Origin of the sequence: Salegentibacter sediminis, assembly GCF_002078605.1 — a bacterium.
GTDB classification, from domain to species: domain Bacteria; phylum Bacteroidota; class Bacteroidia; order Flavobacteriales; family Flavobacteriaceae; genus Salegentibacter; species Salegentibacter sediminis.
In genome coordinates this window covers 1-57671 of sequence record NZ_MSJR01000012.1, presented here as the reverse complement: position 1 = coordinate 57671, position 57671 = coordinate 1, and the positions used below count along the sequence as shown (strand labels likewise).

Genomic DNA, 57671 nt, shown 5'->3' with positions numbered 1-57671 from the left:
TTATGATCCCGGTGGGAACAGGGGAACTTGCGAGTGGGCTCCATGGGGAAGGCCGTATGGCCGAACCCGAAGATATCATGCAATTCCTGGAAGAGCATTTTTCAGCCCTGCTTCCTTTGAAGGAAAAAACCATATTAATTACTGCTGGTCCAACGTATGAGGCTATAGATCCCGTGCGTTTTATAGGTAACCATTCCAGCGGCAAAATGGGTTTTGCCCTGGCTGAAAAAGCTGCCGCTCTGGGAGCCAATGTGATTCTTGTTTCCGGTCCCACACATTTAGAGATCAGCGAGCCAAACCTGAAACTCATTCGCGTGGTGAGCAATGAAGAGATGTATGCCGAGGTAAATAAATATTTTCCTGAAGCCGATGTGGTGATCGCTGCTGCCGCAGTTTCCGATTACAAACCAAAACAGGTAGCCTCCCAAAAAATTAAGAAAAACGACAATAATCTTACGTTAGAGCTGGAAAAAACCCGTGATATTCTTGCCGGCCTGGGAGAAATTAAAAAAGATCAACTGCTCATCGGGTTTGCGCTGGAAACCAACGATGAACTTGAAAATGCCCGCGGGAAGCTGAAACGTAAAAACCTTGATTTTATAGTCCTGAATTCACTTCAGGATAAAGGAGCAGGCTTTAAAAAAGACACCAACAAGATCACTATCGTGTTTCCTGATTCGGTTAAAGAATTTGATCTGAAACCAAAATCGGAAGTAGCGGCTGATATATTAAATGAAATCGTAACTTTGATAAATGCGTAACTTACTCCTGATTTTTTTGATGTTTGCCGGCCTTAGTCAAATGAAGGCTCAGGAGCTCAATTGTCAGGTGGTTTTAAATACCGAACAAACGGGCCAAAGCAATCTTTCTGTTTTCCGCACCCTGGAACGTGCCCTTGCCGAATTTGTAAACCAAACCAACTGGACCGATAAGGAATTTTTACCCCATGAGCGCATTAACTGCAGTATGTTCATAACCCTGAACAGCTTTGAAGGAGAATCATTTTCCGGTACCATCCAGGTGCAATCCTCACGTCCTGTTTACGGCACCACTATGGTGAGTCCGGTTTTTAATTTCAACGATGAGCAATTTGCTTTTAATTACCGCGAATACCAACCCTTAAACTACAGCCAAAACTCCTATAGCTCCAATCTCGTTTCTGTGGTGAGTTTTTATGTCTATACTATTTTAGGCCTTGATGCCGATACTTTTTCTCCTGAAGGGGGGACTGAATATTATCAGGAAGCTAACAGGATACTTACCACCGCCCAGCAGAGTGGGAACCAGGGCTGGAGTGGCGCCGATGGTAATAATTCCCGCTACCGTCTCAATACCGATCTTCTTTCAAATACCTTTGCCGAATATCGTAGCGCTCTTTACGAATATCACCGCCTTGGGCTGGATGAGATGCATCGTGATGCAGAAAAAGGCAAAATAGTAATCGCCGATGTTATGGCGGAACTGGAGACGATGAATCGTCGTCGTGCAAATTCTCTCTTACTACGTACATTTTTCGATTCTAAAGCCGATGAGATCTCTCAAATATTTAGCGGGGGACCTGCCATTAACCGGCCCGGACTAACTCAAACCCTAAGCAATATTGCCCCGCGTTATTCCCGAAACTGGCGAAACCTGCAATAATTATTTTCACGGTTGATTGGGAAATATTTCTCCCGTATATTTAGCGCAAATTTCAACAACTTGCTTACTGCATTATCCATAAAAAATTACGCCCTCATTGAAGATATAAATATTAAACTTCAGGAAGGCTTTACTATAATTACCGGGGAAACCGGTGCCGGAAAATCTATCATGCTTGGCGCCCTTGGCCTGCTGCTGGGAGATCGTGCCGATTATAGTGCTATTCGCGACACTGCTAAAAAGTGTGTCATCGAAGGGGCTTTTAATATTGGGAATTATAATTTGAAAGACTTCTTTCTGAAAGAAGATCTGGACTTTGAAACCCAAACTATTATTCGTCGGGAGATATTGCCTTCCGGGAAATCCCGGGCTTTTGTAAACGATACGCCGGTAAAGCTTTCCTCCCTGAATAAACTGGGAGGTTTTCTTATCGATGTTCACAGTCAGCATGAAACCCTTAGCCTCGGAAATAATGAGTATCAGTTTCAGGTGATCGATACCATCGCGGGAAATGAAAGTTTACTTCTGGATTACCGAAATCGCTTCAGGGATTTTAAAAAACTTAATCGCAGGCTTGAAGAATTAAAGGAGGAGCAGGCCCAGGCCACCAGGGAATATGATTATAATCTTTTTTTGCTGAATGAACTGGAAGAAGCAAAACTCAAACCCGGAATGCTGGAGGAGCTGGAAAGCCGCTATGAAGAGTTGAATAATGTAGAAGAACTTACCGAGAAGCTGGGCTCTGCCGTAGAACTCATCGGCCGGGAGGACATTGGAAGTTTGGAGACCCTCAAAGAGGCACGGGTTGGATTGTCTAAAATAGCTGGTTTTTCAGGTACTTATGAAAGTTTGAACGATCGTGTGGAAAGTATCATAATTGAACTCGATGATATCGCGCAGGAACTTTCAGACGCCCTGGAGCGGGTTGAAGCCAATCCAGAGGAACTGGAAGCAACAAACCAGAAACTTCAGCTTATTTATAATCTTCAGAAAAAACATTCCGCAGAGAACATTGAAGAATTACTGGAAATAAAAGACCGGCTTCAGGAAAAAGTATCGGTGAGTGAGAATGCCGAAGCCTCCTTGCTGGAAGCTGAAAAAGCTATTGCAGAAGCCAAAAAAGGCCTTGTTGAGGTTTCAGCGAAGATCCACCAGAATCGAAAAAAGATCATTCCGCCATTTATAAAACAAACCGAAGAGATCCTTGCCGGTTTAGGAATGCCAAATGCCCGCCTTAAAATCGAGCTAAAACCTCAAAAGGAGTTATTGACAAACGGCCAGGATCAATTATTCTGGTATCTCGCGGCCAATAAAGGCGGAGATTTCAAGGAGATGAAAAAGGCGGCTTCGGGCGGGGAATTATCGCGTATTATGCTGGCGGTAAAAAGTATTCTGGCTGCACAAAGCAGTTTGCCAACCATAATTTTTGATGAGATCGATACCGGGGTTTCCGGGGATATTGCGCAAAAAATGGGAGAAATTCTCCAGCGTATGGGCGAGTCTATGCAGGTGATCGCGATCACCCACCTTCCGCAGATAGCGGGGAAAGGGAATAGCCATTTTAAGATCTTTAAAGAAGATTCAGCACGAAAAACAACTACCAGGATAACTGAACTGGAACCTAGCCAGCGCATAGAAGAACTCGCGATGATGCTGGGCGGGAATAATATTAGCGAATCGGCAATGGCACATGCCAGGGCGCTGTTGAATTAGAAACTAACAGGTTGAGCCTCTGACGGGAATTTTACTATCTTTACAGGCTCAACAATCTATAAAAAACAATACCATGTCATACAACCTGCTAAAAGGGAAACGAGGAATTATTTTCGGTGCTTTAGATGAAAATTCTATCGCCTGGAAAACTGCAGAACGGGTAAATGAAGAAGGCGGAAAGTTTGTGCTTACCAATGCACCTATCGCAATGCGAATGGGGAATATTCAGCAACTTGCTGAAAAAACCGGTTCGGAGATCATACCTGCCGATGCCACAAAAGTAGAAGATCTTGAAAACCTTGTTGAAAAGGCGATGGAGATTCTTGGCGGTAAGATCGATTTTGTTTTGCATTCCATCGGAATGTCGGTAAACGTGAGAAAGGGCAACCATTATACCGATATGAATTACGACTTCACCACTAAAGGTTGGGATGTTTCGGCGGTATCTTTTCACAAAACCATGCAGGTTTTATATAAAAAAGAAGCGATGAGCGAGTGGGGGAGCATTGTAGCCCTTAGTTATATGGCCGCACAGCGCGTATTTCCCGATTATAATGATATGGCCGATAATAAAGCTTATCTTGAATCTATAGCCCGTAGTTTCGGGTATTTCTTCGGAAAAGATAAAAAAGTAAGGGTGAACACTATTTCACAATCCCCAACCCCAACAACTGCCGGGACAGGGGTGAAAGGCTTTGATGGTTTTATCGCTTACGCCGATAAAATGTCGCCACTTGGGAATGCCACAGCTCTTGAATGCGCCGATTATACGCTCACACTTTTCTCTGACCTTACCAAAAAAGTGACCCTGCAAAATCTATATCACGATGGCGGTTTCTCCAATATGGGAGTAAGCCAGGAGGTTATGGAGACTTTTATGAAAGACCAGGAATAAGATTCCTATTAAATAAAGGGCTGTGAGGAAAAAATGGAATCCTGTTTTTTCCGGCAGCCCTATTCTTTTAGTACCTTTATAAGATGAAATTGGAATATTCGTTTGTGATTCCTGTCTACAATCGCCCCGATGAGATCAGGGAGCTGCTGCAAAGTATGCTGGCCCTCGATTTTGAAAGGCCTTTTGAAATAGTGATAGTAGAAGACGGTTCTTCGAAACCTGCCACCGATGTTATAAAGGAGTATCAACAACAGCTAAACATTAGTTATTATTATAAGAAAAACAGCGGGCCTGGCGATTCCCGCAATTTTGGAATGCGATATGCCAAAGCCGATTATTTTATAATTCTGGATTCTGACGTCCTGCTGCCTCCCGATTATCTTAAAAATGTAGATCGCTTTCTTGAAAATACTTTCTGCGATTGTTTTGGTGGGCCCGATGCGGCACATCCTGCTTTTAGCGATACCCAGAAAGCGATTGACTATGCGATGACCTCTTTTATAACCACGGGAGGGATACGCGGTAAGGAATCTTCGGTAAATAAATTTGAACCCCGCAGCTTTAATATGGGGATTTCCCGAAAAGCCTTTGAAGCCACAGGCGGTTTCGGCCTTATCCACCCGGGAGAAGATCCCGATCTTTCTTTGAGGCTTCAGAAAGAAGGCTATAAAACCTGCCTTATTCCCGATGCGAAAGTTTATCATAAGCGCCGCATCGATTGGAATAAATTTTATCACCAGGTGGAAAAATTTGGGATGGTGCGGCCAATCCTTAACTTCTGGCATCCCGGATCTGGTAAGATCACCTACTGGTTTCCCAGTGTCTTTACTGCCGGTTTTATTTTTTCCATTCTCTTGTTAAGCACAGGCTTATGGTGGTTTTTTGGTCTTTACCTGCTTTATTTTATGTTTGTATTGCTGGATTCGGCTATTAAGAATAAAAGTCTTAACATTGGTTTGTTTTCGGTCTATGCCGTTCTGGTGCAATTTGTGGGCTATGGATATGGTTTTTTTAAATCTGTATGGCAGCTTAAAGTTTTGAAAAAGAAGCCCGAAATTGCATTTCCACATTTATTCTTTAAACATGCGTAAAACCACGATAAAAACTCCCGACTTTCTAAAGAAATCCAACCTGCAAACCTTTGGGTTTTTTCTCTTTTTTGCTGCGCTGGTATGGGTGCTGGTCCAGTTGTCTAAAGATTATACGCAGGTGGTGTCTATACCTTTGGAATATGTAAATGCACCGATGGATAAAAGTATCGCGGAAGAAAAACCGGTTTCTGTAGATATCAGGATGCAGGATAAAGGCTTTAGCATTTTGTATTTCAGGTGGTTTACCCCTGAATTAAAAATCGACCTGGAACAGGCCCGGGAAGAAAATGGCCACCTGGTTTATTCTATCGAAGCTAACCGCGAAGATATTGTACGGCAACTCAATATTGATTTTGAAAAAAACCGCTTCCTTGCAGAGGAAATTATAATAGGATTTCAGCCTAAGCTGCTAAAACGTCTAAAGGTGATTCCGGAGTTAAATTTGTCCTATGCTGTTGGTTATTCGGCAAATGAAGAAATTCGGTTAAACCCTGATTCTATTGATGTTAGTGGCCCGGAGTCTATTATTGACAGCCTTACCGAAATACATACTTTTCCGATTGAAAAACGAGATGTTAGCGAAGATATTAGTGGGAAAATTGGCATAGACACCATAGGTCTTGAAATGCTGAGTTTTTATCAAACCCAGGTTTCCTATGCCCTTGAAGTTGAAAAATTTACTGAAGGCCAGGTGCGGGTACCTGTGGAAGTTCAGAATGTTCCTTCGGACCTTAACCTGAGTATATTTCCGCAGGAGGTAAAATTATTTTACCAGGTAAACCTTAAACAATACGATTTGGTGAATCCTGAAGATTTTTCAGTGGTATGTGATTTTGATGATATCACCGAAGGGCAGGATTACCTGCTGGCCGAGCTTGTTAGAAAACCTGATTTTGTAACGAATATCCGGCTTAGTGAACGGAAGATCCAGTTTATCATAAAACGATGATGATAGTAGGCTTAACCGGTGGTATAGGAAGTGGGAAAACCACTGTAGCCAATTTCTTTCGAAAACTCGGGATCCCGGTATATATCGCCGATGAGGCAGGAAAACGTTTGATGCTTACTTCTGAAGAAATCAAAGAAGCAGTAGTGGAGCTTTTTGGGGACAAAGCATACTCCGGCGGGGAGCCGAATAGAAAATATATCGCTTCCCGGGTCTTTAAGGATTCAGAAAAACTGAAAGCTTTGAACAGGATAATACACCCTGCTGTGGCAGCCGATTTCCAAAACTGGCTCTCCTGGCAGGAAGCACCATATATTATTTATGAAGCGGCAATTCTTTTTGAATCAGGCGGACATGAAAAATGCGACCGCACTATTCTGGTAACCGCTCCTTATGAGGAGAAAATTAAAAGACTGCAGTTTCGGGATAATTCAGAAATAAAAGAAATAGAGGCCCGAATGGCCAACCAGTGGTCTGATGAAAAGAAGTTAAAACTCGCCGATTTCCAAATCGAAAATACCGATCTAGCCCTTACAAAATCACAGGTTGCAGAATTACATGAGATTCTCTTAAAATCCCGCAAAAATTGAGGAAAGTTTTGTTAACATTTGGTTAAACCGGTTAAGCTCTAAATGTTAAAATCTTACTTTTGAGGGCATGAATAAAAAGCTTTTCTTCATCCTGGTAGTCTTGATGAGCCTCTCACTTATTGGGATAATTTTCGTCCAGGGATATTGGATTAAGGGTGCGGTTGATGATAAGGAAGAACAGTTTTCGTATAACGCGAAACAGGTATTGATAAAGGTTTCTAATGAAATACAAAACAGGGAGTTAGAAGAGTATTATATAAAATTTATTGATTCTGATTCCACAAACTCTAAGTTGGAAGAATCTAAGCTCACCGAATATTCCTATACCAGCGAAAATAAATTACGCAATCAGTCGCTCTTTCATACCGAATCTATCCTGGAGGAGGATTATAAAGTTTCTTCGGGCTTCTTAAGTGCTACCAGCGATAGTATTCCCTTCACCAAACTTATAAATAAACGGGTTACCAATATTGTTTCCCGGCGAAACCTTGATGGTAACAATACCCTTAGCGCCCAGCAACAAATTTCCCGCATGATGAGGATGGACCAGGTAGAAAAGGATATCCTGCGAAGCAGTATTGCAGAATATACGAGTAAGCTTCCGCTTCATGACCGGGTAAGCGATGAGGTGATAAAAAGACTTATTACTAAGGAACTGAAAAACCGCGATCTTGTTACCGATTTCGAATACGGAATTTACAGCAACTCAATCGCTACAAACCTTCATTCTGAAAATTTCAGTTTGAATCACCCAGCCACTTATGGAGTGCCTCTTTTTTTAGATAATACGGGAAACAGCAATTATCAGTTGCTGGTGAATCTCCCCGGAAAGAAAAAAGCCGTGCTCTCTTCTGTAGTGCTAATGGCAGCCCTCTCTATAATCTTTACGCTTATTATAGTTATCGCTTACTCCAGCGCTTTATCTCAATTGATAAAACAACGACAGATCTCTCAGATCAAAACCGATTTTATCAATAATATGACTCATGAATTTAAAACGCCTATCGCTACCATCAACCTCGCCCTGGACGCTATAAAGAATCCTAAGATCAAGAACGATGAGGAAAAAACCAGTCGATATTTGCAAATGATTCGGGATGAGAACAAACGCATGCATGGGCAGGTAGAGAATGTGCTGCGCATCTCTAAGCTGGAAAAGAACGAGCTCGATCTTAAAAAGGAAAGAATTCAATTGCACGACCTGGTTGAAGAAGCCATGACTCATGTGCAACTTCTGGTAGAAGACCGTGGAGGTTATATTAAAACTCATTTTGCGGCTTTGCGTTCTTCCATCCTGGCCAATCCCGATCACTTTACCAATGTGGTGGTGAATATTCTGGATAATGCCGTTAAATATTCTACCGAAGAGCCCAAAATAGATGTCTATACCGAAAATGTAAAGAACTATATCATCCTTAAGATCCGCGATCAGGGGGCGGGGATGAGCAAAATTGTTCAGAAGAAAATATTCGAAAAATTTTATCGCGAACATACCGGTGATATTCACAATGTGAAAGGCCACGGATTAGGTTTGGCATACTCCAAACGCATCGTGGAAGACCATCACGGGGAGATCACCGTAGAAAGCGAAAAAGGAAAAGGAAGTACTTTTATAATTAAATTACCACTAATATCTTAATATATGGAAACTGAAAACAAAAAAATCCTGTTAGTAGAAGACGATCCGAACTTCGGAACTGTTCTTAAAGATTATCTGGCGATGAACGACTATGAGGTCACTCACGCCAAAAACGGAATGGAAGGCTTTGAGAAATTCAAGAAAGACGATTTCGACCTTTGTATACTTGACGTGATGATGCCTTATAAAGACGGGTTCACCCTGGCTAAGGAAATTCGCGAGAAGAATGAAGAAATTCCTATTATCTTCCTTACCGCAAAAGCGATGAAGGAAGACGTGCTTAAAGGCTATAAAGTTGGAGCCGACGATTACCTGAATAAGCCTTTCGACTCTGAAGTCTTGCTTATGAAGATAAAGGCTATTATGCAGCGAAAAGCAACCGATAGCGTTGCCGATAGCAAGCAGTTTGAATTTAAAATTGGTGATTTCCATCTGAATTCAAAACTGAGGTTCCTAACCTTCCAGGACGAAGAACCTCAAAAACTCTCACCAAAGGAGAACGAATTACTGCGTTTGCTTGCCCTGCATGAGAACGATCTTATGCCCAGGGAGTTGGCGCTAACCAAAATTTGGAGAGATGACAACTATTTTACCTCCCGTAGTATGGACGTATATATCGCCAAACTGCGTAAATACCTGAAAAAAGACGAAAACGTGGAGATCCTGAATATTCACGGTGAAGGTTTCAGGCTGGTGGTGAAGAACAATGAAAACGCAGAAGCTTAATTGCTGAAAATTTTCAGTTTCTAAAACAGGCCTGAAAAATAAGTGCTTTTCAAAAGCACCAACCGGAAGATAAACTTTTGTTTTTCGGGCCTTGTTTTAAACTGAATCCATGGATCTTTTCTCTTCTTAACAGCTTTGGGCTTCCCAGGGGCAATTCTGTTATTTTTTCTTAAGATTTCGCTGCGGGCTAATCACTTCAGCAAACAATATTTATCTTTACTTCGCTTGCAGCTTAAAGATCACTATGAAACGCCCGTTCGAGACAGCCTTGTATGGAACTTTCCGGTACCTTCCGGGCAGGTGCCCACTACCTTTCTTTTTAGTGTTTTTTCTCCTGAATATTTTTGTGGGCAGGGGACAGAATGATTGTACTATCTCCAGCTTAGCACCTGATCCCACGGAGGAAAGCCCAATTCCTATAGATATTGTTCTTGAAGCATCTATAAACCGCGAATTAGTTGCAGATGATTTTGTGGTAATAAACGGGAATATCGGGAATATTGAGAGAGATAAACCTGAATTTGTTAAAGGGGCAGAGGATATTGAAATAGAAAATTTTCAGGTCCAAGGTGATCCTTTCGAAATATTATCAATGGGTATACCGGAATTTCTAGCTGATGAATTTGGGGATGCGGTGATTTCTATTTCTCAATATACAGAAGATGATATATTTTACTTAACATATAGTAATGGAGTGAAAACGCTGAACTTAGTTACTGAGAATAAACAGGCTACATCAATTTCGGGTGGGAATTTGAGTTCTCCTCTGGATATCGAGGCCAGCCTTCCTGGCAGTAATCAGAAATTATACTTAGCAGATAAAGGGGAACAACAGGTTAATGTATATAATAATAGTGCAACAGCCAAAATAGACGATTTTAAGGTTCCTAATTATGATTCTAGTAATGATGTAGGACCAACTGGTATTGTAACGGATAGTTTCGGGAATATTTTTGTCGCAGTTGCATTTACTCCCAGTGGTACCTATGATGTTGAATATGATAAAGTAGCAGTGTACCAACCCGGTAATTATAATAATCCTATAGTTTTTCCGCCTGATGATTCGGAAATAAAATTAGATAGACCTTATAGAATAGCAGTTGATAAAACGGGAAGAGTTTATGTAGCTGATAGTGGAGGTTCAACTTCTAATGGCAGGGTTTTGATTTTTGATGAAAATTACAATCATATTCACACAATTGAGGGAGCCCAGGACAATATTGGAGCGCCCGGTAGTGTTGTAGTAGATGATTTTGGATATATATATGTTATTGATTATCAAGATGACATAACTTTTAATGGTATCTTCCAAAATCCCGAAGACTTAATTTCAGAATATGATAAGATAACATCTACAAGTTATTCTATAAATGTGTATGATTCAAATGCTAATTTTGAATACGTAACGGAATTTAATCAAGGTTTGAATTTACCTGTGGATCTTGAAATTGATTACTGCGGAAATATTCTGGTAAATAATTTAGAACTTACTGGTCCTGCACCAGGAATTTTTTCAGGAATAGATGTCAATTTCGATTTCCAATTAAAAACCTTCACGAGATATGATAATTTCACTGCCGAAGTAACTCCCGAATCAGAAGGACTTGTGAAAGTGAATCTGAATTCGGATAATAGTTTCTTTCTTTGCGATCCCCAACCTGAATGTGAATTTTCTATAACTTATGAAACTGAACAAACACAGGAGCCCGTAGTAACCTGCCCTCAAAACTCAGCATTACCTGAATTACCACTTGATGCAAATTGTGATTATCAATTACCTGATTGGGGTGATCTAATTACAACGGAGAATTTTACACCTACCTTCAAGGTTGTAAACGAAAATGAAGTTAATAATAAATTACAAATTGATGTTGAGGTCTTAAACGGAACTGATCTCATTGAAATCTGCTCTTTAGAGTTTGATCTGGTGGATAATATTGAACCGTTAATTACCTCTTGTCCCGAGGATGAAAATATTAGCCTTGCACCAGGGGAAACCTATACGGTTCCAAACTATCAACCTATGATAGGAATTTCTGATAACTGTGATTCTGGCCCTGAGTACTCCCAAACTCCAATTCCCGGTGCTGAAATTTCAGAGAACACCCCCGTTAACATTACAGTGACTGATGCTTCCGGTAATGTTTCAGATGTTTGCTCTTTTGAAATTATTATAAAGGAAAAAGAGGTGTTTGAAATTAATTGCAAAGATTCCTATACCGTAGAACTAGGCTTAAATGAATCGGTAGCCACAATTCCAACCGAGGAATTTGTGAACGGTGACACCTCGGGAATAGATTTCGAATTAAATGAACAATATTTTGATTGTTCCGATATTGGAACTTTTCCACTTGTCATAAATGCTAAAGACAGTCAAACAGGGGAAACTGCCTCCTGTACGGTAGAGGTAACAGTTTTGGACAAAGGTGCCCCACTATTGATTTGCCAGGCATCAACTCTCCAATACAGTTTTCCTGCCGGAGGTAGCTTTGAAGTTCCTAATCTTTATGAAAACCGGGTTATTGATAACTGTGATGATTTAGAAGATCTGACGATTGTACAAAATCCACCGGTAGGTACAAAATGGGATAAACCCGGGACTTATACCGTAACCTATTCTGCAACCGACACCTATGGTAATTATGATGATTGTACCGTTACCATTGAGCTTTCCGAGGAACAAGGCCCGTTTATAACCTGCCCTGATGAAAATGATATTGCCCCAATAATTCTGGATGAAGATTGTGACTTTGAGGAGCCTGACTATACATCGGAGGTCGGAACCGGTAATTTCACGAATTCACCCACTATAACACAAAGTCTTCAGCGTGTAGACAATACTCTCGAAGTAGAAATTGAAGTTTTTGATGGACAGGATTATATTGGCACCTGCAATTTTTCGGTAGATATTATAGATGACAGCGATCCCGAGATCGTATGTCCTACTAATATTTCGAAAGAGATTCCTTCAGAAGAAAACTCAGCCATAATCAACTATACTCCCCCCCAGGTTCAGGATAACTGTGACAACGCCCCAAAACTGGAATTGATTGCCGGATATGAGTCCGGGGAGGCATTTCCGCTTGGTTCCACAACCGTTACCTGGCGGGTTACCGATGATTCGGGAAATCAAACAGAATGTAGTTTTATTGTTCTCATATCTCAGGAAGACGGTTCTAACCCCACCAACTCAGCTCCCGTAGCGAATGATGATAGTTATTCGGTAGATCAGCATGATGTTTTAAATAAAGCTGCTCCCGGAGTTTTAGAAAATGATACCGATGCAGAGAATGATGTTTTATCGGTAATTCTGAAAGATGGTCCTCAATACGGAACTCTAAGTTTAAATTCTGATGGCTCCTTTACTTATGAACCTAATGCGGGTTATTCCGGCCCAGATAGCTTTACCTATATTGCCAACGATGGCACAGCCAATTCCAATGTGGCTACGGTGAGTATTACAGTCAATTCTGATAATTCTGGCTCTGACTTCCAATGTAAAGACGAAATCACTCTCCAACTCGATGCCTCCGGGGCTGCAAGCCTGCAACTTACCGATCTTTACACGGGGGATGCTTCAGGATTAAATCTTGTAGCTTCTCAATTGGATTTTACCTGTGACAATATTGGAGAAAACACTATTGAACTAAGCTGGACAGGGCAGAGCAATGATTCCTGTGAGATTAAAGTGATCGTAGAGGATAATATAAAACCTGTAGCCCAGGTTAGTTTCATTAGTGTCACTCTCGATGAAAACGGCCTGGCAGAGGTCGCGCCCGAAGACCTGGACGATGGCTCTTATGATAATTGTGGAGATTTAACTTTTAGTCTGGATAAAACACGTTTCACCTGTGAGGATACCGGGCAGAATTCTGTGTCTTTTACCATCACCGATGCCAGCGGAAACTCCTCCAGCATAAACACCATAGTATCTGTAAATGCTAATCCAGGCACCTGCACCGAGCCCGTGCGGGATAATGATTATGTGTTCCTTTATCCAAACCCTACCGATGGGCTGGTGAAGATCTCAACCCCGCAGGAGGTCACGGTAGAACAGGTTTTTGTTTTCGATAAACGGGGCCGGCTTATTCTTTCTAAAGACTTTGATAAGAGTGATCTGGAATATGAGCTGCAGATAGACGGAGTACAAAATGCGGTCTATACGCTACAGCTTCTAACCAATGAAGGGGAAATTATCAGGCGTTTGATTATACGGAACTAATTCTCCCCGGCAATCTTTTCTTCAATATATGCTACAATATCTTCTGCCGGGCAATTATATTGAAACCAACGAATCTGTTCTTGTTTTCTAAACCAGGTAAGTTGTCGTTTTGCAAACCGCCGGGTGTTTTTCTTGATCTCTGCAACTGCGGTTTCCAGGGAATGTAATTCTTTGAAATAATCAAATAATTCTTTATAGCCCACTGTATTAAGGGCATTCAGGCGGCGTTTGGGGAACAGGGCTTCTGCCTCCTCTAAGAGACCTTCGTCCATCATCAGGTCTACACGGCGGTTGATGCGCTCATAAATTATTTTTCTGTCGGCTTCCAACCCGATATTGATCGCCTTAAAATTTCTTTCGGGTTTTTTCCGGTTTAGAAAAGAGGAATAAGGCTTTCCTGACCCTATACAAATTTCCAAAGCCCTGATGAGTCGGTGCGGGTTTTGGAGTTCGGCTATTTCATAATATTCGGGATCCAATTCTTTTAGTTGTTGTTGAAGCGGTTCAATTCCTTTGGTCTCATACTGAACATTCAGCTCTTCCCTGATCGCAGGATCCACCGCCGGAAAATCATCCAGTCCTTCCAGGATGGCTTTTACATAAAGTCCGCTTCCCCCGGCCATGATCACGACCTTATGTTCTTGGAATAATTCATCCAGTTTTTTTATCGCGTCCCTTTCAAAATCCCCCACCGAATAATTGTCTTCCACCGAGATATGCTGAATAAAATGATGCGGGGCTGCTGCAAGCTCTTCCGGGGATGGTACGGCTGTACCTATTTTCATTTCTTTGAAGAATTGCCTGGAATCGGCAGAGATTATTTCGGTGTTAAAGTGCCGGGCCAGTTTTATGGCCAGGGATGTTTTTCCTATCGCGGTAGGACCCGCCACTGTGATAAGGTAATTCTTAGACATTTAATTTTTTTCCGCAGTTATGACAGTATTCGGCATTGTTTAAGTGCTTTGTTTCATTGCAATACGGGCAAACCTGGGTGTTGGTAGGAATTTCTTCTTTACTGCTCCTGCTATATTCTGCGCTAACAATTCCTGTAGGGACGGCTATAATCCCGTAACCCATGATCATAAGCACAGAAGCGAGTAACCGGCCTAAAGGTGTTACCGGGTGAATATCCCCAAATCCTACGGTAGTCAGGGTTACAATAGACCAGTATATACTTATGGGGATATTCTCAAAACCGCCGGCCTCACCTTCTACCAGGTGCATTACTGTACCTGTTATTATACAGATAATAAGCACTGCAAATAAGAATACGAGAATTTTAGGTTTGCTGTTTTTAAGAGCATTTACCAGTTTATTGGACTCACCAATATAACGGGTGATCTTTAATATCCTAAATACTCTTAACAACCTTAATGCTCTAATGGCAAAGAGAAGATTACTGCCTCCAAAAACAAACGCGATATATGTTGGAAGGGTAGACAGCAGGTCTACAATTCCGTAGAAGCTGAATATGTATTTTTTTGGCTTTCGAATCGTTATGATTCGCAGGATATATTCAACCGAAAATATAATGGTGATAACCCATTCCGCGATATAAAAGCTCCAGTAATACCTGGAGCGATAACTCGATACGCTTTCCAGCATAACAAGGATTATACTCAATAGAATAACGACCAGTAGAGCTATGTCAAAGAATTTCCCTGCAGGCGTATCTGCTTCATAGATAACTTCATGAAGCTTTTTTTTCCATTTTGGTGGCTTGTAATCGTCTTTTTCTTTCAAGGAAATTCCGGCTTAGCGTTCTCTCAAATTTAAGTATTTTCTTTTATTGCAATTAAGGATTGATTCTGTATTTCAAGAATGTCATTAAAAAACTTCTTGAGGTATGGGTAAAAACCTGAAACATATAAAGCCCTGTTAAAACTTATTCGGTAATGAATAAATATATTCTTCTCATCAGTTTGTTTTACAACCAGCTGAATTCTACCTCCATCCTCGGGTAAAGTTATCAATTTTTGTTCTGGCAGTTCAATTGGGCTGTAATTTTCGGGTAGCTCCACATTTACCGAATAGGTATAAACATCCTTATAACCAAAATCTATAGGATAAGTTCTTTCTTCGAGCTGAAGTGGATTTTTGCTGAAAAACCTGAAGCTAAACGGATTGAGATAGATCACTTCATCGATTTTCTGTGAAGTTGTGCTTAATTCATGCTGAATTTGGAGCGGGTTGCTTACCTGTTGATGATTTTTGAAGCTGGAAGTAACCACTCCCGTTTGTTGTGCAGGATTAGAGAGTCTTCCGGCAATTTCTGAAACCTGGAGGTTTTCGAGTTTCTTACGGGCAGAAACCGCATGTAAACCCGAGTATATTTGCTGGGAATGCCCCGTAGCAATTCCTGCCGCATCCACCTTGAGAGAATCGCGATAGTAGATAGCTGAAAAATGCTTGACTTCAATATTTATCCAGGAACTTCCGTTTTTAAAATCAACTAATCTTCCGTATCCATTAAGAGCTCTAAATGGTATTTCTCCAAAATCCAGGTATTTTTCAGTGGCGTCTACAAGAAATTCCTGGTCGTCGGTTTTAAGCTGGAGAAATAAATAATTAAAATCATTGATGACCGGGTGGAGCTTTGTGGGAAAACCATTAGCACGGGTAGCACTTAAAACGGGCAAAACTTCAAAACCCTCACTTTCATAGAGATTATGAAGAAGTATATTTATCCCTGAAATATTTCCCGATTTATCCCTGATAACATCCTTAAGATTAAAATCGCGGTACAGCTGGTATTTTCCGTTCCATTTATAATTATTTTTCACAAAATTATAGATCCCCTTTGCTTTTTCGATGTTATTAGGAAGTTGACTCAGGCTATCGGGAAGCAGGTCCTTTACAAGGCGGGTGCGGCTTAATTGCCGGCCAATTGATTGTTTGCTTTTTAACTGCTTATCTACATCCTTCCAGGAAAGGGTGAATTTTCTAATCTGTCCGTCGAGTTGGGTCACCTCTTTTAATTCATAAACCAGCCGGGCAATGTAGTTGTATTTTGAAGTTAAATAAGATTCTTCTATAAAGGCAGGAATATCCCTGATTTCATAAAATGCATGAACACAATCTCCGCTTTCGCTAATTCCATCTGGTTGAAAGCAATTTTTTATAATGCTAACATCATTCTTGTTAAAAGGTAATCCTCCAATGCTCCTGATATTGTAATTGAAATTTCCCGGAATTCGCGTTTCAAAAGTGCTGGAAACTTTTGGAATTTCATCCTGAAACCACCAGGTTTCAAAGCTATAGCGAAAAGGACTTTCCTTTTGGTAAGTATAGGTGAGAACCGATCCGGGAGTCACATTGGGAAAGGTGAATTTTATGAGGTCGAAATCCGGATTTTCTTCGGTGTAGATATCATCGGCTGAAATTTCTGTAGTTTTTACCCGTCCCTCCTCAAGAGTGTAGGTTATGGCTTTTATATTTCTGATCTTCTCTTTAGCACTTTTATTTTTATAAAGCCTGATAGAAATACTCGCCTGGTCATAAGCTTCCTGGTTGAGGATCTTTATTTTTGCGGCATAATCGGTTATTACATTGTAGTTGCCGTCATTTTCATATCGGCTGTAGCCATTCTCGAAAATGTACCAGGCATTTGCAGTAGTGTCTTTTTCGTAAGATGTGGCCTTTAGTTCCTCTAAAGAAGGTTTGTAGGCGGTAAGATTGAAATTTTTTTCCTGGGAAATTGAAGTTAGGCCTGGCAGAAAAAATAGCAGAAGTAAAAGTTTATTCATGTACTGAGAGTTGGATGATTTTTAATCTTTTGTTACGCCTTAAATAACTCTGAATAATATGCTGGGCATCCCGGTCATTTTTCATCGGGGTGATAATAGATCTTATAATGTCCAGGTGATTGATTTGATGATTGAGGTTGTAATAGCCAACTCCTTTAAACTCTCCTTCCTCTACCAGGAGCGCGCTCTTTTCATCGATATCCCGCCCCTTATCTATCACGATCATATTCTGGCTGGAATAAGAGTGCTTAGCTATAAGCTCCCGCGCTCTTTCGTTATATGTCTCTGCAGTCTCCTCGTTTACACAAGCTCCGTGGCAGGTTTTTATGCTGTAATTAAAACAATTGCCCGTTCCTTTCTCCAATCCGCAAAGCCGTTTGCAGAGCTCATATTCCTCTACCCACATTTCCAGAACGTTTCTCGCCCGTTTTAAAGAGGAGAAGGTGGTGATACTGTTTGCTCTTCCTGCTTTTCCTATTTTAAAGTTGATATAACCTCGCTCATCGGTGTGATGGTAGAGGGCGTGAGAAAAAACATTTCTCTTTAAGGCTTTGTTGTATTTGGGTTTATTGTGTTTTATCTCCTGGTTCTCTTTAAGCAATGCAATAAGTTCATTTCCTGTAGCTTCATAGCTCACCGATGCAACTTCCTTTTGCATTTGCCTTGATTTATGATGCTCGTTGGTGAAATGCTGATTCACTCTTTTTTTGATATTTTTGCTCTTCCCGATATAGATGATTTCTCCTTCTGCATCATGCAGATAATAAACCCCGGTAATCCCCGGAAGATCTTCCACCATCCTGATTAGTTTGCTGTCCAGGTTGCGTTTTGGCTCTGCCCGTACTGCATCTTTCAGAATGTCTTTCTCCACATCTTTAGCCAGAAGCATCTTAAAGAGTTTAACCGTGGCCTGAGCATCTCCGTTGGCTCTATGCCGGTCGCTTAATGGAATTCCCAGCGCCCGTACTAATTTCCCAAGGCTGTATGATTGTTGCCCGGGAATAAGTTTTTTAGAAAGCTCTACCGTACAAAGCGATCTTCGCTCATAGTCGAAACCCAGTCTTCTGAACTCTGTTCTGAGTATCCGGTAGTCAAATTTGGCATTGTGAGCTACCACCACACAATCTGTGGTAATCTCTACAATTCTTTTCGCTACCTCATAAAATTTGGGCGCATTTCGAAGCATCTCATTGTTAATGCCGGTAAGGTTAACCACGAAAGGCTGAATAGGCTTTTCAGGGTTCACCAGGCTTATGAATTGATCGGTGATCTGGTGCCCGTCGAATTTGTAAATAGCAATCTCGGTAATTCCTTCCTCATTGTATTTTCCACCAGTCGTCTCTATGTCTAAAATTGCGTACAAAAAATCCTTTTTAATTATAATTTCTTTCGCCAAAAATGCTGCTTCCAATTCTCACCATACTGCTTCCACTTTCGACAGCCAGCTTGTAATCTCCGCTCATTCCCATGGATAGTTCGGTGAGGGCGGGGTATTTTTGCTGAAACTTATCAAAAACACCTTTCAGATACTGGAATTCTCCTTTCACCTGGTTTTCGTCATCGGTGAAAGTGGCCATCCCCATCAGGCCAATTACCTGCGTGTTTTGCATTTTCTGATAAGCTTCGGAAGTAAGTATTTCTTCAGCCTCTTCCGCAGAGATCCCAAATTTGGAATCCTCCTCAGCAATCTTTATCTGAAGCAGGCATTTTATCACCCGCTCGTGTTTTTTAGCTTGTTTATTTATCTCTTTTAATAATTTCAGGCTGTCTACAGCATGAATCAAGCCAACAAAAGGGGCCATGTATTTCACCTTGTTGCGTTGCACGTGGCCAACCATATGCCATTCGATATCTTTGGGAAGGGCTTCCCATTTATCGGTCATTTCCTGGATTTTGTTTTCTCCAAAAATACGCTGCCCAGCCTCATAGGCTTCCAGGATATCCTCGTTAGGCTTTGTCTTGGAAATAGCCACCAGCTTCACGTTTTCGGGAAGCTCGGCCCTGTATTTTTTTATGTTTTCTGAAATGCTCATAATCTAACTTCAAAATTCGTAAATAGTCAACCCGCTTCTTAGTTTAGGCTCAATATAAGTGGTTTTGGGCGGCATGGTCAAATCGGCATCAGCGATCTCCTTGATCTCTCCTATGCTCACCGGTAACATCCCGAAGCCTACGGCAAATTCCCCCGAATCGATTCGGGTTTTTAGTTCAATAAGATCATTACGCCCGTGAATATAGGCGATACGCTTATCGTTTCTGAGATCTTCGATGCCAAGGATTGGTTTTAAAACCTTTTGGTAGAGTATATAAGCATCTAATTTACATAAAGAATCGCTAAAGTCATAATTGGTTTTACGCAAATACAGGGAATAGTATTCCCCGTCAAGATACATATTGAAATGATGTTTTTTGGACGGTCGGTAAACCTCCAGGCCACGGTTTTCTATACGGAAATTCTCATCCAGTAAAATAAGAAATTCCTCTTTGCTGTACCCGTTAAGATTACTTATGAGCCTGCTGAACTCATGAATCTTCAGGTTGCTTTCAGAGATCAAATAGCTCATAAAGAAGTTGTAAGGCTCCTCTCCCGTATGCGCTGCATTCTGCTCTTTCGATTCCTGGGCCAACCTGTAGGAGGAGGCACAGCGATGATGCCCATCGGCTATATAGAGCTGAGGGGTTTGTTCAAACTCCTTTTGGATTTTCTCGATAAGTCCCGGCTGGTCTATTACCCATAAATAATGTAATTCACGGTTCGGGGTGGCAAACTCATATTCGGGGCGGCTCTTCATAACCTCCCGCATAATGCAATTGAGGTCTTCGCTGTCCGGATAGGTTAAAAGTACGGGTTCAGTATTGAAGCCTACTGTTTTCAAATAATCTTTGAAAAGCAACTCCCTGTGATTAATCGTGTCTTCGTGCCGCCGAATTACATTCTCTTTGTAATCTTCGGCACTGGCTGCGGCAATTATGCCGTGTATATTGCTACCCCTGCTTTTTACCTTGTAAATATAAAATGCCGGACTCTTATCCTGAATAAATGTTTCTTCTTCCTTAAACTCTAAATAACGGTTCTTCACCATCTGGAAGCGTTGCCCGCCCTTCAGGTTTTGCTGAAATTTATACCCGGGATTTATGATATGCAGAAAGGAATATGGATTGAACTCCAATTGTGCAGTTAACTCCTCAGCACTGTAATCTTCATAGGGGCGGCTGGCTACAAGGCCTGCTTTGGCCCGCACCGGCCGCACCGCTTTGAATGGAAGTATTTTTGCCAAATTTCTGTATGCTATTTGCTGAATTGTGGCGAAACCTTTTCAGCCTTTTTGTTCTCTGAATAATCATAGAATCCTTCTCCCGACTTAACCCCGAGTTTTCCGGCTCTTACCATATTGGTTAGCAGGGGACAGGGGGCATATTTAGGATTCTTGAATCCGTCATACATCACCTCAAGGATAGAGTGACACACGTCCAGCCCAATAAAATCTGCCAGTTGCAGGGGGCCCATAGGATGTGCCATTCCCAGCTTCATAACGGTGTCGATCTCGTAGACTCCGGCCACCCCGTTGTAAAGCGTTTCTATAGCTTCATTGATCATGGGCATCAGGATACGGTTGGCTACAAAGCCCGGGTAATCGTTAACCTCCACCGGCACTTTGTTCAGTTTTTCTGAAAGTTCCATAATGCTTTTGGTAACCTCATCGCTGGTGTTATATCCACGGATGATCTCTACCAGTTTCATAATTGGTACCGGGTTCATAAAATGCATCCCGATAACTCTTTCCGGATTGGATACCTCCGCGGCGATCTTAGTGATTGGAATAGAGGAGGTGTTGCTGGCAAGAATACTGTCTTTTCGGCAACTTGCATCCAGCTGCCTGAAGATCTTTAGTTTAAGGTCCTCGTTCTCGGTAGCGGCTTCCACCACTACGTCGGCATCTTTTACGCCTTCTTCCAGCTTGGTGTAGCTGGTAATATTGTTAAGCGTGGTTTCCTTGTCTGCCTCGCTTATCTTTTCTTTAGCAACCATCCTGTCCAGGTTACCAGAGATGGTCTTTAGCCCTTTTTCCAGACTTTCTTCTGATATATCGATCAGGTTTACTTTATATCCGAATTGCGCAAAAGTATGTGCGATTCCGTTGCCCATAGTTCCTGCTCCTATTACTGAAATATTCTTCATTTTATTTGGTGTTTGTTGTGTGGTTATTTATTAAAACTGTCAATCACTCCTTTGGCAACCCTCAGGGCTTCAGCGCCCTGCTCCAGGGTAACAATTGGAGTGCTGTTGTTGTTTATAGCATCGGCGAAGGTCTCCAGCTCATCCAGGATGGCGTTATTGGGAGAGACATCAGGATTATCGAAATAAATCTGTTTCTTTATCCCTTCGGCATTCTGAAGCACCATCGCATATTCGTCGGGGTTTTCGGGTGCATCTTTCATCTTTACTACCTCGCATTTCTTTTCTAAATAATCTACCGAGATATAGGCATCCCGCTGGAAGAACCTGGCTTTCCGCATATTCTTCATCGAGATTCTGCTGGCAGTAAGGTTGGCCACGCAGCCATTCTCGAATTCTATCCGGGCATTAGCAATATCGGGGGTGTCACTTATTACCGAAACCCCGCTGGCATTAATGTTTTTTACCTTCGACTTAACTACGCTCAAAACCGCATCGATATCGTGGATCATCAGGTCCAGCACTACCGGTACATCAGTCCCTCGCGGATTGAACTCGGCCAAACGGTGGGCCTCGATGAACATCGGATCCTCTATTCTGGAAACTACTGCTCTAAATGCCGGGTTGAAGCGTTCTACGTGCCCAACCTGACCTTTTATGCCTTTTTTTTCAGCTAAGTCTATAAGTTCACGGGCTTCTTCGTAGGTGTTGGTAATTGGTTTCTCAATAAAAAGATGTTTTTCTTCAGAAATAGCCTTCTTAGCGACTTCAAAATGGGACAGGGTGGGGGTGACCACATCTACCACATCTACTGCCTTAATGAGTTCGTCGAGATCTGGAAAGATCTTATAACCAAATTCTTCTGATACCTTTTTTGCGTTTTCTGTGTTGGCATCATAAAATCCCACCAACTCATATTTTTTTGACTCCTGAAGGAGTCTTAAATGTATTTTTCCTAAGTGTCCTGCACCCAGGACGCCAACTTTCAACATATATCGTAGCTTTTGACACAAAAATAGTGTTTTGATTGTAAATAGTTTAGAAAACGGGGGAATAATCCTTTCTGCTTTTGCTTGCAAAACACCGCTTTCTTTAAGTATTTTTACATCCTAAAATTTTGTTAAGGTGGTTGAGGATAACTTTCGTCATAAAGGAAAAAGACAGCAGCTGGTTAAGACTGTTACCCGCAAGGGAATAACCGATAAAAAGGTGCTGGAAGCCATCGGAAAAATTCCGCGACACCTCTTTATGGACAGTAGTTTCGAAGATCATGCGTATCAGGACAAGGCTTTCCCCATAGCGGCCGATCAAACCATCTCACAACCTTATACCGTAGCTTTTCAAACCGAGAAACTCGAGATAGAAAAAGGAGATAAGGTCCTGGAAATTGGAACCGGAAGCGGGTATCAAACCGCGGTGCTTTGCGAACTGGGCGCGAAGGTCTACAGCATAGAACGCCAAAGAGAACTCTATAAAAAGACTAAAAACTTCCTGAGTAAGATTGGCTACCGTCCTAAATATTTGAGTTTTGGTGATGGCTACAAAGGATTGCCGGAATATGCACCTTTTGATAAGATAATCGTGACGGCGGGAGCACCCTATGTGCCTAAAGATTTGTTGGGACAGTTGAAAATAGGCGGCAGGATGGTAATTCCGGTTGGCACTGAGGTTCAAACAATGACGATGTTTATTAGAAAATCTCCAAAGGAATTCGATAAGACCGAATTTGGGCAGTTCAGATTTGTGCCACTATTAGAAGATAAAAACTAAGTCTATTAGTTGTAAACACGTTCCTTTCTAATATCGCTTTCCACCATTCCGTCTTTCAGTCTCACGATGCGGTGGGCGTGATTGGCTATTTCTTCTTCATGAGTAACCAGGATTACCGTATTTCCATCAGCGTGAATTTTGTCGAAGAGCTTCATGATTTCTACAGAAGTCACCGAATCCAGGTTCCCCGTTGGCTCATCGGCCAAAATTATAGAAGGATTGTTCACAAGCGCACGGCCTACGGCCACCCTCTGCCTTTGCCCTCCTGACAGCTGGTTGGGTTTGTGGTCCATCCTGTCGGCCAGACCTACATTGTTGAGTACTTCTTCCGCCCGTTTTGTTCTCTCGGTTTTTGAGTATCCGGCGTAAACCATTGGGAGGGCTACATTGTCCAGAGCGGTGGTTCTGGGTAACAGGTTAAAGGTCTGAAAGACAAAGCCGATCTCTTTATTCCTGATCTCAGCCAGCTCATCATCGCTCATTTTGCTCACATCTTCTCCGTTCAGAATGTAAGTTCCTGAAGTTGGTGTATCCAGACAACCCAGCAAATTCATTAAAGTTGACTTTCCCGAACCTGAAGGCCCCATCAGGGCAACGTATTCTCCCCGGTCTATGTCCAGATCAATTCCTTTTAAAACCTTTACTATCTCGCTCCCCAGTGGAAAATCCCGGGTGATGTTCCTGATCTCAATGACTTTGTTCATGCAGCTTGTTTTACTCGATAATCGAGATTTTAATGCGCCGGGGCTTCCCCCGGAAGTTAAATTTAGTGTCCATCTGGATGCCTTGTAGGCATACTCCATGGTTGCATACGTGAATATGACGCATCCTTTGCTCGTTTGTTACAATCTGATTATAAAATCTTGTTTTGCCTGTTCTTTTCTGAAAAATATCAATCCCAGATGAAAAGTATCTATGCTCACCCGAACCTCCGGATGTTTTTTGATAATCTCCCAGGCTTCTTCCATCCCCGCCGACCAGTGAATATCATCAAAAATAAAAACCGAATCATTATGCGCGGTAGGAAGTAACAACTCAAAATATTTTAAAGTCGCCTCTTTGGTATGATGCCCATCGAAGTAGATTAAATCGAAAGTTGTTTGTTGTTTTCGGTTTTGGGTTCTCAATTTTTGGGAGGTTTGGGATTTATCCTTGACCGATGAAGCCTCGTGAGCTGTTTGTGGTTTTTGGTTTATTGTTTGTTGTTTGTTCTCCACTTCGTCTCCACTCTCCACTTTCTTCTCTCCACTCTCCACAATATCTCCTAACACCTCTTCAAATTCCCCAACTTTCAGCTCTACATTATCAAATCTGAATTTCTCCAGTTGTCTTCTGGCAGCTCCTGCAGTTTCAGGACAACCTTCAACAGAGATTATCCGGGCATTTGTGTTGAGGGCCAGGGCCGAGGTGCCTATTCCCAGGGAAGTACCCAGCTCCAGAATATCCCTGCACTCCAGGTATTTTGCCAGCCTGAACAGGAATTTGGCTCTCTTCTTCGGGATTCCTACATTCCTGGCTATAGCCGCAATCTCCCGTTCCTTCGATTTAAATACTCTGCTGCCCGCCCCGAAATCGGTAACACTTATCTTTCGTTTTTCCTTCAGTAGTTCCTTTCGGTAATTCTCTAAAACCTCATATTCAGGATACTTCGTCTTATCATAAAAACACCGCGTCACCAGCTCATATACAAAAGGGGAGTGGAGGCCGTGTTGGTTTTGGCTTTTTAATAAGAATCTGAAAAATGAAATGAACGGGTGGAAATGTTTGTGGTTTGTTGTTTGTGGTTTGTTGTTCGTTTCTTTAGAATTATTCATTTCCGGGCTTTTTGAACTTAATTCCTTTTAGGTCTGATTTCCTAAGATAATGTATAAATGCACCTATCTTATTTTCAGCCTGATTACAATCATTCTTTAACTCATTAAACTGGGCTTCTGAAATCAGGCCTTTATCCAGAGCTCTGTAGAGTTGTGACCTTAACTCAGAAGATGAACCCTTTGAGAAACTCAGGAAATTGTGAAATTCTTTATTGCCGCCCCTTCCAAAACCCTCAGCAATATTATCCATTATCGAACCTGAGCTTCTCTCCATTTGATCCCGCAATTTGAAGTTTTTTCCTAAAGCTGTATTCTTAAATAGCTTTTCTGTTTTTTGACAAATTATCCGGGCTAGTTGCCAGGCATCAATATCTTCGAATTTTTCAATTTTCCCCATTGTTTAAAGATTGTTGATTTATCTAAAAATAAACAATAAACCCTAAACAATAAACACCAAACTATTCGGCTTGCGAACCAAGCTCAAACCACCTTTCGGTCTTGGTTTCAATTTTATCTTCTATTTCCTGAAGCGCTATTGAGTTCTTTTTAATTTCTTCGGGATCCAGGTCTTCGAGGAATTTCTGCTGAAGTTTCTTCTTCTCTTTTTCCAGTTTAGCGATCTCCTTTTCCAGCTTCCCGAATTCCTTTTGCTCGTTATAGCTTAACTTACTGCCGCTACTGGTTTTTTTCCAGTCTTTCTTGGTCTCAAACTCTTTGGTGTCTGCTTTGGTTTCCGCCGGACTGCTTTCCTCGTAGTTTCGGAAATCAGAGTAATTACCAGGGAAGTCCTGGATCTCTGCTTTACCCTTGAAAACGAAAAGGTGATCTACAATCTTATCCATAAAATACCTGTCGTGGGAAACCACGATTAAACAGCCGGGGAAATCCAGTAGAAAGTTTTCCAGCACGTTCAGGGTTACGATATCCAGGTCGTTAGTAGGCTCATCGAGAATGAGAAAGTTCGGGTTCTGGATCAATACGGTACATAGATACAGGCGTTTCTTTTCTCCCCCGCTTAATTTTTCCACAAAATCGTATTGTTTCTTGCGATCGAATAAAAAGCGTTCCAGCAGTTGCTGTGCCGAGATCTGCCTGCCTTTCTTTAGTGGGATATAATCCCCAAATTCACGAATCACTTCAATCACTTTCTGCCCCGGCTTTACTTCGATTCCGGCCTGGGTGTAGTACCCGAATTTTATAGTCTCGCCAATTACAACCTTTCCGGTATCTGGTTTTATAGCTCCCGTGAGAATATTCAGGAAGGTCGATTTTCCGGTACCATTTTTCCCGATTATCCCTATGCGCTCACCCTTTTTGAAATTGTAATTGAAGTTTTTCAGCAATTCTTTTTCCTCGTAGGATTTGGAGATATTATGAAGCTCCACCATCTTGCTGCCCAGTCTCTCCATATTGATCTCCAGCTGCACCTCATGATCTTTACGGCGTTGTTGTGCCCGGTTTTTTATATCGTGGAAATCTTCAATGCGTGATTTGGATTTGGTGGTACGGGCCTTAGGCTGCCGGCGCATCCAGTCCAGTTCTTTTTTATAGAGTTGCTTGGCTTTTTCGGTATTGGTTTGTTCCAGTTCTACCCGGCTCTCTTTTTTGTCCAGGTAATAGCTGTAATTCCCTTTGTAGGTATATAACTTTCCGTGATCCAGTTCTACGATTTCGTTGCATACGCGCTCCAGGAAATACCGGTCGTGGGTAACCATAAAAATGGTAAAGTTCTCTTTTCTGAAATACTCCTCCAGCCACTCGATCATATCCAGGTCGAGGTGGTTGGTAGGCTCATCCATAATGATGAAATCGGGTTTCTGGAGCAACATCACCGCCAGGGCGAGTCGTTTCTTCTGTCCCCCGGAAAGGTATTTTACTTCTTTCTCCAGGTCTTCCAGTTTCAGCTTGAAAAGGATCTGTTTATACTGGGTCTCAAAATCCCAGGCCTGTGCTGCTTCCATCTGCTCAAAAGCTTTCTGGTAAGCATCGGCATCATCGGGGTTTTTCAGCGCTTTCTCGTAGGCCCTGATGATCTTCAGAGTATCATTTTCCGAAGAAAATATGGTTTCCTCTATGCTGAGATGCGGGTCCAGATTGGGTTCCTGCCCCAGGAAAGCTACGGTAATGTTTTTACGATACACTACTTTACCTTCATCGGGGCTGTCTGAGCCCGCCAGGATATTGAGTAGCGAGGTCTTTCCGGAGCCGTTTTTGGCGATAAACCCGACCTTCTGCCCTTCATTTATTCCGAAGGAAATATTATTAAATAACTGCAATTCGCCATAAGACTTGGCGATATTTTCTACTGAGAGGTAATTCACAAATTCAAATTTGTCGCAAAATAACAGGAAAATTGCGACTTAATTTTATTATTAGCCTACAAAAACTATATTTGTTAAAACTATCTAAACAGGTTTTGCTTAAGGGATTGGATGAGGAGGGCCGCATTAGCCTTAAACCTTTTTACTTTATTCAGTGGAAGTCCTGTAAAAAGATAGTTTGCCAACAAATAGCCTCTTAAATATGCTGAAGCAGTATAAAAGTATCTTATTTCTTATTGCGGTAGTGCTGAGCTTTTCTTCCTGCGTCTCTACCAAAAGAATTACTTACCTGCAGGACAATGAGCAGGATCTGGATAGTATTATTGAGATTCAGCAACTAAAAAAACCTTACCGTATCCAAACCGGAGACCTGTTAAGTATTCGTGTTAAAGCCCTGGACCAGGAACTAGTTGGGATGTTTAACCCTGTTGATGAGGCCAACCTTAGCGCCACCACCGAAGAGCGTGTGTTCTTTGACGGCTTTACGGTAGACGATCATGGAAATATCAGGGTGCCCACCCTGGGGGAAGTGAATGTGCTGGGGTATACCGAAAAGGAAGTACGTGAGAAGATTGAAAAACTACTGCTGGAAAATTACTTCAAAGATGAGGCGAATATATTCGTTACCGTTAAACTTGCCGGGATAAGGTATACCACCCTGGGGGAAATTGGTACTGGAAGCCAGGTGATCTATAAAGAGAAGGTGACTATCATGGAAGCCGTGGCCAATGCCGGTGGCATAAGCGAATACGGCGATATGCAGAATGTAAAGATCATCAGGCAGTTCCCTCACGGGGAAGAGGTTTACAGCATAGACCTTACCAACATCAATGCGATAAGCAGTCCATATTACTACATACAACCAAACGATATGATCGTGGTGAACCCTTTGCCTCAAAAGGCGCTGGGTTTTGGAACTACAGGAATGGAGGCATTCCGAACAGGGGTGACCCTGCTCTCGGTGGTAACCACTTCGATCTTATTATTTACCCGACTCTAGATGGCACATGAAGATGATCACATATCAGACGTAGGCTCCACCTTTGATTTTAAAGGTTTTGTTCTTAAAGTGATAAGTTACTGGAAGCTTATCCTGCTTTCAGTGGGGATTAGCCTGGCCGTAGCCTATTACAATAATGTGCGGAAACTTCCGGTCTATAGCCTTGGGAATTCTATTTCTATAAAAGACGACCAGAATCCTTTCTTTACTTCCAATACCAGCTTAACTTTTAACTGGGGTGGAACTTCAGATAAAGTAAATACTGCAATGACCATCCTCCGGTCCCGCTCCCATAACGAGGAAGTGGTGGAGAAGCTTCAGTTTTTCACCAATTATCTTGAAGACGGGGAATATCAGCGGGTAGATGCCTACGGAAAAACCCCTTTTGAGGTGGTGACCGACACCCTGAAACCGCAGGCCCTCAATGTTATTATGGTGATCAGGATGAAAGATTCAGCAAGCTATAATATCCAGGCTAATGTGCCCGCGACACTTAGTCTTCAGAATTATGGCAGCAAGGAGAAATCCTCACTTAGTACTGAAGCCAGGGAATTCAACAGAAATTTCAAAATAGGGGAAAAAGTCAACCTGCCTTTTTTTAACGGACGGGTTATCAGAACCAGCCAGGCCCTGCAACCCGGAAAGCCTTTCTATGTTAGTTTCCTCAATTTTGATTCGGCAGTAGGGCGATATCGCGGGGTAAATGTGTCCCCGGAATCCCAGGGATCCTCGGTGATCAGGCTTAGCAAATCGGGAGGAAACAAAGCCAGGATCGTGGATTACCTCAATGGAACAGTGAGGGTGCTGAGTGAAAATATGCTGGCCCGAAAGAATCTTTTTGCTACTAAGACCATCCGTTTTATAGACAGCAGCCTGGCAGTGCAATCTCAGGCGCTTAAGGCAGTGGAGGATGAGCTCAACCAGTTTAGGAATGAAAATGCGATAATGGATATTTCTGCGGAAAGCTCCCAGCTGTCCAATAAACTATCTACTCTTGATCTTCGGAAAGAGGATATTCGTAGACAACTTTCTTACTATGAAACCCTGCGGACTTATCTCGAAACCCGCACCGATTATTCTAACGTGCCGGCACCTTCGGTCGCCGGGATCAGTGAAGGGAGTATCGCCAGTGGTGTATCCAGGATCATTACTCTGGCCGAAGAGCGCAGCAACTATCAATACACCCTGAAGGAAAACTCCCCGGTTTTTGACGATATAGACCGGCAGATAAATTCGGTAAAATCTATACTATTGGAAAATATAAGTTCCTCCAAAGGCCTGTTGCAGGAGGAACTCCGTGATGTAAATCGGCAGATCGCCAACCTGGAAGCCGAGATCAGAACCCTGCCCCAGGAAGAACAGGACCTGTTGAAGATTCAGCGGCGCTATAGTCTGAATGAAAAAAGTTATAACCTCTTTCTGGAAAAACGCAGCGAAGCCGGGCTCATAAAAGCAGCCAACGTTAGCGATGTGATGATTATCGACCCGGCAAAAGATACCGGGGGCGGGCAAATAGGGCCTAACACTCAGCTTAACTATGTTATGGCTGTGCTGGTGGGGGGCGTTATCCCGCTTACCTTTGTTTTCCTGCTGGTTTTCCTGAATACGAATATTCATAATGCCCAGGAAGTAGGCAGGCTTTCACCAATACCCATACTCGGGATGATCGGGAAGAGTAAATCAGACTCTAACCTGGTGGTTTTCGACAACCCTAAATCTTCAATCGCTGAAGGTTTTCGTGGGCTCCGCTCGAGCCTGCAGTTTATGTATAAAAAACAGGGAGTTACGGGCTCCAAGACCCTTTTGATCACCTCCTCGGTTTCCGGAGAAGGGAAGACCTTCTGTGCGATGAACCTGGCTACCGTCTTTGCGCTCAGTCAGCGTAAGACCGTACTGGTAGGGGTCGATTTACGTAAACCCAAGATCTTTGATGATTTCGAACTCAACAACGACCTGGGAGTGGTAAATTACCTTATCGACCAGGCTACTTCCGAAGAGATTATTCAGCAGAGTAAAATACCTTACCTGGATGTAATTACCGCCGGGCCCGTGCCTCCAAACCCATCAGAGCTGTTAATTAATGAGCAGATGGATGTGCTAATGGAAGAGCTAAGACAGAAATACGATTATATCATCCTGGATACCCCACCAATAGGTATGGTGGCCGATGCTCTTAACCTGGTAAAATACGCCGATGCCACTATCTATATGATCCGGCAGGATTACACCAAACGCGGCATGCTGGAATCCATAAATGAGAAATATCACAAAGGCGAGATCAAAAACATAAGCTATGTGCTTAACCACTTCGTGCACCGCGCCAAATACGGCTACGGTTATGGTTACGGTTATGGCTACGGTTATGGCTACGGCTATGGCTACAATCGTTACTCCAAGGGCTATGTGGAGAAATCAGACCCCGCCCGAAAATTTAAGAAGTGGTGGAAGAAGGCGATGAGGAATTTTGAATAATAGTGGAGAGTGGATTTGACCCGGCTATGCCGGGAGAGGAGAATGGAAAGTATGACTGTTAAAGGTCGATTTTTCGGTGTAGTAGTTTAGAGAAACACAAACTTAAAATTATGAAGGACGTACATTTTAACTTTGAGGATCTAAAACTCTATCAAAAAGCATTGGATTTTACAGATTATGCATACGAGCTAGCTGAAAAATTCCCAGCCTTTGAAAACTTTGGTTTACGTTCTCAATTTACGAGAGCTGCGGTATCCATAGCCCTAAATAGCAGTGAGGGTTCGGGGGATACTGATTTGCAATTCAATCGTTATCTGGAAATGGTTTCTGACTCCATACGAGAATGTGTAGCTTGTACCACCATTGCATCCCGTAGAAATTATATTTTAAAGGAGGAAAATATCAAAGCAAGAAATATGTTATTGGAGTTGCTTAAAATGACCAGGGGTTTACAAAGATATCTGAAATCTAAATCAAATAAATAGATTCAGTTCACTCTCCACCAAAAAGATGATTAATGAAGAAAACAGGGAATCAACTCTCCACTTTCCACTCTCCACTTTCCACTGAATAGAAAAAAATAACCAAAGCCTAAAAGAACAGACCATTGAAAAACAGCCCATCAATCCCTCTCTTTTACTGGAGCGAAATAAAATTCATTTTCAAAGAAAAAGAGAATTACGGCGACCTGCTTTCAAAATATCTTGTCGAGAAAATCTCTGGGCGGGAGGTGAAGTTTGTTCACCCCAGGAAACAGCCCTGGTATAAATGGGATAAATCTCATTACCTGGCTATTGGGAGTATTCTCCCGCATGCCACAAAAGATAGTATCGTTTGGGGGAGTGGGATCATAGACCGGGAGCATCATATCGCCTCTGCCGACTTCCGGGCGGTGAGAGGACCGCAAACCCGGAAGTTTTTGCTGGATCTTGGCTATGAATGTCCGCCTGTTTATGGGGACCCCGCAATCCTTTTACCCGAATATTTTAATCCGCAGGTAGAAAAAGAATATGAGTTAGGCATCATTCCACATTATCACGACTATAAGAAGACGGTGGATCTCTTCGGAAATAATCCCGATATCAGAGTGATAGACCTGATGTGTTTGGATGTAGAGGAGGTGACCCGGCAAATTATGAGCTGCGAAAGAATCCTTTCCTCCTCCCTGCACGGACTAATAGTCTCCCATGCTTATCGCATACCCAGCCTTTGGGTAGAATTTTCAGATAAGATCTTTGGCGATGGTATCAAGTACCCCGATTATTTGGAATCGGTAGATATGCCGGTATATGAGCCACCTTTCATAGACGAAGTTTGCTCCAAAGAAAACCTGAATTCTTTGTTCAATGACTTCCCGGTGCTTCCTGAAAAAGAAAAAATAGAAGCTCTTCAGCAGGGCTTATTAGAAGTTTGTCCTTTTTTACTGGAGTAAAATTTGAATTCTTTCTTTAAATTCTTCTGTTACCAATAGTCTGAAGGCCAAAACCTGAGGCTAGTCTAAGTGCCTGGTAGTACGTAGCAACTGTCTTTTGAATTTCAAATGGCTTCGACCATCCTCCCTTCGGTCGGGCTCAGCCTGACACTCTTGGTTTGTTGAATATTCAATTTGAATACGTGTTGTCACCCTGAGCCCGAGGCGATAGCCGATGGATAGTCGAAGTGCTTGGTAGTAATACGTAGCGACTGTAGTCAGAATACAAAGAGCCTTGGTCCCTTAGGCTGCTGCCACCAGGTCACAGTATCGCTACCTCACATCACCCAACACCAGGCCCGCATTCACCCACTGCCAGATATGAAAACTGCTTTCCCTGTCTCCTGCGCAGTATTTCTCCCATTCCTTCTTCATCTCTTTTTCATTAAACCAGTCGCCTACCGGAGAAGCCAATAAGTTTTCCATTTGTGCTTCGGTAAACTCCCTGAGCTCATCGCCCAGCCATTCTCGCTGTGGTGTTTGTAAGGGGCGTTTTGGAGCATAGCTCAGCTCTTTTGGCGCCAGCTCTTTGAGTATTTCCCTTAACAGGTATTTCTGTACTCCTTCCTTTATCTTAAAAGTTTCAGGCTGTGCAAAGGCGAATTCCACCATCCTGTGATCCAGGAAAGGTTCCCGGAGTTCGGTGCTATAGGCCATAGAGATTCTGTCGTTGAAACGCAGCGCTCGAGGGATCTTGGTGTAGAAGAGGTCACGGTATTGTAAATTCTGAAGCTCACTCTCAAAGGGCTCAGGGTATTTTGGTTTTTCGGCTAAAGCCAGAAAATCTGGGTCCAGGACTTTAGGACGAAAAGCGCTTTTTGTACCGGTTCCCTGAATGGTACTGCTACGCTCCCAATTCAGATAATAATCATAACCGGCCCACTGTTCATCCATTCCCTGCCCATCCAGCAGTACTTTAACTCCATCCTGCCGGGCCTGCCTGAAGATTTTTGAGTAGGCGAGACTGGGAATACCGCCGAAAGGTTCATCCTGAAACTTTGAAATAAAAGTGGCTGTCTCGGCCACCTCTTCCGCGGAAAATCTGACTTTTCTCAGCGGATTCCTGGTGGTTGCGATCATTTGCTCCACCCAGAGCAGCTCATCGTAGCGCTCATCGCCGGTGTAAAAACTGTAAGCTGTGATGTTTTTTTTGTCCTCAAACAGGTTTACCAGGGCCAGTAGCAGCGAACTGTCTACGCCTCCGCTGAGGTTGAAGCCCAAAGGCACATCCGCGCGGAATCTTAAGCTGATACTGTTTTTTAATAAATTATAATAGGCCGCTTTGGCTTCTTCGAAGTCCTTTGATGGTTTAATAGCTAACAGCTGTGCTTTAAAATCATACCAGGCTTTGATGTTGAGTTTTCCCTGGGAAAATTCCAAAAAATGTCCTCCCGGGAGTTGGTGAATATCTTTATAAAAAGTATCCTCAGGCATTCCGTAGGAACCATAGGCGAAATAGCTCGCCCAGACCTTCTCATTAGGTTTGATTTCGGGAATAACTTTTTGTAAAGTTTTGATTTCACTGCCAAAGTAAAAGATCCCTCCGGCTATGGTATAATAAAGCGGCTTCACTCCAAAGCGATCCCGGGCAGCGAAGATTTTTTTCTCTTTTGAGTCCCAGATGGCAAAGGCGAACATGCCATTAAGGTGTTGTAAACAGTCTTTTTCCCATTTGAGAAAAGCAGCCAGAAGGACTTCGGTATCTGATTTAGTGCTGAAATTATACCCGGAAGCCAATTCCTGTCTCAATTCTTTATAATTGTAGATTTCCCCATTGAAAACAAGCTGAAAACGCCCTGTTTCATCCGAAAAGGGTTGGTTCGCCTCAGGGGAAAGGTCTATGATGGAAAGGCGGTTATGGCCTAAGGCAGCAAAGCTTTTATCAAAATATCGCCCGGTGTTATCGGGACCTCGGTGAGACTGGACTTCCAGCATTTTTTCCAGAGTGGACGCTTGTTCTCCTGCACCAATAATTCCGACAATTCCGCACATTTTTTAATAAATATTTTATAGGGAATAATTTGTAAATCTTTTATAGTTTTCGGCCTATTTTATGACCTGAGAATTAATCTATCACCCGTCCAGACTATCCTCTTTCCACTCCCGATACCCATCGGGACCACTCTCCACTAATCCTACAGCTTTTTCCCAATCGGCCGAGGTATCGATATTCACATAGGGAGTACCGGAGGTGTCATAAAATCCGGTTTGTTTTCCGAATAAGGAATTCTGCTCCAGAAGGACTTCGGTTTTGGTTATATAAACCGCTCCATCCCTGAAATAAGCCTTTGGCAATTCCTGGCGGCGGGGAATGATGTTTTCCTCTCCGGTTGCGAGTTTCAACAAGCCATTTTTTTCTTCGAAGATCCAGTGCGGATTGAATTCCGCAGGCACTTCCCTAACCGTAATCAGGGAATCGTAGTTGTTGCTGCTGAATTTTTTAATACAGCTGTCTATGAGTCCTGGCGATCGAAATGGAGTAGTGGGCTGGAGTAGGCAAACGGCATCAAAATTCTGCCCTTTTTCCCTGAAGAAGTTCAGGGCATATTTGATAACCTCAATACTTGGCGTACTGTCTTGCGCAAGTTCCTTAGGTCTAGTGAATGGAACCTCCAGTCCAAGTTTAGTGGCAGTTTCAATTATTTCAGGATCTTCAGAACTTAGAATCAGCTTATCAAGCAAACTTGATGCCTTTGCTGATTCCCAGGTATACTGCAGCAAGGGTTTTCCACCTAGCAGCTTGATGTTCTTGCCGGGTATTCCTTTGCTGCCACCCCGGGCAGGGATAAGACCGAGTATTTTTTTAGTCATTAGGCGGTAGTCTTTAGTCTTTAGTGCTTGATATTATTTTTTATGATCTAAACAATAAACCATAAACAACAAACCCAAAAAAAATTTTAATACGATATCGTTTTGCTAAAAGTCAATTCTGCAGTAGCAAGGATATCAGCGATTCTTTTCCCTGAATCCCCGTTTCCATAAAGATTGGAAGATGGAAAATGTTCCTGGTCCATGGCCTGCCGGGTTGCATGCATGATCTCCTCTTTGTTATAACCCACATCAATCACGTTTTCTGCGCGGCTTCGTCGGTGTTGCCGGTTACCGATGTTAACTACGGGCACTCCAAGATAAGCACATTCCCGGAGACCTACGCTGGAATTCCCGAGCAGGGCTTTGGCGCCTTTCAGCAATCTCAGGAAGTCTATCGGTTCCATATTCTTGAAAAAATGAATATTCTCGGGTTGCTCCAGCTCCCTGAAGGTCCTTATTCCATTGGAGGTGCCATCGGAGCCGGCATCTACATTAGGCCAGAACCAGAAGGTAGGGATGTTAAGTTGCTTGACGGCTTTCAGACTTTCAGTAATATGCAGTTTCGCCTGTTTATATTCCGTGGTCACGGGGTGTTGCATCGCAACCAGGTACCCCTTTTTCCAGTTCAAAGATTTTCCTACCCCGCCGTATTTCTCCACAGGCTCGAAGTCGAGTCCGGGGTTTTCAATGATTTGCTTTGCCAGGTCTATGGAAGGGCAACCTGTGTTAATGACCTTGTCTTCAGCCTCCCCGAGTTTGATAACCCTCTCCCGGGCGTCTTCGGTAGCTACCAGGTGCAGGTCGGCGAGCTTGGTATTGGCGTGCCGCACCTTCTCATCGATGCTGCCGGTAACTTCCCCACCCTGAATATGTACCAGGGGGATATTTTGGTAGGCCGCGGCGATAGAGGTGGCGATGGTCTCAAATCTGTCGGCTATAGTCACCACCGCATCGGGTTGCAGGTTGTAAAGAACATTGGTGAGTTCCATAACCCCCAGGCCCGTAGTCTTGGCCATGGTAGTGGGATTTTCGCCCTCCAGCACCATAAAAACCTTTGCCGCTATGGGGAAACCATCTTTCTCAATAAAATCTACAGCATTGCCGTAACGATCGAGAAGGGCCGAGCCGGCGATCACCAGCTGTAATTCCAGGCCGGGATGCTCCTGTATAGCGCTAAGTGCCGACTTGATCCTGCTGTATGAGGGCCTGGCGGTAACCACCACGCAGATCTTTCTTTTATTCATTCAGACTTTGGGTTTATCGGTTAAAGGTAAGAGATTCGGGAGTAATGAGCAATACGTCTGTTGTAACCGGAATTGTAGGTTTAGTCGAATGCCATTTGGACCTTCAAAAGGGCTTCGACTTTCCATATTTCTGCCCTCACGGCCAGAAACATGGGCTCAGCCTGACATTGCTTCGACTTTCTCTCTAATAGTCCTCCCGGCTGCTTTAGAGGGGCTCAGCCTGACACTCTTGATTGGTTGAATATTCAATTTGAATTCGTGTTGTCACCCTGATTCCGAGGCGATAGCCGAAGGAAAGTCGAAGTGCTTTGTAGTACTGAGCGACTGGTTTTTGGATTTCAAAAGGGCTATGACCTTCCCTCTAATCGTTCTCCCGGCCTCCGAGGACATTACTCTTATTTACACTTCAAATGCTAGCGGACTTTGGATTAACGAATTAACCAATCCCCAATTAAGTCTTCCCCGGTCCTCAACTAATATAATGTTTTGTTAATCACCTGAATAAGTTTTTCTATGGCTGGGATAAATACTAAATTAATACTGTGAAATAATTTATAATTAACCAATAAAAAAGTAAATATTATGGCAATTGTTAAAGTAATTGAGATTATGGCTTCTTCAGAAAAGAGTTTTGAAGATGCTACTAATAACGCCTTGAAGGAGGCTGCGAAAACCGTAAAAAACATCAAGTCTATCTACGTAAAGGATATGAATGGAAAAGTTGAGGGAAACCAAATAGTTTCCTACGGCGTTACCACCAAGGTTAGCTTTGTGGTGTCGCACTAATAAAAAAGTTTGTTTGTCGTAAAAGGGAAGGGCCTAGATGTCTTTCCCTTTTTTTTTGTTTTTCCAGCCTTGACTTCGAGCACGTTGACTTCGAGTGTTTTTTATGAAGCGGGAGCGGAATAGAAAATGTATCGAGAAGTCTTGTTTAGTTCGTACTCCAAGCTGTTCTCGATACTAATTCAAAATTGCTACCGCATTTTGAATTCACTCGAACCCAACGGGCTGGAAGTATTTGGTGTTTTTTTTCTATAATAATTGTACGGACGTTGACTTCGAGTGTTTTTTTATGAAGCGGTAGCGAAATAAATCCCGATAGCTATCGGGAGTATCGAGAAGTCTTGTTTAGCTCGTACTCCAAGCTGTTCTCGATACTAATTCAAAATTGCTACCGCATTTTGAATTCACTCGAACCCAACGGGGAGGCATTCAACTAAATCCATGTAACAATTACGGGCGTTGACTTCGAGTGATTCTTTATGAAGCGGGAGCGAAATAAAGAATTGTATCGAGAAGCCTCGATAGTAAAAACTATGTTCTTAACCACTAAACCAAATTATACCTTATCTTAATACCATGAAAAGGAGTTATCTGTACATCCTAAAATGTAATGACGGTACATATTACACCGGAGTAACCTCCTTTATTGATAAAAGATTAAGGGAACATCAATCCGGGTTTTACAGAGATAGCTATACATACTTTCGTCGGCCGGTAGAACTTGTTTTTCTAACCGAATTCACAGATATTAATTTTACGTTTTTATATGAAAAACAGATTAAAAAATGGTCGAGGGCCAAAAAGGAATCTTTAATAAAGGGTGATTACGAAGCCTTGCCTAATCTGGCTAAGAAGAAGTTTGAAAAATGAATTTTTAATCTTATCAATTCACTCCCACCTGGACCTCGAGCACGTTGACTTCGAGTGTTTTTTATGAAGCGATAGCGGAATAAATCCCGATAGCTATCGGGAGTATCGAGAAGCTTGATGAGAATCTGCTCCTAAGCTGTTCTCGATACTAATTCAAAATTGCTACCGCATTTTGAATTCACTCGAACCCAACGTATCGGTTCCTTGGCTATGAGTGGTCCCGATGGCAATCGGGATTGTATCGAGAAGTGTTGAACTCTACACTAAACAACTACCGCCTAACGACTACCGTCTACCGACTAAGCCATAAAACCGAATATTCTCCTCCACCACAACTTCTGTAGAAAACTCAGCTATTAGCCTCTTCCTCGCAGCTTTCCCCATCTTCTCAGCAAGTTCGCGATCCTTGAGTAGGGTAAGAACTTTCTCAGCATAGATTTTATGATCTTCAGGATTTACTGTATAACCTGTCTCCCCGTCGCGCATCACCTCCTTTGCCCAACCTATATCTGAGGTAACCAGCGCTTTTTCCATGGCCATAGCCTCCAGCCAGGTCATGGGTAGGGCCTCGGCGAAACTGGGGAGCACGATCACCGCAGCCCGGGATATTCTGGACCTTACCTCTTCATAAGGCAGACTGCCCGTCCAAAGTAAATTTTCTTTGGCTTCCTCAGTTAAGATTTCCTCAAACAGGCTTCGGGTGGATTGTTCGGTCTGGATATCTTTTATATCCCGCCCGACCATGATCAAGCGGGCATTGGGGTTTTGCTTGTGAATCAGGTTAAAGATATGGGCCAGTTCCAGGACTCCTTTTTTTCTGATGATACTCCCAAAATATAGGATAGTATCTGGTATTAGCGCTTCTTGGGTTGGCTTGAAAACTTCCACGTCCACCGAATTAGGAATTACCCTAATCTCCTTTTTCAAACCAAAGATCTCCCGGGTTTTATCGGCGGTAAATTTGCTCACGGAAAGCAGGTGATCTGCATTCTTCAAAGCCAGCTTCTCAAACCAGAAGTTCTTTTTCTTCTGTGGCCTTCCTTCTAGCCTGCAGAAATAGGAATCGCTTCCATGCATTCTTATCACCAGCAGACACTTAAGCTTCATAAAAGCCGTTATCCCGGTCCAATCGGGGGCTTCCAGGGCATCTATCTGCTCTTCCAGGATTACCTTGTTTAAATAGAATTCCAGGTATTTCCGGTAGCGGTACCAGCCAAAGAAGTCATAGTTTAATTGTTTGATAAAATGAAATTGAATGCCTTCTTCTTCAAAGACTTCATCTTTTTCCTGCCCGTAAACAAAAACCGTGATGCTAAGCTCTTTTTTTATCAGTTGCTCTGCCAGGTTTTTAATGCTGGTGCCCAGTCCGCCGGAAGGGCTGGAGTGGGGGTGAGGGTATTCTGGGGTGAGGAAGGCAAGGTGCATGTTATTCCATTAGATTGTCTCCTGTTAGTATTCTAGTGAATTCCCTTGCGCCAGTTTTGTTGAGGTGTCCACAGTTGAAAAAATATTTTTGTTGCTTATCAAAAACTGAAATATAATTCTTTAACTCAGGTAAGCGTTTTTGAATGGAATCTATAATGTAGCGATTTTCAACTTTTTTACAGTAGGGGGCAGTAAATAAAACCAAAGGTTTTCCAATGTTATTGGTGAAATCAATCATTTCATTGAGGTCCTCATTTTTATCAATTAGAGAGCCAGGGAAACTACCATCTACATAAAGTCCCTGGCCTTCATTAGGAGTTATGCTGAGGTTGATCTCAATATTGCTTTTTTTCTGAATTATGGAGGCGAATAGATTTCTAATTCCATAATTTCTGTTGTAAACAAAATAACGATAAAAGGGAAGCCAATAATAGGGATTACCTTTTTCTCGCTCAGGAAAAACATTCTTAATTTTTGAATCGGTCAGAAAAGGCACAATTCCAGCCTTAACAAGTTTTGTTAAGCCAATGAGATTGTAATTATAATCAATTTGCATAAAGGCTTTATTAAATGTAATATTGTTTGAAACTACGGCCTTCATTATGAAATTCATATCTGTAATTGTAGCTCCTGACACCCCTAAATTAATACAGGATTTACCTGTAAGTTCTTCTATTAGATTACAATCAATATGTGCTTTTGTTCGGGAAGACCCAAAGAATGCTATATCGAAGTGTTGATCTTTTAGTTGAAGTATCTTTTGAACTTTTAAACGAGGTTCTGAATTCCGAAAAGCATAGGAATAAAAATAATCCAGGCTGACCATTAAAATGGCGGCTACCAAAAATAAGCCCAGAGCATATTTTAAAAATTTCCTCATTAAAATTGAAAATAGATAAATTCCTGATAATCTGAAAAGACTCCCAGAGTTAATATTAAAAGTAGAATCAGAATAAGCTTCAACTTTTTGAAATCACCTTTAAAGGGATGTTCTGTTTTTCGGTGATGCCATTCAAAAGCAATGAAAAAAAAGATTAATGCAATTATATCCACATTATATCTTTCAATGGCTAAATACTGTAAATCAAAATTATTTAATTCGATGATTCCCTTAAGGTAATCAATTGCTGTGGAAAATGAGTCGGCGCGAAAAAAAATCCACCCTATAGTTACTATTCCGAAAGTATAGAGCATTTGAACAGTCTCTTTAATACCTGGTAAGTAGTGATTTTTACCCGCAGTGTCCAGATATTTCCTGTTTCTCCCCACCAACAAAACGGGTATAAAAAATAATGCATGGATTCCGCCCCAAACTATAAACGTCCAATTAGCACCATGCCATAAACCACTAACCAGGAATATTACAAAAATATTTCTTATGGTATGAATTCGATTTGTTCTTGAGCCTCCAATAGGAATGTATAAGTAGTCCCTAAACCAGGTTGAAAGAGAAATATGCCACCTCCTCCAGAATTCTCCCAGGTTCCGTGAAAAATAGGGGTAATTGAAATTCTGCATTAAATTTATTCCAAATAAACGCGCTGTCCCAATAGCCATATCACTGTATCCTGAGAAATCCCCATAGATTTGAAATGCGAAATACACGGCTCCTAAAATTAGGCTAAGAGAATTCATGTTTTCGTGATTATCGAATATTTCATTTACATAAATCGCACAGGTGTCTGCAATCACTACCTTCTTAAAAAGGCCCCATATAATCAAATGTAAACCCTCCCTGGCTTGCTGAAAATTAAAATTCCTTTTAAGGTTTAGTTGAGGAAGTAGGTTTTGAGCCCTTTCTATTGGTCCGGCTATTAATTGCGGAAAAAAGGCAACATACAGACTGAATTTGAGAAAATCTTTGGTAGGTTCCATTCTTTCCTTAAAAACTTCGATAGTATAACTTAGAGTTTGAAAAGTGTAGAATGAAATCCCAACCGGGAGAATAATACTCCAGCTTGAGTAGTTCATTTCAAAACCAAGTTGTGACCAGGCTTCAGACCAACTCTCCAGGAAAAAATTGAAATATTTGAAATAAGCGAGCAAACCTAGATTTGAAAATAAACTTATTCCTAACCAGATTTTGCGAGTCTGCTTTCTTTTGCTTTGAGATATTTTTAAACTTAAAATGTAATCTAATGCGCTGCTAAATATGATTAATCCAAGAAATCTGTAATCCCACCAGGCATAGAAAAAATAACTTGCCGCCAACAGCAGGTAATTTTGAAATCTACCGGAACCATTGAATACCTTCCAATACAGTATAAAAACTACTGGTAAAAATATTAGATAGGGGATTGAGTTAAATAACATTATTTCAAATTCTGTTTGATATTATTTGCTAGAATTTCAGAGAATCTACTTGCTCCTTCATAATTGAGATGGAAGGTGTCATAGAAATTAGTACTAGTACAGGCGATAGGGTGATCACTGTAATTCAGAAAATAAACATTTGGAAATGTAAGGCTGAGATCTTGAATCTTTTTAATCATTGCATTCCGAACCTCAGCTGCTCTTTCCAGACGATAATGATGTTCTGGAGCCCATACCAGATAAATCTTTGTTGATTTGGGCAATTTTTTAAGGGTTTCGGATAAAGAATTAAATCCGGGTTGATAGTTTTTCAAAGCTAATTCTGAATTTGATAATTTCTCAAGCCGCTGCAGGTTATTCGAGTCTATATTAAATTTTTTTTCAACTCCAAGAAAAGCATCCTGGGATGAAGCATTATTTTCCACCATCAAACTTTTTAGACTTAAAATTAGATATTTGAAATTCCCATTGTAGTTGAGAAGTGGTAAGAAATTCCATCTTTTAAACTCAGGATCAATTTCTTGTAATTGTGTAATTAAAAATTCACTTCTATTGTAAGGTATAAATTGCGCTTTATCGGGGATTTTATCGGAGGTGGAGAAATGTGCCAGATCTACATTTTGAATAAAAATTTCCGGAGGCTTATTGGTTCGTAAATAGGTATCCAATTTTATTTTTTGTAAATTAAATGCGCCTGCATCAAAACTGATGTTTTGAGTTTTTTTGTTCAGAATTCTTTGAATAACCTGAGGGTTATAAGATACTGCCCCTCTCGAGGAACCCATAATAAGGACTTCACTGTTTAAATTGCCTTGCACAATTGGTTTCCAATGACTAATATTTTGATATGCTGAATTTTTCAGTCCATAATCAGATATGACCTGAATGAAAGTTGCAATCAGGTAGGTAAGCAAAAGTATTTTACCTATATAAATGAATAACCTTGCCAGATCTTTCTAATTAATTTTATTTATAAATTTCCATAACCTTCCCGAGGCATTATCCGCCGGAGCCTTGTTTATTTTTTTAAACCATTCAAGGGCTTTTTGAGCTTTTTCGTTTGGATTCGTTAAAGCCTCTACCAATTTAGTGGAGATTTCATTTTTTGAATTCAGCCAAAAAACTTCATCTCCGGTAGGCATGGATCTAAAATGCACAAAATTATAAACTTTTCCGGGAGACCAGCCCGGGTTGATTTTTTTCTCTGCTTCATAGTTAAGATATATACAGGGCTTACCAAAAATCGCAAAATCAAAGACCATAGAAGAACCAACATTAACAACAGCTTCTGAATGCAGGATCGTATTCACCTGTAATTCCAGATCTTCCTTTGTAGGTAAAACAGTATTCCAGTTATCGCCGGATTTCTTCCAAAGGGGCGCCAGTGAAACGATGAGATCTTTATTTGTTTCCAACACCTTATCAAATCTATCGGAAAAATCCACAGGGCAGCGCCGGAAGATGATTCCCAGTTTATTTCCTTTGGAGTTTAATTTCCTGGTTGCTTCGGCTATATCGTTGAGATATTCAGGGTCATCAGGAGAGGTGGTAATATCATCCCCACTGAAACAGATATATTTTTTCGAGAGATCAAGTCCGTACTTCCCGAAAAACTCTTTCCTGCTTTGTCTCAGGCTCAAATCATAATGCGGCTCGAACTGTGGACTGCCTGTAACTTGTATCTGTGATTCGGCAATAAAGGGATAGTATTTACGTAACTCATCCTTCATATACTCACTCCAAACAAAATAATGATCGCTTTCCACCACCATGGTGGCTTTGGGGAGATTATCCCAGGAAAAGATAAAAGTAGCCGTGGGAATTCCAAGGTCTTGCGCAGCGGTTAAAGGCGAAATGGCATTCACCGGCCGTTGGTTGGTACAGAAAACCAGGTCGGGCTTTTCTTGTTCCAGAAGGCTTCTGCAATTTTTATAGTAGTCTCCTTTTCTTTCAGAAGTTTTCATTTTATTCCTGAGCCTCTGCAGAGCTTTCTCTCCCTTATGACTACTCACCAGGGCACTGACTATCCCATCCTTTATTTTTCCTTTAAAAGCTTTTGCTGAGCCCGGAAATTTATAGTTTTGATAAACAGGATCCTTGAACTTATTGGTGAAATGGTCGAGTTCGGCTTCAATCTTTGCTCTTTTCAGCAGATCGGTTTGAGCCCGGGCCTTGCCCTTGAGTTTGATCTCTTTATAACCCATTGCCTCAAGGTCAAAAGGGGTGTGGTTCCAGAAGATCACCTCCCATCCCATTTTTTTCCCGATTTCTACAAAAGAAGTAAAAGCAAAGTTTCTGAGACCGACTCCGTCGGGAAGTAGGATGAATATTTTCTTTTTGGGTTTCAGTGCAGTTGGTAGTTAGCTTGGTTTCAAATATAGGGAAAAGATTTCGCCGCCTAAGAAAATAAGGAATTCTAACTTTAAAAATGATAAATAAATTAAAATAAGTACTTTCAACTTTCCTAATTATATTTTTATCTAAATCAAAATTAAATGAAAAGGGCTCATCTGGCTAAAATCATCAAATACATTCCTTTTAATTGGCTTCGCATTTCACTGTATAAAACTTTACTCGGTTATCAGATTGGCAAAAATGTGAGTATCGGGAAAAGTTTTATATTATGTGATACGGTCGAAATTTTAGATAACTCTATAATTAGAAACAATACGTTTATTTCTTGTAAAAACTTGTCCGTAGGTGCTGGTACCAAAATTAATAGTGGTAATACAATCATGGGGAGAGCTGATTTCACCATTGGAGAAAATTCAAGAATTATTAATGAGCATTTTTTTGATGTTTCTGATAATATCAGGATTGGAAATAATTCCTGGATTGCGGGAAAAGCCAGTCAATTTTGGACTCATGGTTCCATTCATACGAAAGACCGTAGTAAGGATTTGTCTATTTCAATAAAGGATAATGTTTATATCGGATCCAATGTAAGCTTTGCACCAGGTGTAAAAATTGAAAGTTTAAATTTAATAGGTCTTGGTAGCGTGGTGCATTCATCTATAAACAGCAGCCACAATATTATTGTTGGTAATCCGGCTAAGATTATTAAAGAAAATATTGATTGGAGAAAAAATTGGTGAGAGAATGATTTCTCTTTTGATGTTTTCTTCTTGGGGCTTCGACCCTTCGACTGCTTCGCGCTCAGGACAAGCTTTTCCATATTTCTGTCCTAATGGCCAGAAACATGGGCTCAGCCTGACACTATCGGTTTTAAGCTAACACTTGTTAAAACACATTGTCACACTGAGCCGGCTGCGGTAGCAGACGAAGAGCCTGTCCTGAGCGAAGCTTTTGCGGAGTCGAAGGGAAGTGCTTAGTAGTAAGTTGCGAATGTCTTTTGAATTTCAAAGGGGGCTTCGACTTTCCTCCCCCTGGTCGGGCTCAGCCTGACATTGCTTCGACCCTTCGACTGCTTCGCGCTCAGGACAAGCTTTTCCTCCCCCTGGTCGGGCTCAGCCTGACAGTGTAATTTTTAAACTAGCATTCAAATTAAAATGGGTTGTCACACTGAGCCGGCTGCGATAGCAGACGAAAAGTCGAAGTGCTTGGTAGTACTGAGATAATGTCTTTAGAACCCTCAAAATATTTCCCTCTTAGTTCAGCTATAAATTAATTATTTAAATTGTAATATGAAATTGTATTACGTCTACATAGTTGAATGCAAGGACAATTCTTACTATACAGGTATCACAAATAACCTGAATAGAAGATTATGGGAACATAATTCAGGGTATGATGAGAATGCGTATACTTTTTCACGGCGCCCGGTAATATTAAAGTGGAGTGAACAGTTTACCGATCCCCAGTATGCTATAATGGTGGAAAAACAAATCAAAGGTTGGAGCCGGAGAAAAAAACAGGCTTTAATTAATGAAAACTGGAATGACCTGATAAAATTTTCAAGAAGTTACGGGCGGTACGGGAAACCAGATAAGGATTTAGAGGAATAGGTTACGGGGTAATAAGTTAGAACTAATATTTTAACTTTAAATGGGCTTCGACTTTCCATACTTCTGTCCTACCGGCCAGAAATATGGGCTCAGCCTGACATTTTTGGTTTGCTGATGGCTTATTATTAAAACGCGCTGTCACACTGAGCCCGGCGGTAGCCGAAATAGCCTGTCCTGAGCGTAGCTTTTGCGGAGTCGAAGGGAAGTGCTTAGTAATAAGTTGCGAATGTCTTTTGAATTTCAAAGGGGGCTTCGACTTTCCTCCCCCTGGTCGGGCTCAGCCTGACATTGCTTCGACCCTTCGACTGCTTCGCGCTCAGGACAAGCTTTTCCTCCCTCTGGTCGGGCTCAGCCTGACACACCTGGTTTGTTGATAGCATATTATTAAATCCACTTGTCACACTGAGCCGGCTGCGGTAGCAGACGAATAGTCGAAGTGCTTAGTATTACGTAGAAGTTTTTTTAGAACTTTAAAAGAACTTTCCTTTTGAGAGTTGCTCACCCCTTAGGTATTTTTTTTCTCAATGTAGGAAGAACTTCTCCCAGCATTCCTATAAGAAGCAAAAGTTCCAACCCCACCTGGGGCATACGAAAACGGAAGCCGGAATAGGTGATGATAGTAATCCCAATGGTAGATAGAACAAGACCTATTACTAATGATCGCAACAACTTATTCCTGGAAAAGATTAATAAATATAAAAGCGAAAAAAGTGCAAGAACCTGAAAAATTATCCGTCCTGTTTCCAAAACTCCCGGTCTGGGAGTTTCAGGAAATGGATTGAAGGCGCTTTTTAATTTCTTCCAAATAATTGGCAATACAAGATCGGGATTGGTTTTGATAAAGTGCAAGCTGGCATTTTTATAAAGCTCCATTCTTTCCACCTCATTGTTTGATTTCTCAGGCTTGTATTCATAATCCTTTAGAACTAAAGTTTCATCTGCCAGGTCACCTTTTGTATTAGTATGCAATCTGGGAACATCTTCATTCCAGCCCTTAGCCATTACTGCCCCGGAGGAGGTGGTTAAGATAAGCTCGCTCGTATCCAGAACTATGGAATTCCTGATTACCCAGCTAAAAACAATAGCTGTGCATATGAGTGAACTTAGGAATAAGCTTTTAAAGGGTATTTGTTTTTTGATAAAAAGAATTAACCATATCGAAAAAGGTAAAAAAATATAATAGGGGTGGGCGAGAATCATAATTCCCGCTACCAAAGATTGCATGATAAAACCTTTTTTATGTTGGAAGTACCTTACAAGCAAATAGACCCATAAGCTCATAAAAAAGAAGGTTATAGGTTCTGAAAGGAATACCCTGGAATAAAGTTGCCAGGCCGGATGAATTGCATAGAGAAAGCAACCGGCAAGGATAAGTACCTCTTTTATTTTTAAAAGTTTTAGCGTTTTATAGAAGATAAAAATTCCCAGTAAGTGAAGCAGGAATTTAAAAATAAGAAGATAGGTGAGATTATAGCCGAAGATAAGAAATATCCCGGCAATCAAAAAGGGCCATACCGGAGGTCTCCAGGTACTTTTGCCTACAAAGCTTATCTCCTCCCAGGAGATTTGTTTGTTTTTGAATGCCTCCATTAAGCTGCCCTCGGAAACTTTTATGTGGCCGTATTTCTGAAATTCAGCCAGGCTAAGTCCGAGTCCTATAAAGCTGACAGCATCTCCTCCTGTTTCATATTTGAGATTATTAGCTACATAAAAATTATAAACGAGTATGCCCGATACCAGAATTCCAAGTAAAATTTTTAATGAGATAAGAGGCTTGGTTTTCATCTTAGCGGGCAATAATATTGTACTTAAAAACACACCATAAAGCCCGTAACCCGTCTTTCCAGTTTATTTTTTTGCCTTCTGCATAAGTACGCCCGTAATAAGAGATGCCCACCTCGTAAATTCTTATACCGGGAATTCTACTGATTTTTGCAGTCACCTCGGGTTCAAACCCAAAACGTTTTTCCTTTAAGGTCAAAGATTTCAGAATATCAGCTCTGAAAAGCTTATAGCAGGTTTCCATATCGGTTAAATTGAGATTGGTAAAGGCATTGCTTAGAAAAGTGAGAAATTTATTGCCTATAGAGTGCCAGAAGAAAAGAATGCGGTGCGGGTTGCCTCCCATAAACCGGGAACCATAAACCACATCCGCTTTTCCTTCAAGTACCGGCCTTAGGAGATGATTGTATTCATCAGGGTCATATTCCAGGTCGGCATCCTGGATGATTATAAAATCTCCTGATGCCATGTCAATCCCTTTGTGTATTGCCGCCCCTTTCCCCAGGTTGGTCTCCTGCTTAAAATAATTAATATCAATTTCGGGGTTTTTAGTAATGAATTCGGTTATTAATTCTCCTGTCTTGTCGGTAGAATGATCATCTATAATCAGGATCTCCCTCTCCAGGGAAAAATCCAGGGCTAAGATTTTTAATTCCTCTAAAATGGGAATTATGGTTTTCTCTTCATTATAAGCCGGGATGAGGATGGATAGTTTTTTCAAGAGGCGGTTAGTTTAGATCAAATATATCTATTTTTATATCATCTTCTCATTATTGAATTTCTATTCTCAAGGGTTTTATCCGTTTTTTAGACTTTTCAATTATCGGAAAATACATCTCTCTTTTTTCTTTATAGGTCGGGGTGTAAAACTATTTTGAACAAATGCTTTTTACTTTAAACTTTTTAGTATCCGTTTTAAAAAATCCTTAGCACCTATCTTAATCAAACATTGATTAGTGAAAATCAATGTTTTCGTTTGAAAGATATTCAGACGATCTTTAATGCCGATTTTCGAATATCTGGCTTTTGCTGGCTTAAAGTTCTTTTTTGTTATAGGGAGGTTGTAAAACTTTTCAATTTCGTTAATCACCTTTTTAGGGTTTTTCAAAAAATCATTATAATAAATAATTAGGGTATTTCTATTATTAGTTTGGTGGTTCCAGTTATCGTAAAAATATACCAAATCATTATAAAACCCATCTCTTTTGGCCTTAATAATAAGATCTTCTTTTTTTAGTTTGGTATCATATCCAGGGGGAAGACTGTTGTAATTTCTTTTGGCGCCTCTTTGGTAGGCCATTATTATTTCTTTAGGATTTCTTAAAAGAACTACCTTGGGTAGGTTCTTAAGTAATTTGAGATTGTTTGCAGAAGGAAAGATATGTTGTTTGTAGAAGGTGTCCTTCCGGGAAAATTTATCGATCTCATTCTGACTTAACTCCCTAATATCCGAATGGACCAGGTGAATTTTGTTACTTGATTTCGGGGGGGAGTTCTCCCGGAATGAAAAATCCTGTACTGCCTCAAGCTTATGAAGCTCTCCTATGGTTACCATTAAGGAGGTACTGGCACTTTTTGGGATAGCGATTATCAGCAAATCAAATAATTTTTATTGATATCAATTCTGAGCTCATAATCATATTCATATTTCTCTATAACCAATTGGTTGCTTTATGAATTTCCAAAATAGTGGCTAAATATACCTAATTATAAGCCGGGATGAGGATGGATAGTTTCTTCAAGTAGTTGGTTAAGTTTACTCAAAGATATATTTTTTCTGAAAACAATTTTTATAGTTAATTAGATTAAGGAATACTGCTAGTTAAAAGCAATTTCACTAAAAATTTTCTTAATTTCACCCACCAATTGATCTAAGCTTTGAAACAACCGGAGAACGACTGGCTTTATGAGATAAGCCCCAAGCGCAAGGTAATAGACCTGAATTTTAAAGAGATTTGGGACTACCGGGATTTGCTCATCCTATTCGTTAAACGGGATATAGTTACGGTTTATAAGCAAACCATCCTGGGGCCATTGTGGTTTTTCATCCAACCTTTGTTTACCTCGGTGATCTTTACCCTGGTTTTTAACAATATAGCTAACATTCCCACAGGCAATGTGCCGCCTTTTCTCTTTAACCTGGCCGGGATAACGGCCTGGAATTATTTTAACCAGAGCCTTACGCAAACTTCCAGTACCTTCAGGTCTTATGCCGGTATCTTTGGGAAGGTATATTTCCCGCGGGTAATCATGCCCTTAAAGACGGTAATTTCTGGCTTGTTTAAATTTGGCATTCAATTAAGTATTTTGGTGATCTTTTATTTTTATTTTCTTTTTCAGGGGTATGAGCTACAGCCCAATACTAACCTGTTTCTTTTTCCAATTTATGTTCTCATGATGGCTCTTTTAGGTCTGGGGGCAGGGATGACGATCTCTTCTTTCACCACTAAATATCGTGATCTTACGGTTTTAGTGGGTTTTGCGACATCTTTGTTAATGTATATCTCGGCGGTACCTTATCCCTTGAGCGAAGTCTCTGGAAAGATCCCGGAGTTGGCCTGGTTAGTGAAATATAATCCCCTGGCACAAATCATTGAGGGCTTTAGATATATGCTCCTGGATACCGGTGTTTTTAGCTGGAGCGGCTTTTTCTATACCCTTGCCTTTTCTATTAGTCTGTTTTTAATTGGCCTTGTTGTTTTTAATAGAACCGAAAAGAATTTTATTGATACGGTTTAAACCGATTTTTATTTAGATTTTTTCATATATAGAAGTACACCTTTTTACTTTTTCCTCCAGATCTTTGTGGAATAATAGAAAATTCCATTCCCAATTATTTAGATATTCTCTACACATTTTAAATTCTGAAAGTTTCTCAATTTTGTTTCCTTTTTGCAAGTGAAAAAGCTTATAATCATTTAAGTTGAATAACTCATTTAGACGATTTGCTACACCCACACTTAATACCTCTATAAACATTATAGGTTTGTATTTTAAAAGATAGTTTTCTAATCCCTTTATAGCCTCTGGCTCATGCATTTCAATATCAAATTTAATAAGGTCTATTCCAGGGATGTTCTGATTCTTTATATAAGAGGAAAGCTGGACAGTTTCCACTTCATATTCCATCATCGAACCTTTATAGCCGCTCCAGTTCTTCATTTTATCAGGAGAAAGTGAGGCATTATCATTAGGATACGGTAGGTCATAGAAAAGCTGATTGCCTGTATAATTAGAAACAGCCTTTTCCTCGCAATGAATATCAAAGCTATTAATTTTATTGTTTAATTCTAACCTTTTAAAAGTGTGAATAGAAGGCTCAAAGGCATAAACAGAGCTTGCAGGATTGATGCTTTTTGCCACAAGACTGTAAATCCCAGTATTAGCACCTATATCAAAAATTACATCAGAGCACCTACATAATTCAATCCAAAGCCAGCCAACGTCATTTTCAAAAGTTTTAAAAGCTCCCTCCCAAAAGGTTTCATTTTCTATCATGCTACCATAATTAATCATATAAAAATGATTATTGTTAGGCAGCCGTACTCTGAATTTACCTCGAAAGCGTAATTTTTTTAGAACTGAGCCAGGCTTGTAGGCCCATCTTAAATTGAAACAAATAAAACGCTTTGCTTTATTAGGTAATTTGGTATATGTGTTAAGAAATTTTGCAGTTAAATAGTTTTTAATTTTTTTCATAAGAGATAAAAGTAATTAAATATAAATTTCCGGGTAGAAAAATAGCTTAAATCCTTTGTTGAGTTTGTTAGATCCTTTCTGTTTTAGGATTTAATTATGTACTTTTCGGGCATTAGGTTTCCTTCAATTTATTGATTAAGAAAATAATTAATGAGCGTAATACTTAAAGCCGAAAATATCTCCAAACAATACCGCCTGGGAAATGTAGGGACGGGAACCCTGGGAGACGACCTGAAGCGTTGGTGGTATAGCATTCGAGGGAAAGAAGATCCTTTTTTAAAAGTAGGGGGTGTAAACGACAGAAGCGCCAAAGCCACCGAAGATTATATCTGGGCCTTGCGGGATATTAATTTTGAAGTGAAGCAGGGAGAAGTTTTAGGGATTATAGGCAAAAATGGCGCAGGGAAATCTACGCTACTAAAATTGCTTTCCAGAGTCACCTCTCCTACTACCGGAAGTATTAAAACTAAAGGACGTATTGCCAGCCTGCTGGAAATAGGCACCGGTTTTCATCCTGAACTCACCGGGCGCGAGAACATCTTTATGAACGGGGCGGTACTGGGAATGACCCGGGCAGAAATTAAAGCTAAACTCGACGAGATCATCGCGTTCTCGGGTTGTGAAATGTATATAGATACTCCTGTTAAGCGATATAGCAGCGGGATGACGGTAAGGTTAGGTTTTGCCGTGGCCGCGCATCTGGAACCCGAGATCCTGGTAATAGATGAGGTCTTGGCCGTAGGCGATGCCGAATTCCAGAAAAAAGCCATTGGCAAGATGAACTCGCTTTCGAAAGGGGAAGGCCGAACAGTGTTGTTTGTGAGTCATAATATGGCGAGTGTAAAAAGTCTCTGTGACAGAGGAATCGTGCTGGAAAATGGATTATCTGTGTATGAAGGAGGAGTGGAAAAGGCAATTAATTTCTATTTATCCAATGAAAAAAGGATAATACCAAAGGATTTGAGTACTGTAGAAAACCGAAGTGGTACAGGGCTTGCAAAATTTAAAAGTTTTGAAATTATACATACTAATGGACAAACAATTGAAAATGTATTAAGTGGGGATACTGTTATTTTTGTTTTTACTCTTGATATAATAAACCCTAATAAGAATTTAAATGTTGACCTTGGTTTTTCAATCCATAGCCCGGATGATGAATTAATATCAGTACTTTATAGTTCTTATCAGAATGAAATGATGCAAGTGGAGGAAGACGGCCGCTGTATAATTAAATGTAAAATTGCAGATTTACCTTATAATGAAGGGGAATATATTGTGAAGGGGCGAATTGAATGTGATAAAGTAGAATCAGATTGGCCTAAAGTCCCTTTGGGAAAATTTAATGTGGTTAAAGGGGATTTTTATAAAACTGGTAATCTTGGCTTTAATGGGAAATCAAAACTGCTAATTAAGGGAGAATGGGATTTAATAAATTAAAGGAGTTAATTTTAAAATTAACTCCACAAAAAATTATTAATCTTTATCAGGATCCCCTGAAATCTTTTCAGGAAGATTATTCCACGCTTTCCTACTCTCAGGAAGGTGAAGACTTAATTTTAAAACGACTTTTTGAAGGGCAGAAAAATGGTTTTTATGTAGATGTAGGTGCACATCACCCTAAACGTTTTTCAAATACTTTTCTATTTTATAAAAGAGGGTGGCGAGGTATTAATATTGATGCGATGCCAGGTAGTATGAAGAAATTTAAAGTAGTAAGGCCAGAGGATATCAATATAGAAGCTGCAATTTCAGATAATGACGAATTATTAAAATATTATATTTTCAATGAGCCAGCTTTAAATACTTTTTCATCTGAACTGGCTAAGAAAAAGAATGGTTATAAAAGCTTTAAGATAATTAGTGAAGAAGAAATAAATACAACTAGATTAGAAAATATTTTAGATACTTTTCTTAAGGATGGCTCTCAAATTGATTTTCTTACTATTGATGTGGAAAGTTTTGAAATGAAAGTTTTGAAATCAAATAATTGGGAGAGATATAAACCAAAAGTTATTGTAGTTGAAAAAACTAATTCTACAATTACAGAAGTTCTCAATTCCGAACTATACAATTTCCTTTATAAAAAAAACTATCAGCTATTTGCAAAATCATTTAATAGCTTATTCTTAGTTCTGAAAACTGAAAAAGCCTTGTATGTTAGAAAATAATATGAAAACCCCAATTTTATATCTGGTTTTTAATCGGTTGGATCTTGTCGAAAAATCTTTCGCAAAAATTAAAAATGCAAGACCAAAAGTTTTATTTGTTGCTGCTGATGGGCCTAGAGCAGATGCGATAGAAGATGAAAGAAAGTGTTATGACGTTAGGAATTATATTAAGCAGAATATCGACTGGGAATGTGAGGTGAGTTATTTGTTTCGGGAAAAAAACTTAGGTTGTGGTCTGGCTGTTTCTCAGGCTATTTCCTGGTTTTTTGAAAATGTAGAGGAAGGAATAATTCTGGAAGATGATTGTTTGCCGGGAAATTCTTTCTTTCCTTTTTGTGAGGAACTTCTGATTAAATACAGGGATAATAAAAAGGTCTATCATATTGGTGGTTCAAATTGGCAAAAAGGTAATAAAAGAGGTGATGCCGATTATTATTTTTCTAATATTCCCGGTATTTGGGGGTGGGCCACCTGGAGTGATCGTTGGGCTGACTACAAGTTTGACATATTTAAAAATAAAGAGAACTGGCAAAAACTAGATAAAAGACTTCCGGAAATCACAAATTCTGAAGAAGAAAAAGTTTTTCAATTAAAATGCTTCAATTCTTGTAAAAATAATCAAATAGATACCTGGGATTATCAGTGGAGGTTTTTAGTCTTTATAAAAAAAGGATTATGTATTGTTCCGAATAAAAACCTAGTTTCTAATCTTGGGCACAGAGAAGACAGTGCACATACAAAAGATAGTTCTCATTGGCGTGCAAATTTAAATATTGAAGAAATGGGGTTTCCATTAAAGCATCCTAAACGAATTGCAGTCAATAGAAAAGCCGATAAATTTCTTGCCGATCATTTATTCCTGAATAAGACAAAGAAAAAAAATATAGCTTATAAATACCTTAAAAAGGTTAAGGGAAAAAGTTTTAAACTATTTAAGAAAATAATTGATTAAGATTGGAAGAGCAAAATCTCGTATTCATAATTTCCCAACCTCGAAGCGGTTCAACATTTTTACAAAATCTGCTTTCAAACAATACTGAGGTAAACACCTGCAGTGAATCCTGGCTGCTTTTAAATTTCGCTAATCAAATAAAACCTTCTTTATTGTCAGCTTCTTTTAATAATATTTTAGCAGGAAAGGCTTTTGGAAATTATGTGAATGACCAAAAAATCGATTTTACTAAAAAGCAAAAGGATTTTATTCTGGAGCTATACAGACCGCTTCAGGAAGGTTATAAATTAGTAATAGATAAAACCCCCAGGTACTGGGAAATATTAGAAGAAGTTCAGCAATTATTCCCGGAAAGTAGAATTATACTTTTAAAACGCAACCCTATAGACGTAGCGAGCTCAATAATGAAAACCTGGCACATTAAATCATTATCCCAATTAAGTACTAATTACAATAGAGATCTTTTAATAGCCCCCGGAAAGATCCACTCATTTAGTTTATCGAATAAGACTAATAAAAATGTATATGTTTTGCGGTATGAAGACCTGGTAGGGGACACACAAACAGAAACTGAAAAGATTTATAATTGGTTGGGCATTAAATATTCCTCAGAGGTTTTAGATTTAGATCAAAATAAAAAGTACAAAGGAGAGTTCGGAGATCCCTATCAGAATTCAGATAAGGATTACGAAGAAATAAAGGCCACTTCAGATCTGGTTGAACTGAATAAAATTCAGAAAAACTTTATAAAAGGCTATGCTCATTATCTTGGAGAAGATTTTCTTAAGGAATATGGGAATTATGAGTTTGAGGATCAGAAGAAAACGGTAGAATTTGCATATTTTATTCACAAATTAAGAAATAGGAACCTGGAAGTTAAATTTAAAGAGGAAGTTCAATTCCTTTTGAAGGAAGTATATTTCAGGTTTAAAAAAATGAATTAGGAAAGTAATCATTTTAGAAATTACCGAAGATGAGCTTTTTTAAGGATTAAATTCTAAAATCAAATGGCTAAAGCTCCGTTGATAAGTATTATTACTGTAAACCTCAACAACCTGGAAGGTTTAAAGAAAACCATGCAAAGTGTTTTTGAACAAACCTGGCAGGAATTCGAATATATTGTAATTGATGGAGGCTCAACTGATGGGAGTAAAGAATATATTGAGTCTAATAAAGATAAGATCGATTATTGGGTAAGTGAAAAGGATAAAGGTGTCTATAATGCTATGAACAAAGGTATAAAAATAGCTAAAGGAGAGTATTTGTATTTTTTGAATAGTGGAGATATATTGTACGACACTTTAACTTTAAAAAAGATTGCGCCAAATTTAAAAGGCAATGATGTGGTGTATGGTAATTTAATTAAGGTGTATCGAGATGAAAGAGGAGAACAAGTAGATAAAGGGGTAAATGGTGAAGATGTTAGCTTAAAAACTTTTATAAAGGGTAACCTGAATCATCAGGCAACTTTTCTGACAAAGAATATATTTGAGAAATACGGTTTGTATGATGAAAGTTTAAAAATTGTCTCCGATTGGAAATTATACTTAATTGCCTTAGGTTTAAATAATGCCAAAGTAAAATATAAAAATATCCCAATAGCGTATTATGATATGGCAGGCTTAAGCAGCAATATTAGATTGAGGGATGAAGAACGAAGATATGTTATAAAAAATGAAATCCCTTTACCACTATTTTTAGACTATTTAGAACTTAGGCGATTAGAAGAAAAGCTTAATTCTCCTCGTTATCAGAAATTTGAACAAACTGATAAAAAGGGGATATCACGGAAATTACACTCTATTATTTTTAGATTGTTTTCATAAGAAGGACCTAAGATGTTATAATGGAAAATCCTTTAGTTTCAATTATTATTCCCGTATATAATCGTTCTAATGTAATAGGGGATAGCCTGGAGTCGGTTCTGTCTCAAACTTATAAGCAAGGGGAATGTAATATAGTGGATGATGGATCTACCGATTTTATTTCAGAGTAAATGCAATTTTGTTATGAATCGTAAAGTCGAATTTATATAACTGGAATATTATTAAAGATTACAATAGTATCCCTATTTTTATTGAATTGAAGATATAAATGTAGAATACTTACTTCTATAATTTTTAATGCTTATGAAAATAGCACATGTCGTATTTTCGTTGCTTACTGGTGGAACTGAAACCATGTTGGTAGATTTATTAAATGAGCAAACAAAGAGTAATGCAGTTATGTTGTTTGTTATAAATGATAAGTACCATAATTATCTCTTGGATGAAGTTGATAAGCGAGTAAAAATAGTGCGTTTTAATAGAAAAGAAAAGAGTAAAAATTTCCTGGCTTTTTTAAAGCTTAATTCAATGTTATTCTTGTTTAAGCCTCACCTGGTTCACTGTCATCATCAATCAATCATTGAAGTACTTCTAAACAGGAGAAATGTGATTTTAACCTTACACTGCAATCATACATCTTTGCGGAACCTTCACAAATACAAAAAAGTTGTTGCCATTTCTGAAACTGTTAAAAATAATCTCAATAGAAAAAGCAGTATTATTTCTGAGATGATATATAATGGTATTGATATTTCTAGGTTAGAAAAAAAGAAAAATTTTTCCTTTACGAAATTCAAAATTGTTCAAGTGAGCAGACTTCATCATGCAGTTAAAGGACAGCACATCCTTATTAAGGCACTCAATATTCTCGTTCATGATAAAAAGATTCGGGATATTCATGTGGATTTTATTGGTGAAGGACCGTCTGAAGAATATTTGAAAAACTTAACAACAGAATATAACTTGCAAAGTTTTGTCAACTTTTTGGGTATCAGGGATAGAGGCTATATTTATTCTCATTTAAAGGATTATGAGTTATTAATACAACCTTCTTTAGATGAAGGATTTGGATTGACCATTGCTGAAGGTTTAATAGCGAAAGTCCCTGTATTGGTTTCAAATATTAATGCACCCATGGAACTTATTGAAAATGGTGTCTATGGAAATTTTTTTGAGGTTAACAATGAGAATAGTTGTGCAGCACGTATAGAAGACATTATTAAAAACTACGAATTTCAGGTGGAACGGACGGAGAAATCTTCTTTATATGCAAGCAATAAGTTTGATATAAGAAACACGGCAGTTCAATATATCGATCTCTCAGATGGATAATATCATCTTTTTTATATAATCAGCTTCTAAAGATCAGAAACCGGTTGTTTTTCTACCTGAAGGTAGACCAAAAGATGGTAAAATACTTTCGCTAAACATCTATTGATGTTTTTTGTTCCACAATAGTACTGGCAGCCCTCATGTCATTCCTTTATTTAAGGTTATGAATGCTAGATCTTTTGAAGCCATGAAAAAATTTGGCTCTTTGAATGGCACCCCCCAAAGTACAAGGATAACAAGAAAGTCTTATTGACCGAGATGTTAACT

At 40.3% G+C, this 57671-nt stretch carries 51 protein-coding genes (1 of these 51 running past the window's edge); 27 read left to right on the top strand and 24 right to left on the bottom strand.

All coding sequences use genetic code 11. The annotated features are described in order from the left end of the window. The 10 genes from coaBC to BUW93_RS14005 form a co-directional block, all read left to right on the top strand. Window positions 1-761, top strand: partial view of a bifunctional phosphopantothenoylcysteine decarboxylase/phosphopantothenate--cysteine ligase CoaBC gene (gene coaBC / locus BUW93_RS14050; RefSeq protein ID WP_081212373.1) — the 3' portion only. It extends 448 nt beyond the left edge of the window; the window shows 761 of its 1209 coding nt (coding positions 449-1209); the start codon falls outside the window, past its left edge; it ends in the stop codon at window positions 759-761. After that, window positions 754-1641: a type IX secretion system protein PorD gene (gene porD, locus BUW93_RS14045; RefSeq protein WP_081212372.1), complete on the top strand. Its 888-nt coding sequence runs from the start codon at window positions 754-756 to the stop codon at window positions 1639-1641. The genes coaBC and porD overlap by 8 nt, the downstream gene beginning before the upstream one ends. A gap of 60 nt (window positions 1642-1701) precedes the next feature. Continuing rightward, entirely contained in the window at window positions 1702-3354 is a 1653-nt protein-coding gene (gene recN, locus BUW93_RS14040; protein WP_081212408.1) for a DNA repair protein RecN, read from the top strand. 73 nt (window positions 3355-3427) lie between these two features. After that, entirely contained in the window at window positions 3428-4249 is an 822-nt protein-coding gene (locus BUW93_RS14035) for an enoyl-ACP reductase FabI (RefSeq protein WP_081212371.1), read from the top strand. Between the two features lie 83 nt (window positions 4250-4332). Further along, window positions 4333-5340: a glycosyltransferase gene (locus tag BUW93_RS14030; RefSeq protein WP_081212370.1), complete on the top strand. Its 1008-nt coding sequence runs from the start codon at window positions 4333-4335 to the stop codon at window positions 5338-5340. Continuing rightward, window positions 5333-6289 (top strand): YbbR-like domain-containing protein, encoded by a 957-nt coding sequence (locus BUW93_RS14025; protein WP_081212369.1) that lies wholly within the window; start codon window positions 5333-5335, stop codon window positions 6287-6289. Before BUW93_RS14030 ends, BUW93_RS14025 begins: the two co-directional genes overlap by 8 nt. Further along, entirely contained in the window at window positions 6286-6876 is a 591-nt protein-coding gene (coaE, locus tag BUW93_RS14020; protein WP_081212368.1) for a dephospho-CoA kinase, read from the top strand. The genes BUW93_RS14025 and coaE overlap by 4 nt, the downstream gene beginning before the upstream one ends. 67 nt (window positions 6877-6943) lie before the next feature. After that, entirely contained in the window at window positions 6944-8515 is a 1572-nt protein-coding gene (locus BUW93_RS14015; RefSeq protein ID WP_081212367.1) for a sensor histidine kinase, read from the top strand. A 3-nt stretch (window positions 8516-8518) separates the two neighbouring features. Then, a complete protein-coding gene (locus BUW93_RS14010; protein ID WP_081212366.1) occupies window positions 8519-9241 on the top strand; it encodes a response regulator transcription factor in 723 nt (240 codons plus the stop codon). Window positions 9242-9485: 244 nt separating this feature from the next. After that, on the top strand, window positions 9486-13463 hold the full coding sequence (locus BUW93_RS14005) for an HYR domain-containing protein (protein ID WP_081212365.1): 3978 nt from the start codon (window positions 9486-9488) through the stop codon (window positions 13461-13463). Here BUW93_RS14005 and miaA read toward each other — a convergent pair. From miaA to BUW93_RS13965, 8 genes are read right to left on the bottom strand one after another with little or no spacing between them, the layout of a single operon-like run. Then, window positions 13460-14377 carry a tRNA (adenosine(37)-N6)-dimethylallyltransferase MiaA gene (miaA, locus tag BUW93_RS14000; protein ID WP_081212364.1) on the bottom strand — a complete coding sequence of 306 codons (918 nt, stop codon included), beginning with the start codon at window positions 14375-14377 and terminating at the stop codon, window positions 13460-13462. The two genes, BUW93_RS14005 and miaA, sit on opposite strands and share 4 nt — an antisense overlap. Further along, a complete protein-coding gene (locus BUW93_RS13995) occupies window positions 14370-15206 on the bottom strand; it encodes an ion transporter (protein ID WP_081212363.1) in 837 nt (278 codons plus the stop codon). Before BUW93_RS13995 ends, miaA begins: the two co-directional genes overlap by 8 nt. 29 nt (window positions 15207-15235) lie before the next feature. Continuing rightward, on the bottom strand, window positions 15236-17209 hold the full coding sequence (locus tag BUW93_RS13990) for a DUF3857 domain-containing protein (RefSeq protein WP_081212362.1): 1974 nt from the start codon (window positions 17207-17209) through the stop codon (window positions 15236-15238). Beyond that, on the bottom strand, window positions 17202-18572 hold the full coding sequence (locus BUW93_RS13985; RefSeq protein ID WP_081212407.1) for an exonuclease domain-containing protein: 1371 nt from the start codon (window positions 18570-18572) through the stop codon (window positions 17202-17204). Before BUW93_RS13985 ends, BUW93_RS13990 begins: the two co-directional genes overlap by 8 nt. 10 nt (window positions 18573-18582) lie before the next feature. Then, the gene (locus BUW93_RS13980; RefSeq protein WP_081212361.1) at window positions 18583-19242 is read right to left on the bottom strand and encodes a YggS family pyridoxal phosphate-dependent enzyme; all 660 of its coding nucleotides are present in this window, start codon (window positions 19240-19242) and stop codon (window positions 18583-18585) included. 9 nt (window positions 19243-19251) lie between these two features. Beyond that, complete coding sequence (locus tag BUW93_RS13975) at window positions 19252-20487, bottom strand: DUF1015 domain-containing protein (protein WP_081212360.1); 1236 nt, start codon at window positions 20485-20487, stop codon at window positions 19252-19254. A gap of 11 nt (window positions 20488-20498) precedes the next feature. Further along, window positions 20499-21389, bottom strand: a complete 891-nt coding sequence (locus BUW93_RS13970; RefSeq protein ID WP_081212359.1) for a 3-hydroxyacyl-CoA dehydrogenase family protein — start codon at window positions 21387-21389, stop codon at window positions 20499-20501. 23 nt (window positions 21390-21412) lie between these two features. Further along, window positions 21413-22378 (bottom strand): Gfo/Idh/MocA family protein, encoded by a 966-nt coding sequence (locus tag BUW93_RS13965; RefSeq protein ID WP_081212358.1) that lies wholly within the window; start codon window positions 22376-22378, stop codon window positions 21413-21415. Window positions 22379-22511: 133 nt separating this feature from the next. Between BUW93_RS13965 and BUW93_RS13960 the strand changes: the two genes are divergently transcribed. Then, window positions 22512-23156 carry a protein-L-isoaspartate(D-aspartate) O-methyltransferase gene (locus tag BUW93_RS13960; RefSeq protein ID WP_081212357.1) on the top strand — a complete coding sequence of 215 codons (645 nt, stop codon included), beginning with the start codon at window positions 22512-22514 and terminating at the stop codon, window positions 23154-23156. A gap of 5 nt (window positions 23157-23161) precedes the next feature. On the opposite strand, the gene BUW93_RS13955 is transcribed toward BUW93_RS13960, so the two are convergent. The 4 genes from BUW93_RS13955 to BUW93_RS13940 form a co-directional block, all read right to left on the bottom strand. Continuing rightward, entirely contained in the window at window positions 23162-23860 is a 699-nt protein-coding gene (locus BUW93_RS13955; protein ID WP_081212356.1) for an ABC transporter ATP-binding protein, read from the bottom strand. 138 nt (window positions 23861-23998) lie between these two features. Next, window positions 23999-24970, bottom strand: a complete 972-nt coding sequence (locus tag BUW93_RS13950) for an O-methyltransferase (RefSeq protein WP_081212355.1) — start codon at window positions 24968-24970, stop codon at window positions 23999-24001. Continuing rightward, entirely contained in the window at window positions 24963-25367 is a 405-nt protein-coding gene (locus BUW93_RS13945; RefSeq protein ID WP_081212354.1) for a four helix bundle protein, read from the bottom strand. The genes BUW93_RS13950 and BUW93_RS13945 overlap by 8 nt, the downstream gene beginning before the upstream one ends. A gap of 61 nt (window positions 25368-25428) precedes the next feature. Beyond that, window positions 25429-27291 carry an ABC-F family ATP-binding cassette domain-containing protein gene (locus BUW93_RS13940; protein WP_081212353.1) on the bottom strand — a complete coding sequence of 621 codons (1863 nt, stop codon included), beginning with the start codon at window positions 27289-27291 and terminating at the stop codon, window positions 25429-25431. A gap of 202 nt (window positions 27292-27493) precedes the next feature. Between BUW93_RS13940 and BUW93_RS13935 the strand changes: the two genes are divergently transcribed. From BUW93_RS13935 to BUW93_RS13920, 4 genes are all read left to right on the top strand, one after another. After that, entirely contained in the window at window positions 27494-28291 is a 798-nt protein-coding gene (locus BUW93_RS13935; protein ID WP_081212352.1) for a polysaccharide biosynthesis/export family protein, read from the top strand. Beyond that, on the top strand, window positions 28292-30763 hold the full coding sequence (locus BUW93_RS13930; protein ID WP_081212351.1) for a GumC family protein: 2472 nt from the start codon (window positions 28292-28294) through the stop codon (window positions 30761-30763). 110 nt (window positions 30764-30873) lie between these two features. Continuing rightward, window positions 30874-31248 (top strand): four helix bundle protein, encoded by a 375-nt coding sequence (locus tag BUW93_RS13925; protein ID WP_081212350.1) that lies wholly within the window; start codon window positions 30874-30876, stop codon window positions 31246-31248. Window positions 31249-31370: 122 nt separating this feature from the next. Continuing rightward, window positions 31371-32195 carry a polysaccharide pyruvyl transferase family protein gene (locus tag BUW93_RS13920; protein ID WP_110688302.1) on the top strand — a complete coding sequence of 275 codons (825 nt, stop codon included), beginning with the start codon at window positions 31371-31373 and terminating at the stop codon, window positions 32193-32195. A 312-nt stretch (window positions 32196-32507) separates the two neighbouring features. Here the strand turns inward: BUW93_RS13920 and asnB are convergent, their stop codons facing one another. The 3 genes from asnB to neuC all read right to left on the bottom strand — a co-directional run bounded on the left by asnB (window position 32508) and on the right by neuC (window position 36289). Beyond that, window positions 32508-34226, bottom strand: a complete 1719-nt coding sequence (asnB, locus tag BUW93_RS13915; RefSeq protein ID WP_081212349.1) for an asparagine synthase (glutamine-hydrolyzing) — start codon at window positions 34224-34226, stop codon at window positions 32508-32510. A gap of 81 nt (window positions 34227-34307) precedes the next feature. Then, the gene (locus tag BUW93_RS13910) at window positions 34308-35045 is read right to left on the bottom strand and encodes an acylneuraminate cytidylyltransferase family protein (RefSeq protein WP_081212348.1); all 738 of its coding nucleotides are present in this window, start codon (window positions 35043-35045) and stop codon (window positions 34308-34310) included. Window positions 35046-35131: 86 nt separating this feature from the next. Then, entirely contained in the window at window positions 35132-36289 is a 1158-nt protein-coding gene (neuC, locus tag BUW93_RS13905; RefSeq protein WP_081212347.1) for a UDP-N-acetylglucosamine 2-epimerase, read from the bottom strand. 582 nt (window positions 36290-36871) lie between these two features. Between neuC and BUW93_RS13900 the strand changes: the two genes are divergently transcribed. Both BUW93_RS13900 and BUW93_RS13895 read left to right on the top strand, forming a co-directional pair. Further along, window positions 36872-37075 (top strand): dodecin family protein, encoded by a 204-nt coding sequence (locus BUW93_RS13900; protein WP_081212346.1) that lies wholly within the window; start codon window positions 36872-36874, stop codon window positions 37073-37075. Between the two features lie 573 nt (window positions 37076-37648). Next, window positions 37649-37942 carry a GIY-YIG nuclease family protein gene (locus BUW93_RS13895; RefSeq protein WP_081212345.1) on the top strand — a complete coding sequence of 98 codons (294 nt, stop codon included), beginning with the start codon at window positions 37649-37651 and terminating at the stop codon, window positions 37940-37942. A gap of 285 nt (window positions 37943-38227) precedes the next feature. On the opposite strand, the gene BUW93_RS13890 is transcribed toward BUW93_RS13895, so the two are convergent. The 5 genes from BUW93_RS13890 to BUW93_RS13870 form a co-directional block, all read right to left on the bottom strand. Further along, window positions 38228-39367: a glycosyltransferase family 4 protein gene (locus BUW93_RS13890; RefSeq protein WP_081212344.1), complete on the bottom strand. Its 1140-nt coding sequence runs from the start codon at window positions 39365-39367 to the stop codon at window positions 38228-38230. Window position 39368: 1 nt separating this feature from the next. After that, complete coding sequence (locus tag BUW93_RS13885) at window positions 39369-40247, bottom strand: hypothetical protein (protein ID WP_081212343.1); 879 nt, start codon at window positions 40245-40247, stop codon at window positions 39369-39371. Next, the gene (locus BUW93_RS13880; protein ID WP_317042201.1) at window positions 40247-41413 is read right to left on the bottom strand and encodes an MBOAT family O-acyltransferase; all 1167 of its coding nucleotides are present in this window, start codon (window positions 41411-41413) and stop codon (window positions 40247-40249) included. Before BUW93_RS13880 ends, BUW93_RS13885 begins: the two co-directional genes overlap by 1 nt. A 266-nt stretch (window positions 41414-41679) precedes the next feature. Next, a complete protein-coding gene (locus BUW93_RS13875; protein ID WP_081212341.1) occupies window positions 41680-42594 on the bottom strand; it encodes an SGNH/GDSL hydrolase family protein in 915 nt (304 codons plus the stop codon). A gap of 42 nt (window positions 42595-42636) precedes the next feature. After that, window positions 42637-43935, bottom strand: coding sequence for a UDP-glycosyltransferase (locus BUW93_RS13870; protein ID WP_232778370.1), 1299 nt, complete (start codon window positions 43933-43935; stop codon window positions 42637-42639). Window positions 43936-44175: 240 nt separating this feature from the next. Here BUW93_RS13870 and BUW93_RS13865 point away from each other — a divergent pair, with 240 nt between their 5' ends. After that, window positions 44176-44775: an acyltransferase gene (locus BUW93_RS13865; RefSeq protein WP_081212339.1), complete on the top strand. Its 600-nt coding sequence runs from the start codon at window positions 44176-44178 to the stop codon at window positions 44773-44775. Between the two features lie 549 nt (window positions 44776-45324). After that, the gene (locus tag BUW93_RS13860; RefSeq protein WP_081212338.1) at window positions 45325-45645 is read left to right on the top strand and encodes a GIY-YIG nuclease family protein; all 321 of its coding nucleotides are present in this window, start codon (window positions 45325-45327) and stop codon (window positions 45643-45645) included. A gap of 498 nt (window positions 45646-46143) precedes the next feature. Here BUW93_RS13860 and BUW93_RS13855 read toward each other — a convergent pair whose 3' ends face one another. From BUW93_RS13855 to BUW93_RS13845, 3 genes are all read right to left on the bottom strand, one after another. Then, window positions 46144-47430 carry an ArnT family glycosyltransferase gene (locus tag BUW93_RS13855; protein WP_081212337.1) on the bottom strand — a complete coding sequence of 429 codons (1287 nt, stop codon included), beginning with the start codon at window positions 47428-47430 and terminating at the stop codon, window positions 46144-46146. Window position 47431: 1 nt separating this feature from the next. Beyond that, window positions 47432-48148 (bottom strand): glycosyltransferase family 2 protein, encoded by a 717-nt coding sequence (locus BUW93_RS13850; protein WP_081212336.1) that lies wholly within the window; start codon window positions 48146-48148, stop codon window positions 47432-47434. A gap of 168 nt (window positions 48149-48316) precedes the next feature. Next, window positions 48317-49024, bottom strand: coding sequence for a sulfotransferase domain-containing protein (locus tag BUW93_RS13845; RefSeq protein ID WP_081212335.1), 708 nt, complete (start codon window positions 49022-49024; stop codon window positions 48317-48319). 281 nt (window positions 49025-49305) lie between these two features. Here BUW93_RS13845 and BUW93_RS13840 point away from each other — a divergent pair, with 281 nt between their 5' ends. After that, entirely contained in the window at window positions 49306-50166 is an 861-nt protein-coding gene (locus BUW93_RS13840) for an ABC transporter permease (protein ID WP_081212334.1), read from the top strand. A gap of 12 nt (window positions 50167-50178) precedes the next feature. On the opposite strand, the gene BUW93_RS13835 is transcribed toward BUW93_RS13840, so the two are convergent. Beyond that, on the bottom strand, window positions 50179-51126 hold the full coding sequence (locus tag BUW93_RS13835; RefSeq protein WP_081212333.1) for an FkbM family methyltransferase: 948 nt from the start codon (window positions 51124-51126) through the stop codon (window positions 50179-50181). 150 nt (window positions 51127-51276) lie between these two features. Between BUW93_RS13835 and BUW93_RS13830 the strand changes: the two genes are divergently transcribed. The 7 genes from BUW93_RS13830 to BUW93_RS13800 all read left to right on the top strand — a co-directional run bounded on the left by BUW93_RS13830 (window position 51277) and on the right by BUW93_RS13800 (window position 57404). Beyond that, on the top strand, window positions 51277-52563 hold the full coding sequence (locus BUW93_RS13830; RefSeq protein ID WP_081212332.1) for an ABC transporter ATP-binding protein: 1287 nt from the start codon (window positions 51277-51279) through the stop codon (window positions 52561-52563). Next, window positions 52545-53294 carry an FkbM family methyltransferase gene (locus BUW93_RS13825; protein ID WP_081212331.1) on the top strand — a complete coding sequence of 250 codons (750 nt, stop codon included), beginning with the start codon at window positions 52545-52547 and terminating at the stop codon, window positions 53292-53294. Before BUW93_RS13830 ends, BUW93_RS13825 begins: the two co-directional genes overlap by 19 nt. Further along, the gene (locus BUW93_RS13820; RefSeq protein ID WP_081212330.1) at window positions 53281-54246 is read left to right on the top strand and encodes a hypothetical protein; all 966 of its coding nucleotides are present in this window, start codon (window positions 53281-53283) and stop codon (window positions 54244-54246) included. Before BUW93_RS13825 ends, BUW93_RS13820 begins: the two co-directional genes overlap by 14 nt. Window positions 54247-54248: 2 nt before the next feature. Next, window positions 54249-55190, top strand: a complete 942-nt coding sequence (locus BUW93_RS13815; protein ID WP_081212329.1) for a sulfotransferase family protein — start codon at window positions 54249-54251, stop codon at window positions 55188-55190. A gap of 63 nt (window positions 55191-55253) precedes the next feature. Then, window positions 55254-56072 carry a glycosyltransferase family 2 protein gene (locus tag BUW93_RS13810; RefSeq protein WP_081212328.1) on the top strand — a complete coding sequence of 273 codons (819 nt, stop codon included), beginning with the start codon at window positions 55254-55256 and terminating at the stop codon, window positions 56070-56072. 20 nt (window positions 56073-56092) lie between these two features. After that, entirely contained in the window at window positions 56093-56242 is a 150-nt protein-coding gene (locus BUW93_RS13805) for a glycosyltransferase family 2 protein (RefSeq protein WP_081212327.1), read from the top strand. A gap of 133 nt (window positions 56243-56375) precedes the next feature. Next, complete coding sequence (locus BUW93_RS13800; RefSeq protein ID WP_157893340.1) at window positions 56376-57404, top strand: glycosyltransferase; 1029 nt, start codon at window positions 56376-56378, stop codon at window positions 57402-57404. The last annotated feature ends 267 nt before the right edge of the window (window positions 57405-57671 follow it).

Bases quoted from the DNA above. Each gene is read 5' to 3' on its own strand.
- BUW93_RS13970 (WP_081212359.1), bottom strand. From the start codon at position 21,389: ATGAAGAATATTTCAGTAATAGGAGCAGGAACTATGGGCAACGGAATC.
- BUW93_RS13950 (WP_081212355.1), bottom strand. From the start codon at position 24,970: ATGAATAATTCTAAAGAAACGAACAACAAACCACAAACAACAAACCAC.
- BUW93_RS14035 (WP_081212371.1), top strand. From the start codon at position 3,428: ATGTCATACAACCTGCTAAAAGGGAAACGAGGAATTATTTTCGGTGCT.
- BUW93_RS13925 (WP_081212350.1), top strand. From the start codon at position 30,874: ATGAAGGACGTACATTTTAACTTTGAGGATCTAAAACTCTATCAAAAA.
- BUW93_RS14015 (WP_081212367.1), top strand. From the start codon at position 6,944: ATGAATAAAAAGCTTTTCTTCATCCTGGTAGTCTTGATGAGCCTCTCA.
- BUW93_RS13965 (WP_081212358.1), bottom strand. From the start codon at position 22,378: ATGTTGAAAGTTGGCGTCCTGGGTGCAGGACACTTAGGAAAAATACAT.
- asnB (WP_081212349.1), bottom strand. From the start codon at position 34,226: ATGTGCGGAATTGTCGGAATTATTGGTGCAGGAGAACAAGCGTCCACT.
- BUW93_RS13865 (WP_081212339.1), top strand. From the start codon at position 44,176: ATGAAAAGGGCTCATCTGGCTAAAATCATCAAATACATTCCTTTTAAT.
- BUW93_RS13990 (WP_081212362.1), bottom strand. From the start codon at position 17,209: ATGAATAAACTTTTACTTCTGCTATTTTTTCTGCCAGGCCTAACTTCA.
- BUW93_RS14025 (WP_081212369.1), top strand. From the start codon at position 5,333: ATGCGTAAAACCACGATAAAAACTCCCGACTTTCTAAAGAAATCCAAC.
- BUW93_RS13980 (WP_081212361.1), bottom strand. From the start codon at position 19,242: ATGAGCATTTCAGAAAACATAAAAAAATACAGGGCCGAGCTTCCCGAA.
- BUW93_RS13930 (WP_081212351.1), top strand. From the start codon at position 28,292: ATGGCACATGAAGATGATCACATATCAGACGTAGGCTCCACCTTTGAT.
- BUW93_RS13860 (WP_081212338.1), top strand. From the start codon at position 45,325: ATGAAATTGTATTACGTCTACATAGTTGAATGCAAGGACAATTCTTAC.
- BUW93_RS13855 (WP_081212337.1), bottom strand. From the start codon at position 47,430: ATGAAAACCAAGCCTCTTATCTCATTAAAAATTTTACTTGGAATTCTG.
- miaA (WP_081212364.1), bottom strand. From the start codon at position 14,377: ATGTCTAAGAATTACCTTATCACAGTGGCGGGTCCTACCGCGATAGGA.
- BUW93_RS13820 (WP_081212330.1), top strand. From the start codon at position 53,281: ATGTTAGAAAATAATATGAAAACCCCAATTTTATATCTGGTTTTTAAT.
- BUW93_RS13935 (WP_081212352.1), top strand. From the start codon at position 27,494: ATGCTGAAGCAGTATAAAAGTATCTTATTTCTTATTGCGGTAGTGCTG.
- BUW93_RS13810 (WP_081212328.1), top strand. From the start codon at position 55,254: ATGGCTAAAGCTCCGTTGATAAGTATTATTACTGTAAACCTCAACAAC.
- BUW93_RS14005 (WP_081212365.1), top strand. From the start codon at position 9,486: ATGAAACGCCCGTTCGAGACAGCCTTGTATGGAACTTTCCGGTACCTT.
- BUW93_RS14030 (WP_081212370.1), top strand. From the start codon at position 4,333: ATGAAATTGGAATATTCGTTTGTGATTCCTGTCTACAATCGCCCCGAT.
- BUW93_RS13805 (WP_081212327.1), top strand. From the start codon at position 56,093: ATGGAAAATCCTTTAGTTTCAATTATTATTCCCGTATATAATCGTTCT.
- BUW93_RS13870 (WP_232778370.1), bottom strand. From the start codon at position 43,935: ATGGGATGGGAGGTGATCTTCTGGAACCACACCCCTTTTGACCTTGAG.
- BUW93_RS13910 (WP_081212348.1), bottom strand. From the start codon at position 35,045: ATGACTAAAAAAATACTCGGTCTTATCCCTGCCCGGGGTGGCAGCAAA.
- BUW93_RS13835 (WP_081212333.1), bottom strand. From the start codon at position 51,126: ATGAAAAAAATTAAAAACTATTTAACTGCAAAATTTCTTAACACATAT.
- BUW93_RS14010 (WP_081212366.1), top strand. From the start codon at position 8,519: ATGGAAACTGAAAACAAAAAAATCCTGTTAGTAGAAGACGATCCGAAC.
- BUW93_RS13830 (WP_081212332.1), top strand. From the start codon at position 51,277: ATGAGCGTAATACTTAAAGCCGAAAATATCTCCAAACAATACCGCCTG.
- BUW93_RS13945 (WP_081212354.1), bottom strand. From the start codon at position 25,367: ATGGGGAAAATTGAAAAATTCGAAGATATTGATGCCTGGCAACTAGCC.
- porD (WP_081212372.1), top strand. From the start codon at position 754: ATGCGTAACTTACTCCTGATTTTTTTGATGTTTGCCGGCCTTAGTCAA.
- BUW93_RS13800 (WP_157893340.1), top strand. From the start codon at position 56,376: ATGAAAATAGCACATGTCGTATTTTCGTTGCTTACTGGTGGAACTGAA.
- BUW93_RS13955 (WP_081212356.1), bottom strand. From the start codon at position 23,860: ATGAACAAAGTCATTGAGATCAGGAACATCACCCGGGATTTTCCACTG.
- BUW93_RS13885 (WP_081212343.1), bottom strand. From the start codon at position 40,247: ATGAGGAAATTTTTAAAATATGCTCTGGGCTTATTTTTGGTAGCCGCC.
- BUW93_RS13890 (WP_081212344.1), bottom strand. From the start codon at position 39,367: ATGCACCTTGCCTTCCTCACCCCAGAATACCCTCACCCCCACTCCAGC.
- BUW93_RS13900 (WP_081212346.1), top strand. From the start codon at position 36,872: ATGGCAATTGTTAAAGTAATTGAGATTATGGCTTCTTCAGAAAAGAGT.
- BUW93_RS13895 (WP_081212345.1), top strand. From the start codon at position 37,649: ATGAAAAGGAGTTATCTGTACATCCTAAAATGTAATGACGGTACATAT.
- coaE (WP_081212368.1), top strand. From the start codon at position 6,286: ATGATGATAGTAGGCTTAACCGGTGGTATAGGAAGTGGGAAAACCACT.
- neuC (WP_081212347.1), bottom strand. From the start codon at position 36,289: ATGAATAAAAGAAAGATCTGCGTGGTGGTTACCGCCAGGCCCTCATAC.
- BUW93_RS13825 (WP_081212331.1), top strand. From the start codon at position 52,545: ATGGGATTTAATAAATTAAAGGAGTTAATTTTAAAATTAACTCCACAA.